The following is a 55856-nucleotide window of genomic DNA, read 5'->3' as shown; positions in this document are numbered from 1 at the left end:
GTCGTTCCACTGGCCGCGATCTCTTATCATCTCATCGAAAAGCCTGCGCGAGCTCGGATGAAGTTGTGGGCGGACTCGTGGGACGCGCGGCGACTTTCAGCCGCACAGGCGTAAAGAGTCTTTTCATCCGCATGCGGGATGGTTAGTCCTTAACGCGGTTGCGTGGGGAGTTCCTCTAACATGCTGAAACGACCGAGGGCCTTCTTTGGCTCCCTGGCCGCCGTGGCGGTTATGACCTTGGCGCCTATGTCGGGCGCCGTTGCCGACACCTATTGGCAATGCGTCCCGTTCGCCCGCCTGATTTCCGGCGTCCAGATCTATGGCGACGCCTGGACCTGGTGGCGCCAAGCCGTCGGCAAATACGACACCGGGGTCTCTCCCAAGGCTGGCGCTGTCCTGGTGTTCAAACCCTCGGGCAAGATGCGTCTGGGCCATGTGGCCGTGGTCAGCCAGGTGCTGACCGAGCGCGTCATCCAGATCACCCACGCCAATTGGTCGCGCATCGGCGGGACCCGCGGGCAGATCGAGAAAGACGTCACCGTCATCGACGTGTCGCCGACCGGCGACTGGTCCCAGGTCAAGGTCTGGTACGATCCGGTGCGTGACCTCGGCTCGTCGACCTATCCGACCCACGGCTTCATCTATCAGGACGCCGCGGCGCTCCGCACCGCCAGCTCCGGCTTCAACACCGCCCAGAACGCGGCCATCGCCGTGGCCCAGGGCGCTGCGAACCAGGTCGCCTCGGTCGTGCGTCCGGGCGCTGGTCCGCTCCAGCTGCTGGGTCAGGCCGCCGACTCCACCGACCGTATCGCCGCCCTCATCCAGGCCGCGACCGGGTCGCAGCCGCCGCCCGAATCCAACTGATCGGCGAGGCCCGGCGTTGACGCCCGGCCTCCCGCACAGCACATGAACCTTCGCTGCTCGCGGAGAGACTCATGCTGAACCTGCTTCGTCGGACCGCCCGCGGCTTTGTCCCGCAAACCGTCGACGCCGACTGGCGGGCCAGCGACGACGCCATCTGGATCGACCTGGTCAATCCGACGGCCGAGGAGGAGCGTGCGGTCGAAGAGGCCTATGGCCTCGATCTTCCGACCCGCGAAGAGACCAAGCACCTCGAGCCTTCCTCGCGTCTCTATCAGGAGAGCGGGGCGACCTTCCTGACCGCCACCCTGCTGGCGCGCGCCGACGAGCCGCATCCGGTGGCGACGCCGGTCACCCTGGTGCTCGCCAATGACGTCCTGATCACCATCCGCTACGAGCCGCTCAAGGCCTTCACGATCTTCGCCGAGCGCTGCGCCCACGCCCCGGTCGCCGATGGCGGCGAGGCGGCGCTGGAACTGCTCGACGCTATCGTCGAGCGCTCGGCCGAGGTGCTGGAGCAGCAGTCGAACCTGGTGCACGAGACCTCGGTGGCGATCTTCAATCGGCCGCCCAGCACCGCCTTCGGACCGCTGCTGAGCGATCTGGCGCGGGCCCAGTCGATCACCTCGACGGCGCGCAAGAGCCTGGTGTCGCTCAGCCGGCTGTCCAGCTTCGCGGCCCTGGCGCAAGAATTCCAGAAGGACGAGGGCCGTCGCGGCCACCTGACCTCGATCCAGCACGACATCCAGGCCCTGACCGAGCAGTCCAGCTTCACCTCGGGCCACATCTCGTTCCTGCTCGACGCGGCGCTCGGCCTGATCAATATCGAGCAGAACAGCATCATCAAGTTCTTCTCGGTGGTGGCGGTGGTGTTCCTGCCGCCGACCCTGGTGGCGTCGATCTACGGCATGAACTTCGATCTCATGCCCGAGCTGAAGTGGGCGATGGGCTATCCCTGGGCCCTGGTGCTGATGGTGATCAGCGGCGTCGCCCCGTTCATCTGGTTCAAAAAGAAGGGCTGGCTCTAGGTCAGCTCTCAGGGGCCGAAAAGGGACGTCGAAGTGACACCTCGAAGTCACAATTCCGCAACCGTTCCTTAAGCGCGACGGGGTGATCCTGGGGACCTCCCAAACGTCCCTTGGTGCGCATGTCCGCAGTCGCGAACCTCTACCGCAGTCTCGATCCCCAGGCGTTGCGACAGACGCTTGAGGCGCATCGGCGGTATCTGGGCAGCCGAACCGGCGGCCGGCGCGCCAGCCTGGCCTATGCCGACCTGTCGGGTTTCAAGCTGGAAGGCGCCGACCTGCGCGACGCCGACCTGACGGGGGCCAAGCTCAGCGGGGCCGCCATGGCGGGGATCAAGCTGGAACGCGCCATCCTGTTCGGCGCCGACCTGCGCGACAGCGACATGCGCCAGGCCGATCTGTCCCGGGCCGATCTGCGCGGAGCGACCTTGCGCGGGGCCAATCTCGCCGGCGCCAACCTGGCGGGCTGTGATCTGCGCGAGGGGCGCATCGCCCTGCAGGACCGCGACGCGGGCTTCCGCTATCTCGACCATGCGGGCGGACCGGGCGAACTGAATTTCGCGGTCCTGGCCGGCGCCAACCTGACCGGCGCCCAGATGACCGGGGCCTCGGCCCTGGCGACCGACTTCACCGACGCCGACCTGACCGACGCCCAGCTGGCCGGGGCGCGGCTGATCAAGGCCAAGCTCGACGGCGCGAACCTCACCGGCGCCGACGTGGCCGGGGCCGACCTCTCGGGCGCCTCGCTGCGGCACGCCATCCTGATCCGGGTGGATTTCAGCTTCGCCACGGTGGAGGGCGCCGATCTGTCCGACGTGCTGCTGGCCCCACCGGCGGTGGTCTATGTCGACGACAAGCCCCTGGCCCAGGTGATTTTCGCCCACCAGGCCTTCTGCGAGAGCGACGGCAAGGCCGGCGCCGCGGCGCGGGTCTCGGCGGTCGACTTCCGCCCGCTGCGATCGCTGAAGCGTCGCAAGCTCAGCGGCCTGGTCGCGCCCGGCTCGATCTTCTTTGGTCTGGATCTGGAGGGCGTCGAGCTGCAGGGCGCCGATCTCTCCCGTTGCGACCTGCGCGGGGTCAATCTGCGGATGGCCGACCTGCGCGGCGCCAAGCTGATCGACGCCCAGCTCACCCGCGCCGACCTGCGCGGCGCGCTGCTGGGGCCGCTGGAGATCGGGGCTGGCCGGTTTGTCCGCACCGACCTGTCGCGGGCCGTCCTGCGCCACGCCGACCTGCGCTACGCCCACGCCCTGCGCGCCTGCCTGCTCGAGGCCGACCTCGCCGACGCCAAGACCGAGGATTGCGACCTCACCGGCGCCGAGCTCCGATAGAGGCTCGGATGCTCCCCCGCGGGGAGGAGCATCCTTGAACGCTCCTACATCTCGTTGCGCAGCGGCTGCAGGTCCTGCCACACCGGATCGCGTTTCTCGGCCCGGGCCTTGAAGGCCTCGCCCATGTGCGCGCCCGAGAACATGCCGGTCTGCCAGACGGCGATGTAGTCCAGGCCGTCCTTGAGGCTGTGGTCGCGGGCGTAGTTGATCATCACCTTCGAGCCAGTGACCGCCAACGGGGCCTTGCTGGCGATTTCCTTGGCGGTGGCCAGGGCGTGGGCCACGCACTCTTCGTGGGTGTCGAACACGTCGTTGACCCAGCCGATCTCCTTGGCCTTCTGAGCGGGCATCCGGCGGCCGGTATAGGCCATCTCACGCACCCAACCCTCAGGGATCAGCTTGCAGAGCCGGGGGAAGGTGCCGACGTCGGCGGTCATGCCGATATTGATCTCCTGGATGCAGAAGAAGGCGTCGGCGCTGGCGTAGCGGATGTCGCAGGCGCTGGTCATGTCGACCGCCCCGCCGATGCAGCCGCCCTGGATCGCCACGATCACCGGGATCCGCGCGTCGTCCAGGCAGCCGAAGCAGTCCTGCAGCCAATGAATGTGGTGGCGCTGCTGCTCGGCGTTGATGTGGCGGTCCTGGACCTGGTTCTGCGAGGTCGATCCGCCGCCGCCGAACACCGCCAGGTCCATGCCGGCCGAGAAGTGCTTGCCGGTCGAGGAGATGACGATCGCCCGGGCTCTGGCGTTATGGTCGATGTCGCGCACGATCATCGGCAGTTCGTTCCAGAACTCCCGGATCATCGAGTTCATCGCCTCGGGGCGCTTGAGCTGGATATGGGCGACGCCGCTGTCGAGGCTGACGTCGAAGCAGGTCCACGGGTGCGAAAAGGCGTCGGTCATCGGAAAACGTCTCCCAGGTTTAATGGGAGACATCATCGCCGTGTGACGTTGGGAAAAGAAAGCCTCGTTGTAGATGCTCCCCCGCTGGGGGAGCTGTCAGCAAAGCTGACTGAGGAGGACCTTAAAGCCCCCTCCGCCGCGCTACGCGCGCCACCTCCCCCAAGCGGGGGAGGATCTGGGAGCTTAGCGCCTACCCGTACCGCATCTTGCCCAGCGCCGCGGCGATGTCGCGCATCAGGTCGGCGGGCTTGAGGCCGGCCTTCCACTTCTCGAACGACATCACGTTCTCGATCCGGGCGTCGACGAAGGTCATCGCCGCCTCGCGGCCCGAGGACAGCCGGATCGCCAGGGCGGTGGCCAAGATCCCCGAGAGGATGGCGCGCTTGGAATAGTGGTTCTCGTCGGTGGCGGTGTCGCCGGCCCAGCGCCACAGGGCGTCGGCGCTTTCCCAGAGCAGTTTCAGGCCCAGCGCCAGGTTGAGCGGCAGGGCCAGATAGCCGGACCAGCGCCGCACGGCGGCCTCGTCGGCCGCGGCGGCGTCGATCCGCGCCTCCACCGCTGCGCGGATACGCTCGCGGATCTTGAGAGTCGCCGGATCGGGCAGGGCCGCCAGCGCCCTGGCGTCGTGCCGGCGCGACAGCAGCGCGGCCAGGTCGGCCGGCCCATGCGGCAGCAGCAGTTCGGTGTCGGCCACGCTCAGGCCCGCCGCCTTTCCGGCCGCGCGCACGGCGGGCCAGGTCCACCCTTGGGTGGTGGTGATGGTCAGCGCTGCATCCAGCACCTGTTGCTCGGTGGCCTCGGCCCAGTCGGTTTGGTTCGCCATGCCTTATTTTAGCGAGCGTTTTTGCGCCTGTCCGCCGTGGACATCACTGAAGGGTTCTGCTATCCCGCCGCGCTCAAACCCGATGGCTTTGGCGTCAGCGGGTTTAAGGCTTTTGTCCGTTCGCCGCCGCCTGACACCAGGATGGCCGAGCGGGAACGGGTAATAGGAGAGAGAACCCTGGTTCAGATTTTCGTTCGCGACAACAACGTCGATCAGGCCCTCAAGGCGCTGAAGAAGAAAATGCAGCGTGAAGGCTCGTTCCGCGAAATGAAGCGGCACGTCCATTACGAAAAGCCGAGCGAAAAGCGCGCTCGTCAAAAGGCCGAAGCCGTGCGCCGTGCGCGCAAGCTGGCCCGCAAGCGCGCCCAGCGCGAAGGTCTGATCGCCGCGCCGAAGAAGCCGGCTCGGTAAATATTAAGGCCTTAGGCTATAGTTTCGAAGGCCGCGCGGGCAACCGCGCGGCCTTTCGCATGTTTGGCCAAGCAGGTTCGTCGAACCGCGATGTTCCGTCGCGCGGCACGAGGCTTGCTAGTCCAGGGGTGCAGGCCCACCTACAGTGGGCTTTGAGAGACATTTTTCACGAAGGCGCGTCATGAACCTGCGTAATCTCGCCATCTGGGGCGTCATCGTCGTCGTTCTCATCGGGCTGTACAGCATGATGACCGGCGGCAGTCAGGCGGCTGGCGCGTCCGGCCAGATCTCCTATTCCCAGCTGCTGCAGCGGGTGAACGCCGGTGAGGTCAAGACCGCGACGCTTCGCGGCACCGCCATCGAGATCAAGGACAATGCGGGCAAGTCGTTCACGGCTATGACGCCCGGCAATCAGGAAGACCTGATCAAGCGCCTGGAATCGCAGGGCGCGGACATCAATGTGAAGTCCGCCGGCGGCGGGCTGCTGGGCCTGTTCCTGAACAGCCTGCCGATCCTGCTGCTGATCGGGGTCTGGATCTTCTTCATGCGTCAGATGCAGGGCGGCGCCCGCGGCGCCATGGGCTTTGGCAAGTCCAAGGCCAAGATGATGACCGAGAACAAGAACCGCGTGACCTTCGACGACGTCGCCGGCGTCGACGAGGCCAAGGAAGAGCTGACGGAAATCGTCGACTTCCTGAAGGACCCGTCGAAGTTCCAGCGTCTGGGCGGCAAGATCCCCAAGGGCGCCCTGATGGTCGGCCCTCCCGGTACGGGTAAGACCCTGCTCGGCCGCGCCGTCGCCGGCGAGGCGGGTGTGCCGTTCTTCTACATCTCGGGTTCCGACTTCGTTGAAATGTTCGTCGGCGTCGGCGCCAGCCGCGTCCGCGACATGTTCGAGCAGGCCAAGAAGAACAGCCCCTGCATCATCTTCATCGACGAAATCGACGCCGTCGGCCGCCATCGTGGCGCGGGCCTTGGCGGCGGTAACGACGAACGCGAACAGACCCTCAACCAGCTGCTGGTCGAGATGGACGGGTTCGACCCGTCGGAAGCGATCATCGTCATCGCCTCGACCAACCGTCCCGACGTGCTCGACCCCGCGCTGCTGCGTCCGGGCCGCTTCGACCGTCAGGTCGTGGTGTCCAATCCCGACATCGGCGGGCGCGAGCGCATCCTGCGCGTCCACATGAAGAACGTGCCGCTGGCCGCCGACGTCGAGGTCAAGACCATCGCGCGCGGCACCCCGGGTTTCTCCGGCGCCGACCTGGCCAACCTGGTCAACGAAGCGGCCCTGATGGCTGCGCGCAAGAACCGCCGCATGGTCGTCCAGCGTGACTTCGAGGACGCCAAGGACCGCGTCATGATGGGCGCCGAGCGCAAGTCCATGGCCATGACCGAGGACGAAAAGCGCCTGACCGCCTATCACGAGGGCGGCCACGCCCTGATCGCTCTGAACGTCCCGGCCACCGATCCGGTGCACAAGGCCACGATCATCCCGCGCGGCCGCGCCTTGGGCATGGTCATGCAGCTGCCGGAACGCGATCAGCTTTCCATGTCCTACGAGCAGATGACCTCGCGCCTGGCCATCCTCATGGGCGGCCGGATGGCCGAGGAGCTGATCTTCGGCAAGGACAAGATCACCTCGGGCGCCTCGTCCGACATCGACCAGGCCACCCGCCTGGCCAAGGCGATGGTCACCAAGTGGGGCTTCTCCGACAAGCTGGGCGTGGTGTCCTACGGCGAGAACCAGGACGAGGTCTTCCTCGGCCACTCGGTGTCGCGCACCCAGAACATCTCCGAAGAGACCGCCAAGCTGATCGACCAGGAGGTCAAGCGCCTGGTCCAGGAGGGCTTCGATGAAGCCCGCCGGATCCTGACCGAGAAGCTCGAAGACCTGCACACGCTCGCCAAGGCCCTGCTCGAATACGAGACCCTCAGCGGCGACGAGATCATCAACGCGTTGAAGGGTGTTCCGCCGGTCCGCGACGACGCCGACTCCAAGCGGTCCACGGGCCCCTCGGTGGCGGTGCCGATCTCGCCGCGTCCCGAACTGGCCTAGGGCCTTACGCCTCACTAGCTTGACGCCCTCCCGGCCCCGCGCCAGGAGGGCGTTTTGCTGTCAGCCTCAAGGATCGTCATGTCGAACCGCGTGAAGGTCATGGGCGTGGTCAATGTCACGCCCGACAGCTTCTCCGACGGCGGGCGGTTCCTGGCGCCGGACGCCGCGCTCGCCCACGCCCGGATGCTGATCGCCCAGGGCGCCGACATCCTCGATATCGGCGCGGAGTCGACGCGGCCGGGCTCCGATCCGGTGTCGACCCAGGACGAAATCGCCCGCGCCGTCCCGCTGATCGCCGCGATCCGGGAAGAGAGCGCGATCCCGATCTCGATCGACACCATGAAGCCGGACGTCGCCCGGGCCGCGGTCGCGGCGGGCGCGAACATCTGGAACGACGTCACCGCCCTGAGCCATTCGCCCGACGCGCTGTCGGTCGCCGCCGAGCTCGGCTGCGAGGTGATGCTGATGCACATGCAGGGCGCGCCGCGCACCATGCAGGCGCAGCCGCGCTATGACGACGTGGTCGCGCAGGTGAACGCCTATCTGGCGGCCCGGGCTCAGGCGGCCATCGCCGCCGGGGTGGCGCGCGAGAAGATCTGGCTCGATCCCGGCATCGGCTTCGGCAAGCGGCTGGAGCATAACCTGGCCCTGCTCGCGAACCTCGAGAGCCTGGTCGAGCTGGGCTTCCCGGTGCTGCTCGGCGTCAGCCGCAAGAGCTTCATCGCCCTGCTCGACCCGGCCGCGTCCGCGACGCAGCGCTTGCCGGGCTCCCTGGCCGCGGCCCTGGCGGGGGTCCAGGCCGGCGTCGCCGCCGTGCGCGTCCACGATGTCGCGCAGACGGTCCAGGCCCTGCGGGTCTGGGACGCGATCAAGACCGCGCGATGAGCGATCTCCATTACGCCGATCCTCGGCTCGTACCGCTCTATGACCTCCTGAACGCTGGGGACGAGGACCATCGCTTCTATGAGGCGCGGATCGGCGCCGCCCCGCTGAAGATCGTCGACCTGGGGTGCGGCACCGGCGTGTTCGCCGTGCGGCTGGCGCGGCAAGGTCACGCGGTGACCGGGGTCGATCCCGCCCCCGCCATGCTGGACGTCGCGCGCGCCCGGCCGGGGGGCGATCTGCCGACCTGGGTGCTGGGCGACGCCGAGGCGTTCCGAGGCCGGTTCGACGTGGCGGTCATGACCGGACACGCGTTTCAGTGCCTGCTGACCGACGCAGCGATGCTCCAGACGTTTGATCAGGTGCGGGCCCGCCTCGATCGCGGCGGGCGCTTCATGTTCGAAACCCGCAATCCGAAGGCCCGAGCCTGGGACGGCTGGACCCCCGAAGCCTCCTCGCAGGTGTTGGATCTGGGCGGCGGAAATCAGGTGCGGCTGAGCCACGAGGTCCTGGCGCTCGACGGTGAGCAGGTGCGCTTCCAGACCCGCCATCGCTTCATGCCGGCCGGTGACGAGGTGGTGAGCCGCAGCACCCTGCGGTTTGCGCCGCGGGCGATGATCGAGCAGGGCCTTCGCGCCGCCGGTTTCGGCCGCGTCGATTGGTTCGGCGACTGGGAAGGCGGGGCCTTAAGCGCCGGCAGTTCGGAAATGATCGCCGTCGCGACGGCGGAGTAGGCCGTCAGCCGCGCCCGACGAACGGCATCTTGGTCGCCATCACCGTCATGAACTGAACATTGGCGTCCAGCGGCAGGCCGGCCATGAACACCACGGCGTCGGCGACGGCCTTGACGTCCATCACGGGCTCGGCGGCCAGCGTCCCATCGGCCTGGGGCACGCCCGCCGACATCCGCGCTGTCATCTCGGTGGCGGCGTTGCCGATGTCGATCTGGCCGCAGGCGATGTCGTAGGCGCGGCCGTCCAGCGAGGTCGAGCGGGTCAGGCCGGTGATCGCATGCTTGGTGGCGGTGTAGGCGACCGAGCGCGGGCGCGGCGCATGGGCCGAGATCGAGCCGTTGTTGATGATCCGCCCGCCGCGCGGGTCCTGGGCCTTCATCAGCCGGAACGCGCTCTGGGTGCAGAGGAAGGCGCCGGTCAGGTTGACGTCCACCACGCGCTTCCAGGCCTCCAGGCTCAGATCCTCCAGGGGGACCGGCGGGGCCCCGGTTCCTGCGTTGTTGAACAGCACGTCCAGCCGCCCGAACCGTTCGCGCGCGGCTTCGAACACCGCCTGGGTCTGGTCGGCGTCGGAGACGTCGGCCGGCAGCACCAGGGTCTCGCCGCTCGCGGCGGCGGCGGTTTCCTCCAGCCGCTCGGCGCGGCGGCCGACCAGGGCGAGCTGATATCCGGCGGCGCTGAGGGCGAGGGCGGCGGCGCGTCCGATTCCGGAGCCCGCGCCAGTGACGAGTGCGATCTTCATGGCGTCAGGTTTAGCAGGGCCGCCCCGGACGGGAAGTCATGGTCGTGGATGGCCGCGTAAATCCCGATGCAATTGCCGCCTCGCCGCGTTAATTCCGAGGGATGAATGAAGCCAAAGGCCGCGTCCTCATCATCGCCGGCTCCGACTCCGGCGGCGGGGCGGGCATCCAGGCCGACATCAAGACGGTGACCATGCTGGGGGGCTACGCCGCCACCGCGATCACCGCCATCACCGTGCAGAACACCCTGGGCGTCACCGGCGTGCATCCGATCCCGTTGGAGATCGTGGAGGCCCAGGCCCGCGCCGTGCTGGACGATATCGGCGCCGACGCCATCAAGACCGGCATGCTGGGCGATATCGCCATGGTCGAGACCGTGGCTCGCATCCTCGACAGCGCCCGCGCCACGCCGGCGGTGGTCGATCCCGTGATGGTCGCCAAGGGCGGCTCCAACCTGCTGGCGCCCAGCGCCATTGACGCGGTGCGCGCGCTGCTGATTCCGCGCGCCAGGCTGTTGACGCCCAATGCGCCGGAGGCCGAGGCCCTGACTGGTCTTAGCGTCCAGACCACCGACGACCTGCGCCGAGCCGGCGAGGCTCTGCTGAAACTGGGCGCGGCGGCGGTGCTGATGAAGGGGGGACATGTCGAGGGGCAGAGCGTCGTCGACGTGCTGATGACCGGGGACGGCGAGACCACCTTCGAAGGTGAGCGCATCCATACCCGCCACACCCACGGCACCGGCTGCACCCTGGCCTCGGCCTGCGCGGCGGGCCTGGCCCAAGGGCTGGCGCTGCCCGACGCGGTGGCGCGGGCCTGGGCCTATGTGCACGAGGCCATGCGCCAGGCGCCGGGCCTGGGCGCCGGCCATGGTCCGCTGGATCACGGATGGCCGCTGAGGGGCGTGCGATGAGTAAGGATCTCAAGCTGCGCCTGGAGGATATCGTCCGCGCGACGCCGAGCCTGATGCACGTGATGGCCGTGGCCCGCGAGCTGGACCTGCCCGACTGGCTGATCTTCTCCGGCGCGGTCTATCAGCCGGTGCTCAATCACTTGACCGGCCGTCCCGCCGACTACGGAATCCGGGACTACGATCTCGGCTATTTCGATCCCGCCGACACCTCCTACGAGGCCGAGGACGTGGTGATCCGCCGGGTGGCCGCCGCCTTCGCCGCGCCCTTCAAGGAGATGGTCGAGGTCCGCAACCAGGCCCGCGTCCACCTGTGGTTCGAGGACAAGTTCGCCGAGCCCTATGCGCCGCTGACCTCCAGCGGCGAGGCCCTGACCCGGTTCACCAGTACGGCGTTTTCGGTCGGGGTGCGGCTGGAGCCGAATGACGCCCTGACCATTCTGGCCCCCTTCGGCCTGGAGGATCTGTTCTCCCTGCACCTGCGGGCCAACCCGACCCGCCAGACGAACGGCTTCCTCCGAACCGCGCAAAGCGCGGCGCGGCGCTGGCCCGAACTGACGGTGGTGACGCCGGGCTAGGCGGCCGCCTTGAGCATCTCGGCATGCGAAAAGGGAGCGATCGCAAGGACCGCTCCCTTCCCGCCCTCACCGCCAGGACGCTCTCCCATCCCGGCGGAGGACCTCAGGCCTTAACGGCGATAGTCGTTGCCGTAGCCGGAGCCGTAACGGTCGCCGTCATTGCGCTCCCAGCGGATCTGCGCGGAGAGACGGTCGAAGCGGCGATCCAGATCGGCCCGCTCCCAGCCCGACAGGCCGTTGGCGCGATAACGGTGCTCCAGCCGGGCGATGGTCTGGAACTCGTTGCGCAGGCGATAGGCTTCACCGCGGGTGATCGAGCCGTTGCGGACGCCGCGGTCGATGCGGCGGTCGAGCTGCTCCTGGCGCTGGTTGATGTTCATCCAGCCGCGATCACCGCGTTGGTCGTAACGGGCGTCGCCGCGTTGGTCATAACGAGCGTCGCCACGTTGGTCGTAGCGGGCGTCGACATGCGCCGGGCGCTCGGCGCCCCAGGATTGAGCCGAGGCGGCGCCGGCGGATAGGGCCAGGAAGGACGCAGCGGTGGCGGCGAGAATGGTCAGGGTCTTCTTCATGGTCTTCTCCTCGGTCTTCTGGCCCCTGCCGCCGCTGTTGGGCGGTATCGGTCTGGGCCGGCTTGAGGAGGAGAGAACCACATCGGCCCTGTCGGCTTTCTGAGCCGGTCGTTGTTTTCGGTTCATCGGGCCGGGCCCTGGTCTGAAACGAAAAACGCCCCCGCATCGGGCGGGGGCGTTCGGCAAGCGAGGGTCGGGCGTTAGCGGCGATAGTTGTCGTAACCGTATCCATAGCCGTAGTCGCGGCTCGCCCGGTCGAGGCGGTCGGCCACCCTGGCCAGGCGCGCTTGAACGATGGCGCGTTCGCCCGGCGTGTAGCGGCCGTCGGCCCGGTAGCGGTAGGCTTGGTGCTCGGCCGAGCGTACCTGCCTTTTCAGTTCAGCGGCGTAGCGCCAATCGATCTGGCCGCGCCGCGCCGCTTGGTCGATCCGCCATTCCAGGCGACCGGCAAAGCGGTCGCCACGGTCGTAGCCATCATGGCCGTCATAGCGGTCGTAACGATCATAGCGGTCGTAGCGATCTGGCCATCCGCCATAGGGCTGAGCGGCGGCGGGAACCGCTGCTGCGGCGAGGGCGGAGGCCGCGGTCAGAGCAAGAACTAGCTTTTTCATCGTGGTCCTCCTGTGGACGTCGGCGTCGCAGGGCGGCGACGTGAGCGTCAGGAGACCATGGGAGACCTGAAACAGACCTGAGCCGGCTGTTGCCTGGCGTTCAGGTTCAGGCGGCGGCGGTGGCGTCCGACGCGGCGGCGCCGACCGTGGCGGCCTCGGTCAGGGCCCGGCTGATCGCCTCATAGAGCTTGGCGATCTCGATCGGCTTGGCCACGTGACCATCCATGCCGGCGGCGAGGTATTCCTCGACCTGATGGGATAGGGCGTTGGCGGTCAGGGCGATGATCGGCGTGCGGAACCGGCCGTTCTCGCGCTCGGCGGTGCGGATGGCGCGGGCGGAGTCGATGCCGTCCATCACCGGCATCTGGATGTCCATCAGGATCAGGTCGTAGGACCCGTCGCGCCAGGCCTCGAACGCGGCCTTGCCGTTGGGGACGATGTCGATCTCGATGCCCAGCGAGCCCATGACCGCGGCCAGGACCTGTTGGTTGGTCGGATTGTCCTCGGCGGCCAGCAGGCGCAGGGCGCTTTCGTCGGTTTCCTCGGCGGCTTGCGGCTGGGCGATCGCCTGGGGCGCCAGGACGCCGCGTTCCAGCGGCAGCTCGACGGTGAAGACCGAACCGCGGCCCTCGTGGCTCTCGACGCTGATCACCCCGCCCATCATCTGGGTCAGCTCGCGGCAGATGGCCAGGCCCAGGCCCGTGCCGCCGAACCGGCGGGTGGCGGAATTGTCGGCCTGGGTGAATTTCTCGAACAGGCTGGCCTGCTTCTCGACCGCGATCCCGACCCCGGAGTCGCGCACGGTGAGCCGCAGCGCGCCGCTGTCGGACACCACGTCGAAGCTGGCGGAAACCTCGCCCTGCAGGGTGAATTTCACGGCGTTGGAGAGCAGGTTGCCGACGATCTGGCGGATGCGGTCGGCGTCGCCGCGCCAGGCGCCGCGGGCGGCCTCGGCCACCTCGATCTTGAGATCCAGGTTCTTGGCGTCGGCGATCACCGAGAAGCTCTCGCAGGTCGGGGCGATCGCCGCCTCGAGGTCGAAATCGTCGACCAGCAGGGCCAGCTTCCCGGCCTCGATCTTCGACAGGTCCAGCACGTCGTTCAGCACGGCCAGCAGCAGGCCGCCCGACTGACGGATGACGTCCAGGCGTTCACGCTGCACCGGCGCCAGGTCGCTCATCGACATGACCTCGGCCATGGCCAAGACGCCGTTCAGCGGCGTGCGGATCTCGTGGCTCATATTGGCCAGGAACTGGGATTTCAGCACATTGGCGGCGTTGGCGGCGTCGCGCGCCTCGACCAACTCGCGCAGGGTGCGCTGAAGCGCCTGCTCGCGCTCGCCCAACTTCGCCAAAAGGTGGTTGAAGCTGTCGGTCAGGCTACGGAACAGGGCGTCGTCGGCTTCAACCTCAACGCGCGCGAAGCTGCCGCTGGCGGCGACGTCGCGCATGGCGTCGGACAGTTTGAGCACGGGGGCGATCACCCGTGAGGCGAGTCCTCGCGCCAGAAACAGGGCCACGCCGACGCCGCCGAAGAACAGCGCGCCGGTCAGGGCGATGAACTGCGGGAGCAGGGCGGTCAGGGCCGGGGTCTCGAAGGTCATGGCCAGGTCGCCGACCTTGACCCCATCGGACATCACCGGCGTGTGGATCGTATCCAGTTCGGCGGTGGTGGCCGGGCTCTTGCGCGTATAGGCGCCGATCGTCTTGCCCTTGGCGTCCAGCAGCCGCGCCTCGGTGACGCTGCCGTCGTTGGACAGCGTAGCAATGGCGGCCCTTGCCGCGGCGGCGTCTCCGCTCACCAGGCCGGGCGACGACAAACCTGCCGTGATGCCCGACAGCGCCATGTGCGCCTGGTGGTTCTGTTCGCGGGCGACCGCCCACTGCTGCAGCATGAACGTCAGGCAGGCGGCGACCAGCACCACGATCGTGGTGATCAGCGCAACGCCGGCGACCCGCGCATGGAAGGTCGCGTGGCGAGCGGCTCCGGTCTTGGGAGGCTGGTCTGTCATAGGCGCCCGAATTCCCGTCGAGCACTCCATCTAGGCCAATTCTACTAACGGTTCGCTTCCATCGGACTCCCTGGATACGCGAAAGTGTTGCCCAAAAGACACGGGCTCAACCCGTAGGCGATAAAATCGTGGTTAACGCGATATGAATCTCCTAGGTAGAATTTAACCTCTGGTTTACCTTAACAGCCGTTAAGTTAGTTTCCTCGGAGGGTTCCCATGGAAAAGGTGTTTGTCGCGCAACGCGTCGCGGCCAAGTTGTTTTCGACGGAAGCGGCTGTTGACCAAGCCATGGTTGAAGCCACCGAACTGCTTGCGGATATGCTCAAGGCCCGCACTGAGGTGAACGCCTCGCTCGTCTTCGCGGACGATGTGCAGGTGAAGATGGTTGAAGCCATCAAGGCGCTGGGAGAAGCCCGGACCGCCATGGTCGGCGTGCATGGCGAGCTGGCGGAAGCCCAGCTGCGCCTCGGTATTCGCACGAAGCTCGGCTACATGAACAAGCCGGCCTTCCTCGCCAAGACCGAAGCCACGACGATGCGCGAAGTCGGCTAAGGCCGCCTTGGTTGCAATAGTTTAACTGGTCCTGCGCCCCTAATGAGAGTTAGGGGCGTAAGATTATGCAGATTGCACCGATCGTAATTCTCCTGACGGTCTCCACCATGGGGATCTCGCTGTTCGCCCTCTGGAAGGGCGGCCCGGCCGAACGGCTGGGCGGCGCAATGGTCGGCGGCAATCTTATTCTCTCCATTCTCAGCGGGCTGCTCCTGCCGGAGTCGTTCGAACAGGTCGCCCGGCTCACCCTGGATGGCCTGACCGCGCTCGGCCTGCTGGTGATCGCCGTGCGCTATGCCAGCTTCTGGCTCGGCGGCGCGATGCTGCTCTACGCGGCGCAGTTCAGCCTGCATGCCTTCTACATGGTGACGGCGCGGCCCGTGGACCTGCTGCATATCAAGATCAACAACATGAATTTCCTGGGCATTAGCGCCTGCCTGGCCCTCGGCACGATCGTCGGCTGGCGCCAGCGCATCAAGGCTCGGAAGGCCGCCGCCTAAGGCTTCAGCCGGCCCGTGGGCGCCGCCCGGCTGGCGGGTCGCCTTGCCGACCGCGGCCCAGCTCGGCCGCACGGACCTCAAAAACTTTCGCTTGCACTCAGGTCGAAACCGGAGTTTCTCCGCCGCGGGCCACACCCCCCCAACGGGGTGCTGCTCATCTGTAAGGATGGGAGACATCGACATGACGACCCTCGCCAAGCCGGCAATGCGTCCGGCGCGCCCCGAGTTCTCTTCCGGCCCGTGCGCCAAGCGCCCCGGATGGAACCCCCAAAATCTCCAGAACGCCGTCCTCGGCCGCTCGCACCGCTCCAAGCCGGGCAAGGCGCGCCTGCAAGAGGCGATCGACCGCACCCGCCAGGTGCTGGAGGTTCCCGACGACTTCCTGATCGGCATCGTGCCTGGTTCCGACACCGGCGCCGTCGAGATGGCCCTGTGGTCGATGCTGGGCCCGAGGCCCGTGCAGTTGCTCGCCTTCGAGAGCTTCGGCAAGGATTGGGTTACGGACGTCGTCAAGCAATTGAAGCTTCCCGCCGAAGTCCTGGACGCGCCGTATGGCGAGCTGCCGGACCTCAGCAAGGTCCGCCCCGACGCCGACCTGGTCTTCACCTGGAACGGCACCACCTCGGGCGTCCGCGTCCCGAACGCCGACTTCATCTCCGCCGACCGTGAAGGCATCACCATCTGCGACGCCACCAGCGCCGCCTTCGCCCAGGACCTGGACTGGACGAAGCTCGATGTCGTGACCTTCTCCTGGCAGAAGGCGCTGGGCGGCGAAGGCGCGCACGGCGTGCTGATCCTGTCGCCCCGCGCGGTCGAACGGCTTGAGAGCTACACCCCGGCCTGGCCGATGCCCAAGCTCTTCCGGATGACCAAGGCCGGCAAGATCGCCAAGGACATCTTCGAAGGCGCCACCATCAACACGCCCTCCATGCTCTGCGTGGAAGACGCCATCGACGCGCTGAAGTGGGGCGCCTCGATCGGCGGCCTGGTCGAAATGCAGCGCCGCGCCGACTCCAACCTCGGGGCCCTCGCCGCCTGGGTGGAAAAGACCGACTGGGTGGACTTCCTGGCCGCTGATCCGGCCTCGCGCTCCAACACCTCGGTCTGCCTGAAGGTGGTCGACGCCCGCATCACCGCCCTGTCCGACGACGCCCAGGCCGACTTCGCCAAGAAGCTGGCCGGCGCCCTCGAAAAGGAAGGCGCGGCCCTGGACATCGGCGGCTATCGCGACGCCCCGGCCGGTCTGCGGATCTGGTGCGGCGCCACGGTCGAAACCTCCGACCTCGAGGCCCTGACGCCTTGGCTCGACTGGGCCTTCGCCTCGACCCTCGAAGCGCTCCAAGCCGCCTAAACACCTTTCGCGTCCTCGCGCCTCCACGCCCAAGAACCGCGTGGCCGAGGACGCATATCCCTCTATCCGTAAGGACACCCGCCCATGCCCCGCGTACTGATCGCCGACAAGCTCAGCCCCGCCGCCATCGACATCTTCAAGCAACGTGGCGTCGACGTTGATGTGAAGACCGGCCTCTCCAAGGAAGAGCTGCTCAAGATCATCAACGACTACGACGGCCTGGCCGTCCGCTCGGCCACCAAGGCCGACAAGGACGTGATCGCCGCCGCCCCGAACCTGAAGGTCATCGGCCGCGCCGGCATCGGCGTGGACAATGTCGACATCCCCGCCGCGACCTCCAAGGGGATCGTGGTGATGAACACCCCATTCGGCAACTCGATCACCACCGCCGAACACGCCATCGCCATGATGTTCGCCCTGGCCCGCCAGCTCCCCGCAGCCGACGTTTCGACCCAGGCCGGCAAGTGGGAGAAGAACCGCTTCATGGGCGTGGAGCTCTACGCCAAGACCCTGGGTCTGATCGGCGCCGGCAACATCGGCGGCATCGTCGCCGACCGCGCCAACGGCCTGAAGATGAAGGTCGTCGCCTACGACCCCTTCCTGTCGGCTGAACGCGCCGTCGAGATCGGCGTCGAGAAGGTCGAGCTGGAAGAGCTGCTGGCCCGCGCCGACGTCATCACCCTGCACACCCCGCTCACCGACAAGACCCGCAACATCCTGTCGGCCGAGAACCTGGCCAAGACCAAGAAGGGCGTGCTGATCGTCAACTGCGCCCGCGGCGGCCTGGTCGACGAAGCGGCCCTGCGCAAGGGCCTGGACAGCGGCCACATCGGCGGCGCGGCCTTCGACGTGTTCGTCGAGGAGCCGGCCAAGGACAACGTGCTGTTCGGCGCCGAGAACTTCATCGCCACCCCGCACCTGGGCGCGTCCACCATGGAAGCGCAGGAAAACGTCGCCCTGCAGGTGGCCGAGCAGATGAGCGACTACCTGCTCACCGGCGCGGTCTCCAACGCCCTCAACAGCCCGTCGGTCACCGCCGACGAAGCGCCGAAGCTGAAGCCCTTCGTGGCTCTGGCCGAGCGCCTGGGCGCCTTCGCCGGCCAGATGGTCGACGTCGAGGTCAAGGCCGTCGACATCGCCTATGAGGGCGAGGTCGCCAACCTCAACACCCGTCCGCTGACCGCCGCCGCCCTGGCCGGCGTGCTGCGTCCGATGCTGGCCGAAGTGAACATGGTCTCGGCTCCGGCCGTGGCCAAGGAACGCGGCATCACGGTGTCGGAGAGCAAGCAGGACGACAGCCCGATCTATGACAGCCTGGTGCGGATCACCGTCACCACGGCGCTGGGCAAGCGTTCGTTCGCGGGCACGGTCATGGCCGGCGCGCCGCGCGTGATCGAGGTCAAGGGCATGGACCTGGACGCCCCGTTCGCCTCCACCATGCTCTATGTGAACAACCTGGATAAGCCGGGCTTCATCGGCGCGCTGGGCGCTCTGCTGGCTGAAGAGGGCGTCAACATCGCCACCTTCAACCTCGGCCGCGTCTCGGCCGGCGAGGACGCCATCGCCCTGGTCGGCGTCGACCAGGATCCGGCCGACGAGTTGGTCGGCAAGATCCGCGCCCTGCCGCACGTGAAGGAAGCCCGCACCCTGCGGTTCTAGGACTTTACGCCCTCCCTTCCCGTAGCAATTCTGCGGGGAGGGAGGGCCTATTCATGGCTGACAAGTACACGCGCCCCATCGGCGGCGGGCGCGGACTTTGGTGGACGCAGCGGCTTTGGGCCCTGGCCGCCGAGCTTCCGGTGATCTCGGTGAAGCTCGCTGATATTCCTGAATTCGAGCAGGACTGCTGGTTCGTCGGACGCCACGTTCCGACCATCCGCGAAGTCGCCAAGCATGCGCAGCGGATCGCCCAGGCCGACCCCGCCTATCCCGTCATTCTTTGCGCGCAAGGCCGGTTGATGGACGGCGGCCATCGCGTGGCCAAGGCCTGGATGGCCGGCCACGACGAGATCGCCGCCGTCCGTTTTCCGGTGACGCCGGAGCCCGACGAGATCCTACCCGAAGGTTAGGCCGCCCTGGCGACGCGGCGTTCGGTGTCGACCGCGCCGGTGCGGAATTCTCTGATCATACGGGCCAGTTCGCCGGTCTCGCCGGCCAGGCCGTTGGCGGCGGCGGTGGCCTCTTCGACCATGGCGGCGTTCTGCTGGGTCACCTGGTCCATCTGATTGACCGCGACATTGACCTCGGCCAGGCCGGTGGCCTGCTCTTTGGCAGAGGCGGCGATGGTGGCGATCACGCTGTTGACCTCGGTCACCTGGACGACGATCCGCTTCAGGGCCTCGCCGGTCTGCGCCACCAGGCCGACGCCCAGCCCGACCTGTTCGCTGGAGGTCGAGATCAGCGCCTTGATCTCGCGCGCCGCCTCGGCCGAGCGCTGGGCCAGGGCCCGGACCTCGGAGGCGACCACCGCGAAGCCACGGCCGAACTCGCCGGCCCGCGCCGCCTCGACGCCGGCGTTCAGCGCCAGCAGATTGGTCTGGAACGCGATCTCGTCGATGACGCTGATGATCTTGGCGATCTCGCCGGAGGAGGTCTCGATGGCGCCCATGGCGTTGACCGCCCGGGTGACGACCTCGCCGCCATGTTCGGCGTCGGTCTGGGTGGAGGCCATGGATTGCCGCGCCCGTTCGGCGCCGGCGGCGGTCTGACGCACGGTGGCGGTGATCTGATCCAGGGCCGCTGCGGTTTCTTCCAGGCTGGCGGCCTGTTGCTCGGTGCGGCGCGCCAGATCGTTCGAGGCCTGGCTGATCTCATGGGTCCCCGAGCGGATGCCGTTGGAGGCCCCGGCGATCCCGCCCATGGTCGATTGCAGCTTGGCGACGGCGGCGTTGAAGTCGGCCCGCAGCTTCTCGTACTCGGCCGCGAAGGCGGTGTTGAGCCGGAAGGTGAGGTCGCCGGCCGACAGGTTCGAGAGGCCCTGGGCCAGGGCGCCGACCACCGCCTGCTGTTCGGCGGCGGCCTTCATGTCGGCGACGCGCTTGGCCTCGGCGACCCGTTCACGCTCCTGCGCGGCGGCGCGTTGTTCGTCGGCCAGCTTGGTCTCCAGCTCACGCTGCGCCGCGACTTGGCTCTCGTGTTCGCGTTGGGCCTGATCGAGATTGCGGCGCCAGGTGAGCAGGGTGCGGATCAGGACGAACCAGCCGCCGGCCATCAGCACCGAGCCGGCCAGGGTGAGCATCAGAGACCGGTGCTGGGCGGCGCGTGCGGAGGCGACGACGGCGGCGGTTTCGGCCTGCAGACCCTTGGCGAAGGTCTCGCCGCCGGAAAGATTGATCTGCTTGGCCTGGGTGTAGTCGGCGCCGTCCAGGATCGCCTGGGCGTCGGCCGGGGTCGCCGCGGCCAAAGCTTCGCCTTCCAGCTTCAACAAAGCCGCGTTCGCGGCGTCCGTCGTGCTCTTGTACTGGTCGCGAAGGGCGGGGCTGGCCAGGGCCTGGGCCGTGGCGACCGCCTTGTCGAACTGCGGCGAGAGCTGGTCATAGCGGGCCTTCCACTTCGGCTCGCCGGTGGCGGCGGCCAGCCGGGCCGAGCCAGTTAGGGCTTCGTCCAGTCGCGCCATTTCGCCCAACACCTGCGCGCCGGCCGTGGCGCGCTCGCTAGCGCCCGTCAGCTTTCCGCCGATGTTCTCGCCGGTCCAGATGAGCCAACCGATGAGGCAGGCGGAAACCGCGAGGACCAGGGCGATGGTGCGGGTGGGGAAACGAACTTCGGCGCTCATGGCTCTCTCTCGCCGCGCAGCGTGGATCGTGCGCGAAATCGCGGCGGGGCCTCGCATCGGGGCGGCTAATCGGGTGTAAACGCGGCCTCGATCAGCGGCGGACATTTGGTCGCAGTCGGTGCTTCAGCCTCCCGACAGCGCCCCGAAGATCAGCACCTCGTCGTGGTCGCCGACCGCGAGCGCGAGGTCCTGCGCGCGGTCGCCGTTGCGGAAGATGCGCATGTGGCGGCGGATGCGGTCCTGCTCGTCCACCACCCGGAACTTCAGTCCCGGAAACCGGGCGTCGAGATCGTCCAGCACGCGGGCGATGCTGTCGCCGGCCGCCTCTAGCCGGCTGACCCCCTCGGTGTAGGAGGTGAGCTGCGAGGGGATGAAGACCTGGACCATCAGAGCGGCGCCGCCACCACCGAATAGATCTCCGGCAGGTGCTGGGCGATGGTCCGCCATGACCCGCCCTCGTCGTCGCTCATCCAGACCTCGCCGTTGGTGGCGCCCAGATAGAGGCCGAGCGGCGCGGCCTGGTCGGCGCAGAAGGCCTGGCGCTTGACCGTGAACCAGCCCTGCTGCGTCGGGAAGCCGGCGTCCTGGCGCTCCCAGTTCGCGCCGGCGTCGCGGGTCCGATAGACGGCCGGCTTGCCGCCCGGACTGGTCCGCGGCCAGACCTCGGTGCCGTCCATCGGAAAGACCCAGGCGGTGTCGGCCTCCCTGGGGTGGGGGATGATGGTGAAGCCGATGTCACCGATCTCGGCGGGCATGGCCTGGCCGATCCGGTTCCAGCGCTCGCCCGGCCGGTCCAACCGGTAGATGCCGCAATGGTTCTGCTGCCAGATCCGGTCGGGCATGGTCGGGGCCAGGGCGATGTAGTGGGCGTCCTGGCCATATTCCGGATAGGGATCGGGCATGAAATTGGCCTCGACCCCCTGGTTCAGCGGCGCCCAGCTGGCGCCCTGATCGCGGCTCTCGAACACCCCGCCGGTCGAGGTGGCGATGTACATGTGCGCGGCGTCGCGCGGGTCGATCTGGATCTGGTTGAGCAGCGCCCCGTCCGGCGTGCCGCCGTCGGCCGGGCACCAGTTCCAGTACATCGGGTGGTCGTTGAAGCCGGCGACGCTGTCCCAGGTCGCGCCGCCGTCGGCGCTGCGGAACAGACCGGGCGGCGAGGTGCCCGCCCACCAGACCCCCGGCTCGCTGGCGTGGCCGGGCTCCAGCCAGAAGCTGTGATCGACCGCGCGGGCCGGGGCCTCGCCGTTGGTCGGCGCCTTGGGGAAGGCCGGCGGCTGCTGGGCCTCCGCCCAGGTTTCCCCGCCATCGGTCGAGCGGAAGATGGTGGGGCCGAGGTGTCCGGTGGAGGCCGCCATCAGCAGCGTCTTCCCGTCGCGCGGATCGAGCACCAGATGGTTGACGATGTGACCCAGGAAGATCGGTCCTTGGACCGACCAGGTCTTGCGCTCGGCGTCGCTGCGGTAAATCCAGGCGCCCTTGCGGGTGCCGACGAGAAGCTGAACTGCGGCGGACATGGCGTCCTCCCTGTCAGGGTTTCTTGGGCCCCACTCTACATGATCAAGGCGGGTCAGTGGAAATCGCGGCTGCGGACCAGGGCGCCGGTGACCCGGTTGTGGATGCGCGGGGCCGGGCCGTCCTCCTCCTTCATTTCCGACAGCCGGTGCGAGAGATCGGTGAAGCGGCGGGCGACCACGTGGACGACGTTGCTCTCGCTCTGGATCTGGCCGTGGACCACCAGGAACGAGGAGGTCATGACCAGCTTGCGATTGGCGTCGAAGGCGTCCTTCCAGACCACGATGTTGGCGATGCCGGTCTCGTCCTCTAGGGTCAGGAAGGTGACGCCCTTGGCGGTGCCCGGCCGCTGGCGCACCAGCACCAGCCCGCCGACGCTGACCAGCTTGCGGTCGCGCATGTGCGCCAGCTCGCGGGCCGGAACGGCGCCGAGGCTCTTCAAGCTCTCGCGGAAGAAGCCGACCGGATGGGCCTTTAGCGACAGGCTGGTGGTCCGGTAGTCCTCGGTCACCTCCTGCGGCAGGTTCATCAACGGCAGCTCCACCTGATGCTCGACCACACCCATGGCCGCCAGCAGCGGCGCGGTCTTCAGGCTGTTCGTCTCGTCGGCCAGCCCCTTCACCGCCCACAGCGCCTGGCGCCGGGTCAAGCCGAGGGAGGCGAAGGCGTCGGCCTCGGCCAGCAGTTCCAGCGAGCGACGCGACAGGCCCGCGCGGACCGCGAAGTCATCGATGCTGCGCACGCCGTCCTTGCGGGCCGCGACCAGGCGCCCCGCTTCCTCCTCGCTGAACCCCTTGATCTGCCGCAGGCCCAGGCGCACCGCGCGCAGCCGATCTTCCTTGGTCGCGGTCTCCAGGGTGCAGTCCCAGTCGCTGGCCAGCACGTCGGGGCCGCGCACCTCCACCCCATGCTGTCGGGCGTCACGGACCAGTTGGGCCGGCTGGTAGAACCCCATCGGCTGGCTGTTGAGCAACGACGCCAGGAAGGCGTCCGGCCAGCGCCACTTCACCCAGGCCGAGGCGTAGACCAGCAGGGCGAAACTGATCGCGTGGCTCTCCGGGAAGCCGTAGGAGCCGAAGCCCTCGATCTGCTTGAAGCAGCGCTCGACGAAGGCCGGATCGTAGCCGCGGCCTTTCATCCCCTCCAGGAACTTGGTCTCGTAGTCCCCGACATTGCCCAGGTGGCGGAAGGTGGCCATGGAGCGGCGCAGTCCATCGGCGTCGTCGTCGGTGAACTTCGCCGCCTCGATGGCGATCCGCATGGCCTGCTCCTGGAACAGCGGCACGCCGAAGGTCTTGCCGAGGATGCCCTCCAACTCGTCTTGAGGATGCTCAGGGCCAGGACGCGGATAGTCGATCAGGTCGCGGTTGTTCCGCCGTTGCAGGTAGGGATGGACCATGTCGCCCTGGATCGGGCCAGGACGCACGATCGCGACCTCGACCACCAGGTCGTAGAATTTCCGCGGCTGCAGCCGGGGCAGCATCGACATCTGGGCGCGGCTCTCGACCTGGAAGACGCCCACGGAATCGGCCTTGCAGAGCATGTCGTAGACGCCCTTTTCCTCCTGCGGAATGTGGGCGATATCGGTGATCTTGCGCCCCACCGTGGGGTCGTCCTGCGGGATCATGTCGAAGCTCTTCTTCAGCGCCGTCAGCATGCCCAGCGCCAGGATGTCGACCTTCATCAGGCCGATGGCGTCGATGTCGTCCTTGTCCCACTCGATGAAGGTGCGGTCCTTCATGGCGGCGTTGCCGATCGGCACGGTCTCGTCCAGCCGCCTCTGGGTCAGGACATAGCCGCCCACGTGCTGGGAGAGGTGGCGGGGGAACTTCAGCAGTTCGGTGGCCAGGCGCACCGCCCGGCGAATCTCGGGATTGGTCGGGTCGAGCCCCGCCTGGGTCACATAGCTGTCGGGCACCTCCTCGCCCCAGCTTCCCCAGATGGTGTCGGCGAGCGCGGCGGTGACGTCATCGGTCAGGCCCAGCGCCTTGCCCACCTGGCGGATGGCCATGCGCGGCCGGTAGTGGATGACGGTCGCCACGATGGCGGCGCGATCACGGCCATAGCGGCGGTAGACGTACTGCATCACCTCCTCGCGGCGGGCGTGCTCGAAGTCGACATCGATGTCCGGCGGCTCGCCGCGCTTCTCGGAGATGAAGCGGGAAAACAGCAGGTCCTGGTCGTCCTTGGTCGGGTCGACGGCCGTCACCCCCAGGCAGAAACAGACGCAGGAATTGGCCGCCGATCCCCGGCCTTGGCAGAGGATCTCCTTGCCCCGCGCCCACCGGACGATGTCGTGGACGGTGAGGAAATAGTTGGCGAAGCCCAGCTTCTCGATCAGGTCGAGTTCGTGCTGGATCGTCCGCCGCTCCTTCTCGCCCATCCCTTTTTCGAAACGCCACTCCGCGCCTTCCCAGGTCAGGTCGCGCAGGTGCTGGATCGCGGTCTTGCCGGGCGGCACCGGCTCATCGGGATATTCGTACTTAAGCTGCCCAAGGTCGAACTCGACCCGCTGGGCGATCTCGGCGCTGCGCTCGACCGCGCCGGGGAACCGGATGAAGAGCCGGTCCATCTCGGCGGGTGATTTCAGATGCCGCTCGCCATTGGCCTCTAGCCGTAGGCCGGCGTCGTGGATGGTGCAGGTCTCGCGGATGCAGGTCAGCACGTCCTGCAGGTTCCGGCGGTCGGGGCGGTGATAGAGCACGTCGTTGGTGGCGACCATCGGCGCGCCGGCGGACTGCGCCAGCGCCGCCAGCCGCGAGAGCCGATGCAGATCGCGCGCGCCATAGGGTCGCGACGCCGCCAGCCAGACGTCGCCGCGCAGGTCGCCGGCGATTTGGGTGAGCCGGCGCTCGAAGTCCTCGTCTAGCCGGGGGGGCGGGACGACGAGGATGAGCTGACCCTCGGAATGTTCAGTGAAATCGGCCCAGCGCAGGTCGCACTCGCCCTTCTCCGAGCGAAGCTGGCCCACGGTCAGCAGGCGGGTCAGGCGGCCATAGGCCTCGCGGTCGGAGGGGTAGCAGAGCAGCGACGGCGTGCCGTCGGCGAAGTCCAGGCGGCAGCCGGTCAAGGTTTTCACCGCCAGCGGCGTCCCTCTCAGCTTCCGCATCTGAGACCAGGCCCGGACCACCCCGGCCAGCGAATTGCGGTCGGTGATCCCGATGGCCGCCATGCCCAGGACGCCGGCTTCGGTCACCAACTCATGCGGGTGCGAGGCGCCGCGCAGGAACGAGAAATTGGTGGTGGTCTGGAGTTCGGCGTAGCGGGTCATGACGACGCCCGAGCCCCCTCCGTCGCGCTGCGCGCGCCACCTCCCCCAGAGGGGGAGGATCTGGAACGTCTTGGATGCTCCCCCCTTGGGGGAGCTGTCAGTGAAACTGACTGAGGGGGCGAGCGCCTCATCCGAACACCCCGTGCAGCCACCAGCGGGCTTCGGCGCCGGCGCTGTAGAGGCCTTCGCGGAACACCCAGAAGCGCGCGCCCTCCTGGTCCTCGACCCGGTAGTAGTCGCGCACGTGGCTGACGCTGATCGTGTCGATGTCGGCCCGCCACCATTCGGCGCCGATGCGCTCGGGCCCCTCGGCCTGGAGGACGCGGTGGACGCGCTTGCGCCACTGGAACTGGCGCGGCGGGTCATCCGGCGTCAGGGCCATGACGTTCTCCAGCGGCTCGGGCTGGCGGAACAGGCGCAGGGGACGCGGCGCCTCGGGGTTCCAGCCGCCGCCCGTCGCCGGCTTCAGCGGGGCGGCGTGGCGGCTCGACTGTTCGGGGACGTGGCTCGCCACCGGCGCGGCTTTCCAGACCCGGCCCTCGCCCAGCCGGTTGGTCAGGCGGTCGACCAGGGGGGCGAGGCCGTCCTCGACCGCCGCCTCGGTGCTGGTGTCGAGCCGGACCTGGCGGCCGGACACCGGCTCTACCGCCTCGGCCTCCAGAGTCACCACGTCGATCCCAAAGTCGGGGTCGATGGTCTCCAGCTTGGGGGCGAGCAGCTTGGCGATGCGGACTGGATCGCGGCCGGCCAGCGACAGGCCGATGGTCAGGGGAAGGGCCTTTCCGTCCACCCGGTGGAAGGCGATGACGAAGCGCTTGGCGCCATGCCCCTCGCGCTCCAGCCGGGCGCAGAGCTTGGCGGCGACATCGAAGCTGACCCGCTGCAGGTCCTCCAGCGCGCTGATCGGTTCGAAGAAGGCCAGCCGCGCGAACCAGGGATGCGGCGGGCGACGGAAGGTCAGGGCTTCGTCGGCGCGGCCCATGGCCTGGTCCAGCCGGATCAGGGTCTGCTTGCCGAACCGGCGGGCCAGCGGCGCGCGCGGCAAGCCGATGATCTGGAACAGCAGGCGCAGGCCCAGCCGTTCCATCTGGGCGGCGGCCTGCGGCTCCAGCCGCAGGGCGGCGGGCGGCAGATAGGCCAGCAGGTCGGCCTGGCCGTTCGGCGGCGCGATGATCTCCGCGCCCTTGCCATGGTGGGCCAGGGCCCAGGCCGCGCCGGGCGTGTCGGCGACGGCGCAGCGGAAATACAGGCCGTTGGCGGCCAGCCGCGCCCGGAAGTCGGCCACCAGTTCTGCCTCTCCCCCCCACAGGTGCGAGACCCCGGCGATGTCGAGGAAGAGGCCGTCCGGCGCATCGGGCGCCACGGCGGGGGAATACCGGACAGCCCAGTCGACCAGGGCGGTGAGGGCGGCGGCGTCGGCCTCCGGCTCGGCCTCGGCGGTGACGAGACCCGGGACCAGGGCCATGGCGTCGGTCGCCTTCTGGCCGGCGTGCAGCCCCGCGGCGCGCGCGGCCTTGTCCACCGCCGCCAGCCGGCGCGCGCCCTTGACGGTTTCGATCAGGCCGAAGGGCTCAGGCGGAGAGTCTGACGGGTTCCGCCGACGCCAGTTGGCGATCGCCCAATTCGGCGACCAGGCGCAGAGGATGCGGGCCATGTCCGGCCTCCCAGGTGAATGCGGTTTGGGCCTCCATCAGCCAGGCGCCGGTGCGGCCGCCCCGGCAGCGTTCCAGCTCGACCCGCCAGCGCGGCGGGCCGAGGCCAAATTCCCCGGGGCCAGGCTGGCTGGCCGCCGGGGCGATCTTCCAGCGGGTGGCCGCCGCTGAGCCGGAAGCGGTCTTGCGCTCCTGCCCGCCATAGGGCCGGCGGCGGATCACGAAGCCGGTGGAGCCCCGCTTTTCGCAGGCCAGCTGCAGCCGCCGGCCGGCGGTGAGGTCGACGGCCTCCACCTCGGCGAAGACCGCGGCGACGCCGACGCTGGCCAGGGCGTCCTCGGCGATGGCCAGGGCCTCGGCCTCGTCACGGGCGCAGACCTGGATCAGCCGCTCGGCTGGAAAGCCTAGGCCCGCCAGTCCCGGCGCGAATAGGTCGTCGCGGCGCAGCACCCAGACCGCCTCGCCGCGCTGGGCGAGCGGGGCGGCGACCAGGGCGGCGAAGGCGGCCGGCGAGGCGGCGGTCTCGACCTCCATCCCGGCCCCGGTGAACTCGTGCCATTGGCCCAGAGCCAGGCCGCCGCCCAGAAAACAGTCGTCGATCTGGGGCGTCCCGAACGGCAGGGATTCAGAGTCCGCCCGTCCGCCCGCTTCGAGGGCGGCGATCTTCGCCTTGAGCGCCGCCAGGCGGCCGTCGCGAAATCCGGACATGGCTCCTTGATCCTTTGTTCTCATTTTGTTCTAGATTTGCGGGCGCAAGAGTCAAGCACCTCACGGTGGAGTCGCCTTGACCTGCGCCCCCGCCGGCCGAATGCTCGCCGGCCGTCGGGTCAGGGGAAACGCCATGCTGCGAATGGGTGCGATCGTCTTGGGCATGCTGGCGCTGGCCACGGCCGCTCAGGCCCAGAGCGTCACGGTCAAGGTCGAGAGCGGCGTGTTGGCCGGGACGCAGACCGACCGGGCGGCGATCTTCAAGAACGTCCCCTACGCCGCCCCGCCGACGGGCGCCCTGCGCTGGGCGGCGGCGAAGAAGCCGCTCGCCTGGAAGGGTGAGCGCGACGCCAGCAAGAATGGCGTCTCCTGCCCTCAGCAGATGAACGCCGACGGCTCGCCCAATTCCGGCAGCGCCAATGGGCCGGTCAGCGAGGATTGCCTGCAGCTCAATGTCTTTGCGCCCCCAAACGACAAAATTGGGGCCGCGGCCAAGGCGCCGGTCATGGTCTGGATCCACGGCGGCTCGCACCGCACCGGCGCGGGCTGGATCTATGACGGCCAGAACTTCGCCCGCGACGGCGTGGTGCTGGTCTCGATCAACTATCGCCTCGGCCCGCTCGGCTACTTCGCCCACCCGGCCCTGACCAAGGCCGCCGGCAAGGCGCCGGTCGGCAACTACGGCCTGATGGACCAGATCGCGGCCCTGGAATGGGTCCAGCGCAATATCGCGGCCTTTGGCGGCGATCCGAAGAACGTCACGGTCTTCGGCGAAAGCGCCGGCGGCATGAGCACCCTGGCGATCCTGGCCACGCCCAAGGCCAAGGGCCTCTATCAGAAGGCGGCGGTGCAGTCGGGCGGCGGCTGGTTCTCGCCCTCCACCCTGGCCGGCAAGGAGGCGGACGGCGTCGCGGTCGCCGCCAAGCTCGGCCTGGAGAACGCCACCGCCGCCGATCTGCGCGCTGTTCCCGCCGACCGCTTGATCGCGCAAACCCTGAGCGGCGACTACGGCCCGTTCGTCGACGGCCGGCTGCTGAAGGAGACGCCCTCCCAGGCCTTCGCCGCCGGGCGCGAGAGCGACGTGCCGCTGATCATCGGGGCCAATTCCGGCGAGGATTCGCTAATCGGCCGCAGCCTGCCCAACGCCTCGGCCCTGGCCGCGGCGATACCGGCGGCGGTCAAGGCGCCCTACGCCGCTGAGGCCGCCAAGGGCGACGAGGCCCTGGTGCGGGCGGCGTTCGGCGACCGCTACATGGTGGGGCCGGCCCGCTGGGTCGCGGCCGAGGCGGCGGATGGCGCGCCCGCCTGGCTCTACCACTTCTCCTATGTCGGCTCGCGCTTCCGGCCGATGGGCGTGACCAGCGCCGCCCACGCCGCCGAGATCCAGTACGTCTTCGAATATTGGGGCCGGCGCACGCCCGAGAGCATGGTGGCGGCCGACGACAAGGCGATGGCCAAGCTGATGCACGGCTGCTGGGTCGCCTTCGCCAAGACCGGCGCGCCCCGGTGCGACATCGACTGGCCGGCCTATGGCCGCGCCAGGGATCAGCTGGTCGAATTCGGCGCGCAGAGCGGGGTGCGCGAGGGCTTCCGCAAGGGCCAGCTCGATGTCCAGCAGGCGCTCGTCCTGCCGACCTTGGGGCTGCCGGCGAACTGAATCGCTAAGCTCGGCGTTTCCTGACTCTGATCAGCTCCGCGGAGTCCGGACATGGCCACGCGCCCCACCTGGCAGGGCTATCTGCGCCTGTCGCTCGTCAGCTGCCCCGTGGCCCTCTACACGGCCACTTCGCGCAGCGCCGACGTCTCGTTCAACATGCTGCACAAGCAGACCCACAACCGCATCCGGATGATCCCCACCGATCCCGAAACCGGGCCGGTCGAGCGGGCCGATATCGTCAAGGGCTACGAGATCGAGAAGGGCCGCTACGTCGTCGTCACCGACGAGGAGATCAAGAACGTGCGGCTGGAGACCACCCGCACCATCGACATCGAGCGGTTCGTCGACGAGGCCGACATCGACCGGCTCTATTGGAACGATCCCTATTTCCTGGCCCCCGACGGCGAGATGGCGGTCGAGGCCTTCAGCGTCATCCGCGAGGCGATGAGCGGGGCGGGCAAGGTGGCGCTGGCCCGGGTGGTCATGCACCAGCGCGAACGGGTCATGGCGCTGGAGCCGCGCGACCAGGGCATCGTGGCCTACACCATCCGCTCCAACAGCGAGGTGCGCGATCCGGCCGAGTTCTTCGGGAGCATTCCCGACGTGAAGGCCGACACCAAGATGGTCGCCATCGCCGAGAAGATCATCGACCAGCTCGAGGGGCCGTTCGACGCCAGCGAGTTCACCGACCGCTACGAGACCGCGCTGCGCAAGCTGATCGCCGAGAAGGAAAATAACCACGGCGTCACCGCGCCGGTCGCCGAGCCCAAGGAGGCCGAGGTCATCGACCTGATGGAGGCCCTGCGCCGCAGCCTGGGCGAGGGCGGATCACGCCGGAAGGCCGCGCCGCGCGCGCCGGAAAAGAAGCCCGCCGCACGAAAAACGCCCGCTCGGAAGCGGGCGTCTTAAGCTCACCAGANACTACGACTCCTGCTGCAGCCCCCTCCGTCGCGCTTCGCGCGCCACCTCCCCCAGGGGGGAGGATCTGAAGTCCTACTGGAACATGCCGACGATGACCGAGGCGATCAGGCCGGTGGCGGCGGCGGTCAGGACCACGTCGTTGTCGACGCGGGTGTAGTAGTAGCCGCGGGGCGGCGCGCGCAGGCCGTAGTGGCGATAGTCGACCCGGTAGCGGTCGGCCCGGTACGACGGGGGTAGGCGGTCGCCGCGGGTCCACTGGCGGTGATAATAGCCGTGCGGACGCTGATAGGCGCTGGCGCGATAGCGGTGGTCGGCCTTGCGGACGTCGCGATCGTACTTGCGTTCGGCCTTATCCACACGGCGGTCGTACTGCTGCTCGGCGCGGCGGTCGTCGCGGTGATCGCGATGGCCATTGCCATTACCGTAAGGCTGGGCGCTGGCGGCGCCGGCTCCGGCCAGGACCGACAGGGCGATGGCGGCGGTCAGGATCTTCCTCATGGCGATCTCTCCTTCTCAAACTGTTGCAGCCATCATGGCGGGAGGCCGCTGAGCCCAAGCTGAACCATCGTGGTCGGGTTAGGTTCATCTTCGCGCCCCAGATGAGGCCAACTTGTTTCAGCCCAGACGCTTGATGGCGGTTTCCAGGGGCCGTTCGCTGGCGGCGTAGTCGGCCCAGGCGGTGGTTTTCTTGAGCAGGGCGGGCGCGGTGCGGATCGTGTAGCGCAGCGGATCCAGGCCCGCCTTCACCTGGCTCCAGGTCAGTGGAAAGGAGACGGTGGCCCCGTCCCTGGCCCGCGGCGACAGCGGCGCGACGGCGGTGGAGAGCCGGTCGTTGCGCAGATAATCCAGGAAGATCCGGCCATCGCGCAGCTTCTTGGCCATGTTGACCACGTAGCGATCGGGCTCGTCGGCGGCCATCGCCTCGCAGAGCTGCTTGGTGAAGGCCTTGGCGGTCGGCCAGTCGAGCTTGCCCTTCGGCGGGCTGAGCGGGGTGACGACATGCAGCCCCTTGCCGCCGGTGGTCTTGCAGAAGGCGGTCAGGCCCAGCTCCTCCAGCCGGTCGCGCACGTCGCGGGCGGCGGCGACCACGTCGTCGAAGGTGACGCCCGGCCCGGGGTCGAGGTCGAAGATCAGCCGGCCCGGCGTCTCCGGTTCATGCGGTCGGCAGTTCCACGGGTGGTATTCGGTCGCCCCGATCTGGGCCAGGGCGGCGAGCGCCTCGGCCCGGTCGACCTGCAGATAGGGCGCGTGATCGCCGCTGACCTGCACCTGCTCGATCAAGGGGGACGAGCCCTTGCCCGCGTGGCGCTGGAAGAACTGCTCGCCGCCGATCCCGTCCGGCGTGCGGATGATCGAACAGGGCCGGCCCTCGATGTGCTCCATCATCCACGGGCCGACCGTTTCCAGGTAGCGGGCCAGTTCCAGCTTGGTCACTGGCTCGACTGAGTCCGCCGAGTTCGGCCATAGCGCCTTGTCGGGGTTGGAGATGGTCACGCCCATGACGACGGGTTCACCCATGCCGGACTTTCCTTTGCTGGCCGCCGGACGCGGCGTGGGTTCGGGCGTTTCGGCCTCCACCTCCTGGGCGGGCTTGTCCTCGCGCAGGCCCTTGAACGCCGCCTGGCGGACATTGCCGTCGCTGGTGAAGCCCGCGAACTCGATCTCGGCCACCAGCTCTGGCTTGGCCCAATGGACGTTGGGTTCCTTCGGCGGAGCGTTCGGGCCCTTGAACGGACTGGAGCGGCTGGCCAGCGCCTGCAGTTTGGGCAGCACGCGCGCGACGGCCCGGCTCCCAAAGCCTGTGCCGACCCGGCCGACATAGACGAGCTTTCCGTCGCGGTGGACGCCGGCCAGCAGCGAGCGGAGCTGACCTTTCTCGCCGGTCCAGCCGCCGATCACCACCTCCTCGCCGGGGCGGGACTTGGCCTTGGTCCAGCTCTCCGAACGGCCCGAGCGATAGGCGGCGTCTAGTTTCTTGGAGATCACCCCTTCCAGGTTCAGCCGCCGGGCCGACGCCCAGACCGCGTCGCCCGAGGTCTCGAAATGCTCGACATAGCGCAGCCGCCGATCATCGCCCCCCAGCAGCAGCTTCAGCGCCTCCTTGCGCCGCCGCAGCGGCAGGCCGCGCAGGTCGCCCCCGGCGGCGAACAGCAGGTCGAAGGCGAAATAGACCAGCGTGTCGGTCGCGCCGTCCGACAGCGCCGCCTGCAGCGCGGGGAAGCTGGGCTGCCCCTCCTGGTCCAAAGCCACCGCCTCGCCGTCGAGGATGCAATCGGGCAGATCGGCCGCGGCCTTGGCGATGGCGCCGAACCGCTCGGTCCAGTCCAGGCCCTTGCGGGTGCGGACCACGGCCTCGCCGTTCTCCACGCGGATCTGCAGTCGGTAGCCGTCGAACTTGACCTCGTGGCCCCAGCCGGTTCCCTGCGGCGGCCGTTCCACCGACTTGCACAGCTGCGGCAGGACGAAGTCGGGCAGGGGCGCGGGCCGCAGTTTCGGCGGCGCCGACGCCAGCAGCGGCTTGGTCGCGGGGGTCTTGTCCTTCGGCTTGCTCTGCCAGACGTCGTCGGCGCGGGCCTTGGCCTTGCCGGCCTTCATGAACGGGGTCGGGCCCTTGCCCTTGCCCTGCGCGATGGCCTCCATCGTCCGGCCCGAGGCCACGGAGCTGGCGTTGTCGGTCAGCAGGGCGTCGGCGTCGCCCTCCTGGGCGAAGGCGTCGCGGTGCTTGATCAGCAGCCAGTTCTCGCGCTTGCCGCCGTCACGATCGTGCTTCATCCGTACAAGGACGAAACCGCCGTGCAGGCGCTGGCCCTCCAGCACGATCTTCAGATCGCCCTTCTCCAAACCCTCGTGCGCGTCGGTCCCCGGCTCCGGCGCCCAATAGCCCCGGTCCCACAGCATGACCGCGCCGCCGCCGTACTGGCCCTTGGGGATCGTGCCTTCGAAATCGCCATAGTCGAGCGGATGATCCTCGACCTCGACCGCCAGCCTACGATCGTGTGGGTCGAGGGAGGGTCCCTTGGTCACGGCCCAGGACTTGAAGACCCCGTCCAGCTCCAGTCGGAAGTCGTAGTGCAGTCTCGTCGCCGCGTGCTTCTGGATCACGTAGCGCAGGCGTTTCGACGGCCGGGCTTTCTTCTGGCCGCTGGGCTCGGCGGTCCGGGTAAAGTCTCTCATGGACTGATAGCGGGCGAGCTTGTTCGCCATAGAGCGGTCCCTCGGCGGCTTTGCGCGGGACGCCGGTCCGCACGGCGGCGAGCGCGCCGACATAGGCGTCGCGCCAGGCGGTGACGTCCTCGCGCTGGACGTTGTCGAAGAGAGCGCGCCAACGCTCGATTCGCTCCGCCAGCTCCATGTTCAGCGCGCGGTTCAGCGCCTCGGCGATGTCTTCGGGGCTGTTCGGATTGATGATCAGCGCCGCCTGCAGCTGGTTGGCGGCGCCGGCGAACCGCGACAGCACCAGCACGCCCGGATCGTCCGGGTCCTGGGCGGCGACGAATTCCTTGGCCACCAAGTTCATGCCGTCGCGCAGCGGCGTGACCAGCCCGACCTTGGCGGCGCGATAGACGCCGGCCAGCTCGTCGCGGCGGTAGTTGCGGTTCACATAGCGGACCGGGTTCCAGTCGATGTCGGCGTACTCGCCGTTGATACGGCCCGACAAGGCGTCCAGCCGGGCGCGGATCTCCTGATAGGCCTCGACGCCCTCGCGGCTGATCGGGGCGATCTGCAGCATCAGCACCTCGCGGCGCAGCTCGGGATGATCGGCCAGCAGCCGTTCGAAGCCGAGGAATCGCTCCTCCATGCCCTTGGAGTAGTCGAGCCGGTCGACGCCGACGATCATCTTGCGGAAGGCGGTGTGCGCGGCCATCACGTCATAGGTGCGGTTGGCCCGCTCCGAGCGGACCATCTCGCCGAACTCGACGGCGTCGATGCCGATCGGGAAGTCGCCGACCTGCACGGTGCGGCCGAAGGCGCGCAGGGCGCCGTCGCCCACCGCGACGCCGTGCGCCTCGCTCAGCACGTATTCCTCGAACGCCTGGCGGTATTCCGGGGTCTGGAAGCCGACCAGGTCGTAGGCGAACAGCGCCTCCACCAGCTTCTTATGGCGGGGCAGGGTGGTGATCAGCTGGTGCGCCGGCCAGGGAATATGCAGGAAGAAACCAATCCGGTTCTTCACCCCCAGCCTGCGCAGCTCCCGGGCCATCGGGATCAGGTGATAGTCGTGGATCCAGATCAGGTCGCCGTCTTCGATCAGTGGCCGCAGGGTCTCGGCGAACCGCCGGTTCACCCGCTCATAGCCCTCGTTGAACGAGCGGTCGTAGGCGGTCAGGTCCTGGCGATAGTGGAACAGCGGCCACAGGGTCTTGTTGGCGTAGCCGTTGTAATACTCGTTGAGGTCGGCCTCCTCGAGATCGACCGTGGCCACGGTCACGCCCTCGACCCGCTGCAGGTTCAGGTGGCCGTTGAATTCCGGGGTGGTCTTACCGCTCCAGCCGAACCACAGGCCCGAATATTCCCGCAGCGCGGCGGCCAGCGCCATGGCCAGGCCGCCGACGGTTTCATCGCCCCGGCCGCTGGGCGGATTGACGCGATTGGAGACGACGATCAGGCGGCTCATCGCGCCGCCTCCAGCCAGGACAGCGCGGTCTCCACGCTGTCCATCCGGTAGATCGCCGTGGTCTTGCGCTGGGGCCCGACCAGGACGCCGTAGCCGCCCAGCTGGCGCACCGCGAAGAAGCCGTGCTCGTCGGTCAGGTCGTCGCCCAGGAAGATCGGCCTGGCGCCGCGGAACGGCGCCTCGGTCATGAAGGCGCGGATCGAGTCGCCCTTGCTGGCGCCGGGCGTGCGCAGCTCCACCACCATGTCGCCAGGTTGCAGGGTCAGGCCCGTCACCGTGGCGAGCCTTTCGGCCAGGTCGATCGCTTCGGGCGCGCGGTCGGGCGCCTGGCGATAGTGCAGGGTCAGGCTCAGCGCCTTGTCTTCGACCAGCAGGCGGCTGTCGCCGTCGGCGAAGTCGCGCAACGCGGCCCGCGCCGCGGTCAGACCCGGATGCGGCGCGGCCTCGCCGATCACCCCTTGGGCGTCGCGGCGGACCAGGCCGTGGATGGCGGCCACACAGGTGACGCGGCTTTCGAGAATGTGATCGATTTCCGACAGCGAGCGGCCGCTGACCACCGCCAGGCGGCCGGACAACCGCTTATCCAGCGCTTCCAGCAGGTTCGTGCGGCGCGGATCGGGCTGCACGTCTTCGGGGCGCTCAGCGATGGGCGCCAGCGTGCCGTCCAGGTCCAGAAACAGGGCGGCGCCTTCCAGCGCCAGCCGTGTCGGGGGCTTTTCCAGCCCGATGCTCAGCTCTTCGATACTCATTTTGCTTCCGCCCGACAGCCGAACGGACAACGCGTCGCGGCGCGGTTCGATCCAATTCCACACGTCTGAAGGGGGCAACCGGCGAGAAGGACTTGACGTTGCATCCCCGAACGCCGCTATGCGCGCTCTTAAGTGCAATCTCGCGAAAAGGTGACACCGATGGCCGAGCAGCCCCTCGCCGATGTAATCGTTCTTTTCGGCGGAACGGGCGATCTCGCCCAGAAGATGCTCCTGCCTTCATTGTACTTCCTCGACGCCGACGGCTTCCTGGCCGACGGCTTCGGCATCGTCGCCACGGCGCGGGCCGAGATGACCCGCGAGGCCTTTGTCGCCGAGGCCAAGGACGCCATCGGTTCGCGCGCCGGCCCGGAAGGCCTCGACGCCAAGACCTGGGCGCGCTTCGAGCAGCGCCTGAACTATGTCGGCGCCGACGCCACCACGGCGGCGGGCGCGGCCCTGCTGAAAGAGGCCATTGGCGAGGCCCGCACCCCGATCTTCTATCTGGCGCTGTCGCCCAGCATCTATGGCCGCGTCTGCGCGGCGCTGGCCCAGGCGGGCCTGGCCACGCCGACGACCCGCATCGTGCTGGAAAAGCCCATCGGCCGCGACCTGGAGAGCTCCAAGGTCATCAACGGCGCGGTGGCCGAGGTCTTCCCCGAGGACAGCATTTTCCGGATCGACCACTATCTCGGCAAGGAGACGGTCCAGAACCTGTTGGCGCTGCGCTTCGCCAACACCCTGTTCGAGCCGCTGTGGAACAACCTGACCATCGACCACGTGCAGATCACGGTGGCCGAGACGGAAGGGGTCGGCGACCGCTGGCCCTATTACGACGAGTACGGCGCCCTGCGCGACATGGTGCAGAACCACATGCTCCAGCTGTTGTGCCTGGTGGCCATGGAGCCGCCCTCGGACATGGAGCCGGACTCGGTTCGCGACGAGAAGGTCAAGGTGCTGCGCTCGCTGCGCCCGGTCACCCGCGCCGACGTCCAGACCGTCAGCGTGCGCGGCCAGTACACCTCCGGCGTGGTCGGCGGTCAGTCGGTGACGGGTTACGAGGCCGAGCGCGGTCAGCCGAGCGACACCGACACCTTCGTCGCCCTGCGCGCCGACATCGACAACTGGCGCTGGGCGGGCGTGCCGTTCTTCCTGCGCACCGGCAAGCGGCTGCCCGAGCGCCGCACCCAGATCGCGATCCAGTTCAAGCCGGTGCCGCACTCGATCTTCGAGGGCGCGGCCAAGGCCGACCTCGCCGCCAACCGGCTGGTCATCGACCTGCAGCCGGACGAGGACATCGAACTGCTGCTGATGAACAAGGCGCCTGGCCTGTCGGAGCACGGCATGCGGTTGCAATCCCTGCCGCTGTCGCTGTCCCTGGCCAAGGCCTATTCCGGCCCCAACGCCCGGCGGCGCATCGCCTATGAGCGGTTGATCCTCGACGTCATCCAGAACAACCGCACGCTCTTCGTCCGCCGCGACGAGGTGGAGCGCGCCTGGGATTGGATCGACGGCGTGGCCCAGGCCTGGCGCGAGTCCGGCATGGCGCCCAAGCCCTATGCGGCCGGCAGCTGGGGCCCGGCGGGCGCCTTCGCCCTGATCGAGCGCTCGGACCGCGCCTGGTACGACTGAGGTCTGGGCGTGCGCTTGTCTACTTCTTGCTGCGAAGCCGTGCATAGAGCTGCGGCGCAAAGACGAGTAGCCCAAACACATCCAATATAGCGTCCGCAGGCGTGAAGGGTTGACCGAACACAAGTGTGCGGAGCGAGCGTGCGGCCAAGAATAGCCCACTTGTGATGACGATGACCCAAAGGGCCCAGGTCGGAATCTTGGTCATCCGGCAAGCTTTGCTGTTTCGCTCGCCGCTTGCAACCATCGGGCGCGCTTTCGCCCTGAGGTCGAACCCCACATGGCGCGACTGAGTTCTGGCTCCCTGGGCGGTCGCCCGGCATGATGGCGAGGTGACACGGAGGAGCAGGTCATGGGCGAATGGAATACGCCGCGCGAAGGCGGATGCCGCTGCGGACAGGTGCGGCTGAAGATCAGCGCTGCGCCGCTGCTGACCATGGCCTGTCACTGCACGGGCTGCCAGAAGATGAGCGCCAGCGCCTTCTCTCTCAGCGCCGCGATCCCCGCCGAGGGGTTCTCGGTCACCAAGGGCGAGCCGGTGATCGGCGGGCTGCACGGCTCATCGCGGCACTACTTCTGTCCGCACTGCATGAGCTGGATGTTCACGCGGTCCGAGGGGCTCGACTTCTTCGTCAACCTGCGCCCCTCGATGCTCGACGACCCCAGCGGGCTCGCGCCGTTCATCGAGACCTATACCAGCGAGCGGCTGCCCTGGGCGGTGACGCCGGCGGTCCACAGCTTCGAGCAGTTCCCGCCCTTCGAGGCCTATGAGGGGCTGATGAAGGAATACGCCGTGCAGGGGCCTGGCTAGGGGTTCCTCGCGCGCCGACGCGCCGCCCCGTTCAAGCGCACGCTCCCACTTTCAGTTATCAGCGATAACCTATATTGATTGGCGTCAATTAGCCGAACCGCGCGGGGCATACCCCGCCGGCGAGGGGAAAAGCGGGAATCCGCCAACAACAAAAGAACGGGACCGATGACAGGGACGGAAACGCTCGCCGTGAAGGCGCACACCAAGACACAGCACTTCGACGTTATCATCGTCGGAGCGGGCATTTCGGGGGTCGGCGCGGCCTACCACCTGGCCCAGCAGAGTCCCGGCACGAGCTATACGGTGCTGGAGACCCAGGAGAGTTTCGGCGGCACCTGGCTCACCCACCGCTATCCCGGCATCCGCTCCGACAGCGACCTCTACACCTTCGGCTACCGCTTCAAGCCGTGGAAGGGCACGCCCATCGCCACGGCCGAAGAGATCCTGGCCTATATGGGCGAGGTGATCGACGAGAACGATCTGGCCCGCCACATCCAGTACAAGACCAAGATCACTTCAGCGAGTTGGTCGAGCCGCGACAATCTGTGGACCCTGCAGACGGTGCGCACCGACACCGGCGAGACCGCGTCCTTCACGACCAATTTCCTGTGGATGTGCCAGGGCTACTTCCGGCACTCGCAGGGCTACACGCCGGAGTGGCCGGGCATGGAGGCCTATAAGGGCCAGATCGTCCACCCGCAGACCTGGCCGGAGGACCTCGCCTATCAGGGCAAGAAGGTCGTGGTCATCGGCTCCGGCGCCACGGCGGCGACCGTGGTCCCGGCCATCGCGGCCGAGGTCGACCACGTCACCCTGCTGCAGCGTTCGCCGACCTATTTCATCCCGGGCCGCAACGTCAACGAACTGGCCGACACCCTGCGCGAGCTGGAGATCGACGAGAACTGGGTCCACGAGATCGTCCGCAAGAAGATCCTGTTCGACCAGGCCGGCTTCACCCGTCGCACGCTGGAAGAGCCCGAGGTGGTGAAGGCCGAGCTGCTGGCCGGGGTCCGCGCCTTCCTGGGCGAGGACTATGACGTCGACAAGCACTTCACCCCCAGCTACCGCCCCTGGCGTCAGCGCATCGCCTTCGTGCCGAACGGCGACCTGTTCCAAGGCATCGCCTCGGGCAAGGCCTCGGTGGTCACCGACGAGATCGAGCGCTTCATCGAGACTGGCCTGCTGCTGAAGTCGGGCGAGACCCTGGAGGCCGACATCATCGTGACCGCCACCGGCTTCGACCTGAATGTGCTGGGCGACATCGAATTCGAAGTCGACGGCAAGCCGCTCGATTTCTCCCAGACCGTGAACTATCGCGGCATGATGTTCACCGGCGTGCCGAACCTGATCTGGGTGTTCGGCTACTTCCGGGCCAGCTGGACGCTCCGCGCCGACCTGATCGGCGACTTCGTGCCGCGCCTGCTCAATCACATGAAGGCCAAGGGCGCGAAGCGGGTGGTTCCGGCCCTGCGTCCCGAGGACAAGGACATGGCCCTGGAGCCGTGGATCGATCCGGAGAACTTCAATCCCGGCTACCTGATGCGGGGCATGCATCTGCTGCCCAAGAGCGGGGCCAAGCCTGAGTGGCGTCATAGCCAGGATTACTGGGCCGAGAAGGACGAGCTGCCGAAGATCGACCTCGACGACAAGGCCTTCGTCTACGAGTGAGCTAGTCGCAGAGCCCCGCCTCGCCCCCGACAAGGTCGAGGCGGAAGCACTGGCGCTCGCCGCTTTCGCAGTCGGTCAGCTGGACCTCGATCTCGCCCTGGTCGTCGGCGGCGGGCCGCCATCGCTCGATGAAGGCGAAGGCCGCGTCCTCGAAACTCTCGCCATAGACTTCATGCGTGGCCTTGCGATCTTCGTCGGCCGCGTCGGCCGCGTGGGCCTCGAAGCGTCGAAGGACTTCGGTCATGTCTCTCATGGGCCGCCCTTTCAGCGTCACCCATGAGGAATCCATGATTCGCCAAAAGGATTCAGCGCACCGACGACCAGGGCCGCGAAAGCATGGTCGCGCAGTTGATCAGCCCGACCAGCGAATAGGTCTGCGGGTAGTTGCCCCATAGCTCGGCGCCGTCGAAGGCGATGTCCTCCGACAGCAGGCCCGCGGCCGTGCGACGGTCCAGCATCTCCTCGAACAGGGTCCGGGCCTCCTCGGCGCGGCCCGACAGATGCAGGGCCTCGATCAGCCAGAAGGTGCAGATGTTGAACGCGGTCTTCGGCTCGCCGAAGTCGTCGGGGATGGCGTAGCGCAGCATGTAGGGGCCGCGCCGCAGCCCCTTCTCCACCGCCGCGATGGTCGCGGCCATGCGCGGATCGTCGGGGCTGACGAAACGCACGTCGACCAGTTGCAGCAGGCTGGCGTCCAGTTCGTCGCCGCCGAAGGTCGCGGCGAACCGGCCAAGGTCCTTGTTCCAGGCCTTGTCCTCGATGGTGGCCCGCACGATGGCGGCGCGGCCGTTCCAGAAATCGGCGCGCTCCAGCAGCCCGAGCTTGGCGGCCGCATTGCCCAGCCGGTCGCAGGCCGCCCAGCACATCACCGCCGAATAGGTGTGGACGTTCTCGCGGCCCCTGAACTCCCAGAGGCTGGCGTCGGGCTTGTCGTGCAGCTCAAAGGCGCGCTCGCCGACCGGCTCCAGGCTGCGGAAATCCTCCACCGTCGCGGGCCGAAGCAGCCGCTGGTCGAAGAAGGCCTGCACGGTCGACAGGATGATCTGTCCGTACACGTCATGTTGCAGATGCTCGTGGGCCTGGTTGCCGACCCGCACCGGTCCCATGCCGCGATAGCCGGGCAGGTGCTCGGCGAACCGTTCGGTCAGCGAGGGCTCCAGGCCGACGCCATAGAGCGGCTGAACGTGGCCGCCCTTCGAGCGGTCGACGATGTTGCGCAGATAGCCGAGATAGTTCTCCAGCATGTCGGCCGCGCCCAGCCGGTTCAGGGCCTGGACCACGTAATAGGCGTCGCGCAGCCAGCAGTAGCGATAGTCCCAGTTGCGCTGGCTGCCCTCGTGTTCGGGGATCGAGGTGGTCATGGCTGCGACGATGGCGCCGGTCTCCTCGTGGGCGCAGAGCTTCAGGGTGATCGCCGCGCGGATCACCGCCTCCTGCCACTCCAGCGGCACCGACAGGGTCCGCACCCAGCCGCGCCAATAGGCGGTGGTCTCCTTCAGCATCCGCTCGGTGGTGGCGGTCAGGTCGGCGTCGAACCCCTCGTCGGGGCCCAGGAACATCGAGACCGGCTCCTCCAGCCGAAACAGCCGCTCGCCGCTGATGTGCGAGATCGGCGCGTCGGTGGTCATCCGCAGGGTCATCTCGCCGCCGACGAACCGGATGTGGTTGGAGCCGGTGGTCCGCTCGGCCGCCCGCTCCCCCCAGTTCACGGTCGGGCGCAGCTTGATGCGGATCTTCGGCACCCCGGCGATCGGCCGGATCAGGCGGATGAAGGCCAGCGGCCGGTAGACCCGTCCGAACTGCCGATAGCGTGGGCAGAAGTCGATCACCTGGGCGATGGCCCCGGCCTTGTCGGTGATCTCGGTCACCAGGATCGGGGTGTTGCGCAGGTAGCTCTGGCGGACGCTGGCCTGGTCTTCCAGTTCCACCGACCAATAGCCCTGGGCGTCGGCGTGCTCATCCGGGTCGGCGCCGAGCAGGGTCGAGAACACCGGATCGCCGTCGACGCGCGGCGCGCAGGCCCAGACCAGCCTGCCGGCCCGGTCGATCAGGCCGCTGGCCGCGCAGTTGCCGATGGGGAAAAGGTCGAGGCTCTGGGTCATCAGGCTGCAATTCGCGAAGCTGGCGTCGGTTCAGGAAAAAGTCGCCCAAAGGCGGCGAGGATGAGGCCGGCCCGTCAGTCCGGCGTCAAATCGCAAGACCCGATCGGAAAGGTTCGTCATGTCGCCCGGTTGGGTCATATTGCGCCAAACCGGCCTCGCGTCGGCGGCGAATGGGTATAGACACCGGTTACCTAGACACTTCACGGAGGTCAGATGATCCGCGCCCGCCGCGCCCGTATTGTCGCCACGCTCGGTCCCGCCAGCCGCGAGGCGTCCAAGGTCATCGAACTCGCCACCGCTGGCGCCGACGTGTTTCGGGTGAATTTCAGCCACGGAACCCACGCCGACCACGCCGCGACCATCGCCAATGTGCGCGCCGCCGAGGCGGCCGTCGGCCGGCCGCTGGCCGTGCTGGCCGACCTGCAGGGTCCCAAGATCCGGCTGGGCGAATTCGCCGACCGGACCGTGCGTCTCAAGCCGGGCCAGGACTTCCGCCTCGACACCTCGCATGAGCCCGGCGACGCCTCGCGCGTCGGCGTGCCGCTGGTCGAGGTGTTCGCCGCCTTGGCGCCCGGCTCCGACATCCTGCTGGACGACGGCCGAGTTCGGCTGAAGGTCCGGCGCTGCGGTCCCGACTTCGCCGAGACGGTGGTGATCTCCGGCGACCAGCTCTCCGACCACAAGGGCCTCAACCTGCCGGGCCACGCGATCCCGGTTCCGGCCCTGACGCCGAAGGACCGCGAGGACCTGGCCTTCGCCCTGGAGCAGGGCGTCGACTGGGTGGCCCTGTCCTTCGTGCAGCGCGCCTCCGACATGGCCGAACTGCGCCAGATCGTGCAGGGCCGCGCCGCCGTGCTGGCCAAGATCGAAAAGCCCGCCGCGCTCGAGGCGCTCGACGAGATCCTCGACCTCTGCGAGGCGGTGATGGTCGCGCGTGGCGATCTCGGCGTGGAGCTGAACCCCGAGGACGTGCCGGTGGTGCAGAAGGCGCTGATCCGCGCCGCCCGCACCCGGGGCATTCCGGTGATCGTCGCGACCCAGATGCTGGAATCGATGATCCACGCCCCGACCCCGACCCGCGCCGAGGCCTCCGACGTGGCCGGCGCGGTCTATGAGGGCGCCGACGCGGTGATGCTGTCGGCCGAGACCGCGGCCGGCGAATACCCGGTCGAGGCGGTGACGATCATGAACCGCATCCTCACCCGGGTGGAGCTCGACCCGCGCTGGCCCGAGCTGATGGCGGCGGAATATCCGGTCGAGGACGCCGACGCCGACGCCCTGGTCGCCGCCGCGCACCGCGCCGCCGAGACCGCCTCGACGGCCTGTATCGCGGCTTTCACCACCACCGGTCAGACGGCCCTGCGGCTGGCGCGCGAGCGACCGCTGCAACCGACCCTGGCCCTGACCCCCAATCTGAAGACCGCGCGCAAGCTGGCCCTGGCCTGGGGCGTGGAGACGCGGGTGGTGCCCGCCCTGACCGATCCCGAAGACCTCGCCCGCGTGGCGGTGGAGCAGGCGGTTCAGACTGGCCTGGCGGCGCCGGGTCAACGGATCATCATCCTGGCCGGACTGCCGATGGGATCGCCCGGCGCGGCCAACATCCTGCGGATCGCCCACACGCCGAGGCGGTGATCGCCAGCTTCCGATGCTCCCCCCGTTGGGGGAGCTGTCAGCGAAGCTGACTGAGGGGGACCATGACTCCTTCAGCAAACCCCCTCCGTCGCGCTGCGCGCGCCACTCCCCCAGCGGGGGAGGATCTGGCCGTCTCACCGCACCCGCACGGGAATCCCCGTCGGGCCGCGGCCCTGCACGTCGACCCGGCGGCCGGCGTGTTCGAACAGCAGGTCGACCTTCTCGTCGCCGATCCTCAGCCCGTCGATCTCCAGCCGGTCGATGCCGATCGGCAGGCGGGGGTCGGAGACCCGCACCTCACGGTTCCAGCCGTCGACCGTGACGCCCAGGCAGGCCTGCAGCATCATGAAGATCGAGCCCGCCGCCCAGGCCTGGGGCAGGCAGGCGACCGGATAGGCCACCGGCGGCTCGCCGGCCATGCGCGGAAAACCGCAGAACAGCTCCGGCAGCCGCATCTCGAAGGTGTTGGCGGTTTCGAACAGGCCCGAGGTCAGGGTCACCACCGCGTCGCGTTCGCCATAGCGTGACAGGCCCATGGCGCAGATCGCGGTGTCGTGCGGCCAGACCGAACCGTTGTGATAGCTCATCGGGTTGAAGCGCGGCTCGCCGGTGGCCAGCGTGCGAACGCCCCAGCCGCTGTCGAAGGCCGCCGAGGTCAGCTGCTTGGCCACCTTCCGCGCCCGCTCCGGGCTGGGAAGGCCGCAGAACAGCAGGTGGCCGGGATTGCTGGTGCGCACGCGGCAAAGCTCGCCCTCGCCGTCGATGGCGATGCCGTAGGTGCCGAGGTCCTCCATCCAGAAGCGGCGCTCCACCGCCTCGCGGATCTGCTCGGCCCGGGCGGCCCAGCGGGCGGCGTTGTCCTGGTCGCCGCGATGATGGGCGAGCTTGGCCATCGCCCGGTAGGCGGCGAAGGCGTAGCCTTGGACCTCGACCAGGGCGATCGGGCCGTTGGGGAACCGGCCATCGGCGTGGAAGACGCTGTCCTCGCTGTCCTTCCAGCCCTGGTTGGCGAGGCCAGAATCCTTGCCGCGCTTGTAGTCGATCAGCCCGTCGCCGTCGGAGTCGCCGTATTGCTCGATCCAGTGGATCGCGCCGGTCAGGGCCGGCCACAGGTCGTCGATCAGCGCCAGGTCGCGCGTGCGCTCGGCATAGGCGCCGGCCAGGGCCACGAACAGCGGCGTGGTGTCGACCCCGCCGTAGTAGCGGGCGAACGGCACCTCGCCCAAGGCCGGCATCTCGCCCTTGCGGGTTTCGTGCATGATCTTGCCGGGCGCGGAGTCGCGGAAGGCCGAGACCTCCTCGGCCTGATGGGCCGCCAGATAGGTCAGCACGCCGCGCGCCAGGGACGGCTCGAACCACAGGATCTGCCAGGCGGTGATGATTGCGTCGCGCCCGAACGCGGTCGAGAACCAGGGAATGCCGGCATAGGGATAGGGGCCGGTCTCCATGCGGGTGGTGAGCAGCGCCAGGTCGGCCCGCGACTTCTCCAGCCATTCGTTGAACAGCCGGCCCGAACTCTTGATCCGCGCCCCGTGACGGCGTCGCGAGCGCATGTCCCAACGGGCGCGGGCCGCGGCGTCGCGGAAGCGTTCGCGGCCCGGGATCGCGCCGTTGTGGGCGCCGACCTCCAGATAGAGCTCCAGCCGGCCCTCGGGCTGCAGCGAATACATGTAGTCGGCGCGCTGGCCGCCGATCCGCCCGGGCGGATCGGAGAAGGAGATCACGCTGGAGCGCTCCACCTTGTCCAGGCCGTCATAGCGGAAGCGCACGCTGCGCCCGTCGATCTCCGGCGGGTGCAGCAGTCCGCGGCGTTCGCGGTGCATGCCGCGCACCTCGAACATGTCGCGGAAGTCGGCCCCGAACTCCAGCGACAGCGGCAGCAGCACCACGTCGCGGCTGTAGTTCATGCAGGTGATGNCCACCGGGCCGCCGGGATAGGGCAGGGCCTGGTTGGCGCCGTGCGAGGTGAAGAACACGTTGTCCTGGGCGATGGCCGCCGACAGCAGCGAGGGCTGTTGTCCGCCCAGCAGCAGCCGGAACCGCGACAGGATGCGGGTGTCGTTGTGGAACAGCCCGTCACCCATGCCGACGATGTCGCCAAAGGCGTCGGCCACCACGAAGGTGTCCTTGTCTTTCAGCGCGAAGAGCCGGTGCGGGACACGCGGCTCGCCGGTCTCTCCCAGTTCTATCGGCGCGTCGGGCGCCGGCGCGAGATCGTCCATCCCTAGCCTCAACCGTTGGCGACGAGGGCCATGTCGGGTCGGGTCGCGCCCTGGCGGGCGTAGAGGTCGAGATAGCGCCGGGCCATGGCGGTCGCCGAGAACCGTTCCTCGAATCTGCGCCGGACCTCGCGGCGGTTCAAGGTCATGGCGCGGCTGACGGCCTTAATCGCCTGGTCCTCGTCGTGCACGATGAAGCCGGTCAGTCCGTCCTCGACGACCTCGGGCACCGAGCCGCAGCCATAGGCGATCACCGGCGTGCCGCAGGCCATGGCCTCGATCATCACCAGGCCGAACGGCTCGGGCCAGTCGATCGGGAACAGCAGCGCCTGCGCCCCGCCCAGGAAGTCCGATTTCGCGTCGTCGCCGATCTCGCCCACGAACTCGACCAGCTTCTGGCCGATGATCATCGGCTCGATCTTTTCCTGGAAATATCGGGCGTCGGCGGCGTCGACCTTGGCGGCGATCTTCAGCGGCACGCCCAGGCGCTTGGCGATGGCGATGGCGCGGTCAGGGCGCTTTTCCGGCGAGATGCGGCCGAGGAACGCCAGGTAGCCGCCGGGTTCATAGTGCGGCTTGTAGAGGTCGGCGGCCATCCCGTGGTGCACGGTCCCGGCCCAGTTGGCGAACGGGATCGGCGTCCTCTGGTCGTCGGAGATCGAGACCAGCGGGAACTGCTTCCAGCGCCAATAGACGCCCGGCAGGTCCTTCAGATCCAGCCGGCCGTGCAGGGTGGTCAGGGTCTTGCCCGGCATGTCCTCGAAGAACGGGAAGTGCAGGATGTCGGTATGGAAGTGGATGATGTCGAACTCGTGCGCCCGCCGGCGCACGTCCCAGAGCATCGACATGTGGGCGGCCAGGTCGGACTTCAGCAGCGCCGGGTCCAGCCGGATCGCCTGATCGCGGACCTTGACCAGCTTGGCCTTGGTCTGGGCCTCGGCGCTGGCGAATAGGGTGACGTCGTGGCCCAGCTCCACCAAGGCGTCGGTGAGGTGCGCCACGACCCGTTCGGTCCCCCCATAGAACCGCGGCGGCACGGCTTCATAGAGCGGCGGAACTTGAGCGATCCTCATCGAACGACCTCCTGATTTTCGGGTGAGCGCGATCCTGCGGGGGGTAGGCGTCGGCGCGGAACCGTGGGGAAAGCTCTCGACCGGGCAGGAAGGTTCCGAGCAACGCGCCGCTTTCCTCGCTTCACACGCGAATCTGCGGGGCGTTTGCCGCGTAGCTGCGTTATGGGCGGGACATGCTTGAAGCTTTCGAAAATCCGGCCGCCTTGGCCGAGGCCGCCGCGGCGGCCGTGCTGGAGGCGCTCGCCGCCGCCATTGCTGAGCGCGGCTCCGCCGTCCTGGTCGCCACCGGCGGCCGTTCGCCCGCGCCGATCTATGACTTGCTGGCCCAGGCGCCGCTGGATTGGGACAAGGTCGCGGTGACGCTGTCCGACGACCGGTTCGTAGCCCCGACCTCGCCGGACTCCAACGAACGCCTGGTGCGCGAGCGGCTGCTGGTCGGTCCGGCGGCTTCGGCGCACTTCACGCCGCTGAGCTTCGACGTCGCCAACGTCAGGGAGGCCGCGCTGCGCGCCGAGCCCGAGGTCAAGGCGCTGGCGCCCTATGACGTCATGCTGCTGGGCATGGGCGAGGACGGCCATGTGGCGTCGCTCATTCCGGGCAGCTCGGTGATGGACGAGGCGATGAATCTGGCCGGCGATCGCTTCTGCCTGGGCGTTCCGGCCGGGGTCGGTTCGCCGCCGCTGGCCCGCGTGACCATGACCATGCCGGCCCTTCTGCAGGCCCGCCTGACGCTCATCCTGATCTCCGGCCAGACCAAGCGCGAGATCATCGAAAACGGCGGCGGTCTTCCCGTGCACCTGCTGCTGGAACAGGCTAAAGCGCCGGTGCGCGTTCTCTGGACCTCGTAAAAGTCGGAGCTATTTGATGTCCGTCGCCCTGCATCCTGTCACCGCCGCAGTCACGGCGCGTATTGTCGAGCGTAGCCGCGACAGCCGCGCTGACTACCTCCGCCGGATGGAGGCGGCTCGCCATGACGCGCCGGGCCGCGCAAAGCTCTCCTGCGCCAACTGGGCCCATGCCTTCGCCGCCAGCTCGGACGGCGACAAGCAGCGGATGCGCAATCCCACCGCGCCGAACGTGGCCATCGTCTCGGCCTATAACGACATGCTCTCGGCCCACCAGCCGCTGGAGCGCTACCCCGCCCTGATCAAGGCCGCGGCCGAGGAAGTCGGCGCCACCGCGCAATACGCCGGCGGCGTGCCGGCCATGTGCGACGGCGTCACCCAGGGCCGTCCGGGCATGGAGTTGTCGCTGTTCTCCCGCGACGTGATCGCCATGTCGACGGGGATCGCCCTGACCCACGACGCCTTCGACGCCGCGCTGATGCTGGGCATCTGCGACAAGATCGTGCCGGGTCTGGTGATCGGGGCGCTGGCCTTTGGTCACCTGCCGACCATCTTCGTGCCGGCCGGGCCGATGAGCACGGGCCTGTCCAACGCCGAGAAGGCCCGCGTGCGCGGCCTGTTCGCCGAGGGCAAGGCGACCCGCGACGAGCTGCTCGAAAGCGAGATGAAGTCCTATCACGGGCCGGGCACCTGCACCTTCTACGGCACCGCCAACTCCAACCAGATGATGATGGAGATGATGGGCCTGCACCTGCCGGGCTCGGCCTTCATCCACCCGAACACGCCGCTGCGCGACGCCCTGGTCGCCGCCGCGCCCAAGCGCGCCATCGAGATCGCCAACGGGACCAACACCTATACGCCGATGGCCGCGGTGGTGGACGAGAAGTCCATCGTCAACGCCCTGGCCGGCCTGCTGGCCACCGGCGGCTCGACCAACCACACCCTGCATCTGGTGGCCATGGCCCGCGCGGCCGGGATCGTCATCGACTGGCAGGACTTCGACGAGCTGTCCAAGGTCACGCCGCTGCTGGCGCGGGTCTATCCGAACGGCTCGGAGGACGTGAACGCCTTCCATGCGGCCGGCGGCATGGCCTTCGTGGTGCGCGAGCTGCTGGACGCGGGCCTGGCCCACGAGGACGTGGTCACCGTCGCCGGCGCCGGCTTGCGGCTCTATCAGCAGGAGCCGTTCCTGGAGGACGGCAAGCTGGTCTGGCGCGAGGGCGCGGCCCAGTCGCTGAACCTCGACATCCTGCGCCCGGCCACCGACCCCTTCCTGCCGGAGGGCGGCATGCGGCTGCTGACCGGCGGGCTCGGCCGGGCGGTGATCAAGACCTCGGCGGTCAAGGAGGCCAACCTCGTTGTCGAGGCGCCGGCCCTGGTCTTCGAGGACCAGGACGATCTGCTGGCCGCCCACAAGCGCGGCGAGCTCAATCGCGACTTCATCGCCGTGGTCCGCTTCCAGGGCCCGACCGCCAACGGCATGCCCGAGCTGCACAGCCTGACCCCGGTGCTCGGCGTGTTGCAGGACAAGGGGTTCAAGGTGGCCCTGGTCACCGACGGGCGGATGTCCGGCGCCTCGGGCAAGGTGCCCGCCGCCATCCACGTCACGCCGGAGGCCGCCCACGGCGGGCCGCTGGCCTTTGTCCGCGACGGCGATGTCATCCGCCTCGACGCCCACGCCGGCGTGCTGGAGATCAAGGTCGACCCGGCCGAGCTGGCGGCCCGGCCGCGGGCGGTGACGCCGCCCGCTGGTTTCGGCTATGGCCGGGAGTTGTTCGGCTGGATGCGCAAGGCCGCCGGACCTGCAGAACTGGGGGCCAGCGCCCTCTTCGGAGACGCCGCGTGAAGACAGTCTATACCGGCCTGGTCGGCGATGTGGGCGGCACCAACGCCCGCCTCGCCGTGGTGGATTCCGCCGGCCGTATTCGTAACCCCAAGACCTATCCAGCCAAGGAGTACGGCTCCCTGACCGAGGTGATCGGCGAGTATCTCGAAACCACGGTCGGCCGCCAGAAGCTGCACACCGCGGTCATCGCCGTGGCCGGCCCCGTGGTCGACGGCGAGATCGAGTTCACCAATCTCGACTGGCGGATTTCCGAAGGCGAACTGATCGGCACCTTCGAGTTCCATTCCGCGCGGCTGATCAACGATTTCGCGGCCCAGGCGCTGGCCGCTCCGGTGCTCGACGCCGACGACCTGCGCACCATCGGCCCGGCCATGCGCGGCGCCGAGGGCGCGCCGATCCTGGTCCTGGGGGCCGGCACCGGCTTCGGCGTCTCCATGGTGGTCCGCACCGAGCGCGGCGACGTCGCCATTCCCAGCGAAGGCGGCCATGCGGGCTTCGCGCCTTATGACGGGGTCGAGGCGGCCATCTGGGCCTCGCTCCGCCGCACCCACGGCCGGGTTTCAATCGAGCGGCTGCTGTCGGGGCCGGGCCTCTACTCGCTCTATCGCGGCCTGGCCGACGTGCGCGGCGTGGCGCCCGACCTGAAGGACGAGAAGGAAGTCCTGGCCGCCGGCCAGGCGGGCGGCGACCTGCTGGCCGAAGAGACCCTGGACCGCTTCTGCGAGATCTTGGGTTCGGTGGCCGGCGACATCGCCCTGATCTGCGGCGCACGCGGCGGGGTCTATGTCTCCGGCGGCATGGCGCCGCGCATGGCCGACCGTCTGGCCTCGGGCGGTTTCCGCCGCCGCTTCGAAGACAAGGGGCGGCTTTCCGACTATACCCGCGATATTCCGACCCATCTCATCGTGCACCCCTTCGCGGCCCTGGTCGGCGCGGCCCGCGTTCTGGAACAGATGGAAGGAAGCGTCCTTTGACCCTTGCCGAGATCCTCAAGCTCGCACCCGTGGTGCCGGTCCTGATCGTCGAGGAAGAGGCGCACGCCGTTCCCCTGGCCAAGGCCCTGGTGGCTGGCGGCCTCTACGCCCTGGAAGTCACCCTGCGCACGCCGGTGGCGGTCGAATGCATCCGCCGGATCGCCGGCGAGGTCGAGGGCGCGGTAGTCGGCGCCGGCACGATCCTCACCTCCTCGGCCCGCCAAGCGGCGGCCGATGCGGGCGCGAAGTTCGGGGTCAGCCCCGGCCTGATCGGGGGCGAGGGCTTCGACGGCCCGCTGCCGCTGCTGCCGGGCGTCGCCACGGCGACTGAACTGATGGCGGGCCTGCGCGCCGGCTACACCCACTTCAAGCTGTTCCCGGCCAATGTGGTCGGCGGCGTCGGGGCGCTGAAGGCCTTCTCCAGCCCGTTCCCGCAGGCGACCTTCTGCCCGACCGGCGGGATCGACGCGAAGAACGCCCCGGACTACCTGGCCCTGCCGAACGTCATCTGCGTTGGCGGCAGCTGGGTCGCCCCGGCCGACGCCGTCCGCGCCGGCGACTGGGGCCGCATCACCGACCTGGCCCGCGCGGCCTCCCAACTGGGCAAGGCGGCGTAAGAACCCCCTCAGTCAGCTTTGCTGACAGCTCCCCCAGAGGGGAGCATCTGACGTCTCAAAGATTCTCCCCCGCTGGGGGAGGTGGATCGCCGAAGGCGAGACGGAGGGGGCCTTAGAGCGCCTGCGCCAACCCCTCCAAAATCATCGTCCAGCCGCCCTGCGTGCGCTCGGCATAGTCTTGCCAGACGCCTTCGTGGGTCAGGGTCAGCTCGCAGCCCGTCCCCGCCGGGACGATCTCAATGGTCACCCGGGTGGCGTCCTTCATGTCCTTCCGGGCCGCGAAGTCGAACACCAGGCGGCGCGGCCGGTCGATCTCGACATAGCGGCCGAAGTGCTCGGCATCGCCGATCTCGGGGCGACGATCGATGATCAGGAAGCCGCCGCCGACCCGTGCGTCGATCTCGACCTTGACGATCTCGCCGGTCGGGGTGGCGAACAGGAATTTCGCGGCGCGGGCCGGGTCCAGCCAGGCGTCGAACACCCGCTCGAGCGAGGCGTCGAAGCGGTGGCTGACGACGATGGTCGCGGCGGTCATGGCGTCTGATCCTCCTGGATAAGCAGGGCGTCCAGCGCCGCCAGGCTGCGGGTCCAACGCGAACGCTGGGCGTCCATCCAGGCCAAGGCTTCGTCCATCGCCTGCGGATTGAACGACAACAGATGTTCGCGGCCCTGGCGGCGGCGGCGCACCAGATCGGCCCGCTCCAGCATGCGGATATGCTTGGAGACCGAGTTCAACGAGATGTCGAAGGGGGCGGCCAGATCGGTCACCCGCGCCTCGCCCTGGGCCAGCCGCGCCAGGATCGCCCGGCGGGTCGGGTCGGACAGGGCCAGCAAGGTGTCGTCGATCTGCATACATTCACCCAATTGGATGAATGTATGGGTGTGGGGTTCCGAGAGTCAACGCGGGAGCCTTTCCTCCCCCTGCGCGGCGGGGGAGGAAGGGAGCGAAGTCAGCGCCCCGAGAAGCGGCCTGGGCGGCGTTCCTGCACGGCGCGGACGCCTTCGGCGAAGTCCTCGGTGGCGCGCAGGAGGGTCTGTTCGGCGTGCTCGTGATGGGTCTGGGCGCGGACGGCTTGGGCCAGTCCTTCACGCAGGGTTTTGCGGGTGGCGAGCACCGCCAGCGGCGCGTTCTCGGCGATCTCGGCGGCCAGGGACTGAGCCGAGGCCAGCAGGTCCGAGAGCGGCACGACCTCGTCGACGAGGCCCCAGGCCAGGGCCTCGTCGGCCTTCACCCGCCGCCCGGTCAGGAACATCAGGCTGGCGCGCTGCTGGCCGATCAGCCGGGGCAGGGTGTGGGTCAGGCCAAAGCCGGGATGGAAGCCCAGCTTCACGAAATTGGCCGAGAACCGCGCCTCGGGCGCCGCCACCCGGAAGTCGGCGACCAAGGCCAGGCCCAGGCCCGCGCCGACGGCTGCGCCCTGCACCGCCGCCACGATCGGGGTCTCCACCGAGAACAGCCGCACCGCCTGGTCGTAGAGGGCGTTGATGCCGCTCATCCCGCTGCCGCCGATGCCGTCGGGCGCCACCAGATCGGCGCCGGCGCAGAACGGCTTGCCGGCCGAGGCCAGCACCACGGCGCGACAATCGTTGGAGCGGTCCAGCGCCTCCAGCGCGTCGGCCAGGTCGCGCATCAGGTCGACCGACACGTGATTGTTCGGCGGCCGGTTGATCATGACCGTGGCCACATGGGCCTCGGTCGCCACGGTGAGGTGGTCGCCGTAAGCGGTTTTCATCGTCTCGATCCCATCAGGTTACGGGCCACCACCCATTTGTGGACTTCGGTGGGGCCGTCATAGATTCGCATGGTCCGCAGGCGTGTGGCCATCAACTGCAGCGGCAGTTCCTTGGTCATGCCCATGGCGCCGAAGGCCTGCATCGCCCGGTCGACGACCTCCCAGGCCATCTCCGTGGCGTAGGCCTTGATCATCGAGATTTCCTGGCGGACGTCGCGGCCCTGGTCGAGCTTCCAGGCGCAGTCATAGGTCATCAGCCGCGCGGCGTGGATGCGGGTGGCGGCGTCGGCCACCCACCACTGGATCGCCTGGCGTTCGCTGAGCGGCAGGCCGAAGGTCTTCCGCTGGGGGGCGTACTCGCAGATCATGTCCAGCGCCCGCTGCGCCATGCCGATCGACCACGACGCCATCTCGATCCGCCGGGTGCCCAGCCGCAGTTGCATGGGCGCAAAGCCGTTCCCCTCCTGGCCGAGCAGCTTCCAGCCCTCGACCCGGCAATCCTCCAGCGCGATCTCATAGGTCGCCTGGCCGCCGATCATCGGGATCTTGCGCAGCACGTTGAAGCCCGGCGTTCCCTTGTCGACCAGGAAGGCCGACATGCCGCCGCGCGCGCCCTTTTCCTTGTCGGTCACCGCCATCAGGATGGTGAAGTCGGCCTCCTCGGCCCGGCTGATCCAGATTTTTCGACCCTGGATGATCCAGTCCTCGCCGTCGCGTGTCGCCCGCGTGAGCATGCCGGCCGGGTCGGCCCCGGCGCCGGGCTCGGAGATGCCGATGGCGCTGATCGTCTCGCCGCGCACATAGGGGGCCAGATAGGCCTCGCGCTGGCGCTCGTTCACCGTGGCGGCCAGCATCCGCAGGTTCGGGCTGTCCGGCGGCAGGGTGTAGGGCGTGATCGTCTTGCCCAGCTCCTCATTGACCCCGACCATGGCCACGGCCGGCAGGTCGACCCCGCCGACGTCCTCGGGCGCGTCCAGGCCCCAGAGGCCGAGCGACTTGGAAACCTCATCGAGGCGTTTGTGCTCGGCGGCCCCGATGCCCAGCCCCTCGCCGCCGGCCTCGCGGGCCAGAACCCCGGCCTCCAGCGGCAGCAGTTCGTCCTGAACGAAGCGGGCGACCAGCTCCTTCAGCATCCGGTGTTCGTCGGAAAGTGCGAAGTCCACTAGCCCTCCCCCGCGTCATTGCGCGATCTTGGCGGAGATCATAGCGGCTGAAGCAGCCGAGGGGAGATGTGACGTGGCGGAAACGAAGAAGCTGGCGGGCGCGGCCACCGGTCCCCTGAAGGGCGTGCGCATCCTCGACCTGACCAGCGTGGTGTTCGGGGCCTATGCGACCCAGATGCTGGGCGACCAGGGCGCCGAGGTGATCAAGCTCGAGGACCCCGGCTCGGCCAGCGGCGACGGCGGCGACATCATGCGCTGGCCGGGGCACACGCCGGAGGGCTGGCCCCGCGATCTTGGCCCCATCTTCCTGACCATCAACCGTAACAAGCGCTCGGTGGTCTTCAACCTGGCCGACCCGAAGTCGCGCCGCAGCCTGGAGCAGCTGATCAAGAGCTGCGACGTCTTCGCCACCTCGATCCGTTACGAGGGCCTCAAGCGTCTGGGCCTGGCCTATGAAGACGTGAAGGCCCTGCGGCCCGACGTCGTCTATGTCCACGCCGCCGGCTATGGCTCGGAGGGGCCCTATGCGGGCGAGCCGGCCTATGACGACCTGATCCAGTCGGCCTGCGGCCTGGCCGACATCCTGCCGCGCACCGATGGCGATCCGACCCCCCGCATCCTGCCGACCCTGGTGGCCGACAAGGTCTCGGGCCTGTTCATGGCCCAGGCGATCACCGCGGGCCTGTTCAGCCGCAGCCAGACCGGGGAGGGCCAGTTCATCGAGGTGCCGATGCTGGAATGCATGACCAGCTTCACCCTGGTCGAGCACCTCTACGACCACGCCTTCGACCCGCCGACCGGCCAGTGGGGCTATCAGCGGGTGGTCAATCCGCACCGCAAGCCGTTCCCGACCAAGGACGGCCACATCGGTCTGCTGCCCTACACCAACAAGCAGTGGGACATCTTCTTCGACGTCGCCGGTTGGGGCGAGACCTTCGGTAAGGACCCGCGGTTCCAGGGCCAGGAGCGGGGCAAGAACATCCACGACCTCTACGCCCTGGTCGAGACGGTCACCGTCACCAAGACCACCGATGAATGGCTGGCCCTGCTCAAGCCGTTGTCGATTCCGGTCACCCGCACCAACCGGCTGGACGACCTGCCCAACGATCCGCACCTGAAGGCGGTCGGCTTCTTCGAGAAGTACGACCATCCGCAGGCCGGGACCTATGTGGCGATGAAGCCGCCGGTGAAGTTCACTGGCACGCCGTCGAACATCCGCCGCCACCCGCCGCGCCTGGGCGAGCACACGCAGGAAGTCCTGGCCGAGCTGTCGGAGACGCAAGACAGCTGATGCGGATCGCGGTGATCGGAAGTTCGGGATCGGGCAAGTCGACCCTGGCCAAGCAGTTGGCTAGGACCCTGAACCTGCGTCACATCGAGCTCGACGCCATCAACTGGCTGGCCGGCTGGCGGGGCCTGAACCAGGACGATCCCGACGAGTTCGTGCGCCGGGTGCAGGCGCAGATCGTGGACGACGCCTGGATCACCGACGGCAACTACAGCCAGGTCCTGCCGCACATCCTGGCTCGCGCCACCCATGTGATCTGGCTGGACTATGAGCGGCCGTTGATCATGCGCCGGGTGATCTGGCGTTCGTTTCGCCGCAGCCTGGATCAGACTGAGCTTTGGCCCGGCACCGGCAATCGCGAGCGCTGGACCCAGTGGCTCAGCAAGGAGCATCCGATCCGCTGGGCCTGGGACACCTTCCACCGGCGGCGCACGGCCTACGAGGCGGCGATGGCCAACTCCAAGCTGGCGCACCTGCAGGTCCACCGCCTGCGCGATCCGCGTGAGGCGGAGGGTTTGGCCGGCCGACTGGCCAAGTAGATGC

General features: G+C 68.4%; 50 protein-coding genes and 2 pseudogenes (1 of these 52 cut by a window edge). 27 read left to right on the top strand and 25 right to left on the bottom strand.

Features of this window, described 5'->3' with window-relative positions:
* The 4 genes from ASE02_RS19435 to ASE02_RS19420 form a co-directional block, all read left to right on the top strand.
* Positions 1-114, top strand: partial view of an acyltransferase gene (locus tag ASE02_RS19435; RefSeq protein ID WP_056736473.1) — the final stretch only. Its footprint begins 987 nt before the window's first position; 114 of the gene's 1101 nt are visible here — the last part of the coding sequence; its start codon lies off the left edge, out of view; its stop codon occupies positions 112-114.
* A gap of 66 nt (positions 115-180) precedes the next feature.
* Positions 181-864: a CHAP domain-containing protein gene (locus tag ASE02_RS19430; RefSeq protein ID WP_056736471.1), complete on the top strand. Its 684-nt coding sequence runs from the start codon at positions 181-183 to the stop codon at positions 862-864.
* A gap of 71 nt (positions 865-935) precedes the next feature.
* Positions 936-1889: a CorA family divalent cation transporter gene (locus ASE02_RS19425; protein WP_056736469.1), complete on the top strand. Its 954-nt coding sequence runs from the start codon at positions 936-938 to the stop codon at positions 1887-1889.
* Positions 1890-2008: 119 nt separating this feature from the next.
* Entirely contained in the window at positions 2009-3217 is a 1209-nt protein-coding gene (locus ASE02_RS19420; protein ID WP_056736603.1) for a pentapeptide repeat-containing protein, read from the top strand.
* Positions 3218-3261: 44 nt separating this feature from the next.
* On the opposite strand, the gene ASE02_RS19415 is transcribed toward ASE02_RS19420, so the two are convergent.
* Both ASE02_RS19415 and ASE02_RS19410 read right to left on the bottom strand, forming a co-directional pair.
* On the bottom strand, positions 3262-4122 hold the full coding sequence (locus ASE02_RS19415) for a crotonase/enoyl-CoA hydratase family protein (protein ID WP_056736467.1): 861 nt from the start codon (positions 4120-4122) through the stop codon (positions 3262-3264).
* 190 nt (positions 4123-4312) lie between these two features.
* Positions 4313-4945, bottom strand: coding sequence for a COQ9 family protein (locus ASE02_RS19410; RefSeq protein WP_056736466.1), 633 nt, complete (start codon positions 4943-4945; stop codon positions 4313-4315).
* A gap of 177 nt (positions 4946-5122) precedes the next feature.
* On the opposite strand from ASE02_RS19410, the gene rpsU reads away from it, so the two are divergent.
* The 4 genes from rpsU to ASE02_RS19390 all read left to right on the top strand — a co-directional run bounded on the left by rpsU (position 5123) and on the right by ASE02_RS19390 (position 9031).
* Positions 5123-5356, top strand: a complete 234-nt coding sequence (rpsU, locus tag ASE02_RS19405; RefSeq protein ID WP_091735317.1) for a 30S ribosomal protein S21 — start codon at positions 5123-5125, stop codon at positions 5354-5356.
* Positions 5357-5537: 181 nt separating this feature from the next.
* Positions 5538-7415 carry an ATP-dependent zinc metalloprotease FtsH gene (gene ftsH / locus ASE02_RS19400; RefSeq protein WP_056736464.1) on the top strand — a complete coding sequence of 626 codons (1878 nt, stop codon included), beginning with the start codon at positions 5538-5540 and terminating at the stop codon, positions 7413-7415.
* A gap of 99 nt (positions 7416-7514) precedes the next feature.
* A complete protein-coding gene (folP, locus tag ASE02_RS19395) occupies positions 7515-8300 on the top strand; it encodes a dihydropteroate synthase (RefSeq protein WP_162257203.1) in 786 nt (261 codons plus the stop codon).
* Positions 8297-9031: a class I SAM-dependent methyltransferase gene (locus ASE02_RS19390; protein ID WP_056736460.1), complete on the top strand. Its 735-nt coding sequence runs from the start codon at positions 8297-8299 to the stop codon at positions 9029-9031. The genes folP and ASE02_RS19390 overlap by 4 nt, the downstream gene beginning before the upstream one ends.
* A gap of 4 nt (positions 9032-9035) precedes the next feature.
* On the opposite strand, the gene ASE02_RS19385 is transcribed toward ASE02_RS19390, so the two are convergent.
* Positions 9036-9773: an SDR family oxidoreductase gene (locus tag ASE02_RS19385; RefSeq protein WP_056736459.1), complete on the bottom strand. Its 738-nt coding sequence runs from the start codon at positions 9771-9773 to the stop codon at positions 9036-9038.
* Positions 9774-9874: 101 nt separating this feature from the next.
* On the opposite strand from ASE02_RS19385, the gene thiD reads away from it, so the two are divergent.
* Together thiD and ASE02_RS19375 are read left to right on the top strand one after the other, a co-directional pair.
* Entirely contained in the window at positions 9875-10681 is an 807-nt protein-coding gene (gene thiD / locus ASE02_RS19380; RefSeq protein WP_056736457.1) for a bifunctional hydroxymethylpyrimidine kinase/phosphomethylpyrimidine kinase, read from the top strand.
* A complete protein-coding gene (locus ASE02_RS19375; protein ID WP_056736455.1) occupies positions 10678-11256 on the top strand; it encodes a nucleotidyltransferase family protein in 579 nt (192 codons plus the stop codon). Before thiD ends, ASE02_RS19375 begins: the two co-directional genes overlap by 4 nt.
* A gap of 110 nt (positions 11257-11366) precedes the next feature.
* Here ASE02_RS19375 and ASE02_RS19370 read toward each other — a convergent pair whose 3' ends face one another.
* The 3 genes from ASE02_RS19370 to ASE02_RS19360 form a co-directional block, all read right to left on the bottom strand.
* Entirely contained in the window at positions 11367-11828 is a 462-nt protein-coding gene (locus ASE02_RS19370; protein ID WP_056736453.1) for a hypothetical protein, read from the bottom strand.
* Positions 11829-12028: 200 nt separating this feature from the next.
* A complete protein-coding gene (locus tag ASE02_RS19365) occupies positions 12029-12439 on the bottom strand; it encodes a hypothetical protein (RefSeq protein WP_056736451.1) in 411 nt (136 codons plus the stop codon).
* A 106-nt stretch (positions 12440-12545) separates the two neighbouring features.
* Positions 12546-14450, bottom strand: a complete 1905-nt coding sequence (locus ASE02_RS19360; RefSeq protein ID WP_056736450.1) for a hybrid sensor histidine kinase/response regulator — start codon at positions 14448-14450, stop codon at positions 12546-12548.
* 216 nt (positions 14451-14666) lie between these two features.
* On the opposite strand from ASE02_RS19360, the gene ASE02_RS19355 reads away from it, so the two are divergent.
* From ASE02_RS19355 to ASE02_RS22510, 5 genes are all read left to right on the top strand, one after another.
* Positions 14667-15002, top strand: coding sequence for a hypothetical protein (locus ASE02_RS19355; protein WP_056736448.1), 336 nt, complete (start codon positions 14667-14669; stop codon positions 15000-15002).
* A gap of 65 nt (positions 15003-15067) precedes the next feature.
* Positions 15068-15502 (top strand): hypothetical protein, encoded by a 435-nt coding sequence (locus ASE02_RS19350; RefSeq protein ID WP_156406133.1) that lies wholly within the window; start codon positions 15068-15070, stop codon positions 15500-15502.
* A 181-nt stretch (positions 15503-15683) separates the two neighbouring features.
* Entirely contained in the window at positions 15684-16853 is a 1170-nt protein-coding gene (locus tag ASE02_RS19345; protein ID WP_056736444.1) for a phosphoserine transaminase, read from the top strand.
* Between the two features lie 84 nt (positions 16854-16937).
* Entirely contained in the window at positions 16938-18512 is a 1575-nt protein-coding gene (gene serA, locus ASE02_RS19340) for a phosphoglycerate dehydrogenase (protein ID WP_056736442.1), read from the top strand.
* A gap of 53 nt (positions 18513-18565) precedes the next feature.
* On the top strand, positions 18566-18922 hold the full coding sequence (locus tag ASE02_RS22510) for a hypothetical protein (RefSeq protein ID WP_056736441.1): 357 nt from the start codon (positions 18566-18568) through the stop codon (positions 18920-18922).
* Here ASE02_RS22510 and ASE02_RS22505 read toward each other — a convergent pair.
* From ASE02_RS22505 to ASE02_RS19305, 6 genes are all read right to left on the bottom strand, one after another.
* Complete coding sequence (locus ASE02_RS22505; protein ID WP_056736439.1) at positions 18919-20628, bottom strand: methyl-accepting chemotaxis protein; 1710 nt, start codon at positions 20626-20628, stop codon at positions 18919-18921. The genes ASE02_RS22510 and ASE02_RS22505 overlap by 4 nt on opposite strands.
* Positions 20629-20751: 123 nt before the next feature.
* Positions 20752-21015 (bottom strand): MoaD/ThiS family protein, encoded by a 264-nt coding sequence (locus tag ASE02_RS19325; RefSeq protein WP_235536760.1) that lies wholly within the window; start codon positions 21013-21015, stop codon positions 20752-20754.
* A complete protein-coding gene (locus tag ASE02_RS19320; protein ID WP_056736437.1) occupies positions 21015-22145 on the bottom strand; it encodes an exo-alpha-sialidase in 1131 nt (376 codons plus the stop codon). The genes ASE02_RS19325 and ASE02_RS19320 overlap by 1 nt, the downstream gene beginning before the upstream one ends.
* A 53-nt stretch (positions 22146-22198) precedes the next feature.
* Positions 22199-25414: an error-prone DNA polymerase gene (locus ASE02_RS19315; protein ID WP_056736435.1), complete on the bottom strand. Its 3216-nt coding sequence runs from the start codon at positions 25412-25414 to the stop codon at positions 22199-22201.
* A gap of 127 nt (positions 25415-25541) precedes the next feature.
* A complete protein-coding gene (locus ASE02_RS19310; RefSeq protein ID WP_082602212.1) occupies positions 25542-27068 on the bottom strand; it encodes a DNA polymerase Y family protein in 1527 nt (508 codons plus the stop codon).
* Entirely contained in the window at positions 26986-27774 is a 789-nt protein-coding gene (locus tag ASE02_RS19305) for an ImuA family protein (protein ID WP_056736434.1), read from the bottom strand. The genes ASE02_RS19310 and ASE02_RS19305 overlap by 83 nt, the downstream gene beginning before the upstream one ends.
* Before the next feature lie 133 nt (positions 27775-27907).
* Here ASE02_RS19305 and ASE02_RS19300 point away from each other — a divergent pair, with 133 nt between their 5' ends.
* Together ASE02_RS19300 and ASE02_RS19295 are read left to right on the top strand one after the other, a co-directional pair.
* Positions 27908-29431 carry a carboxylesterase/lipase family protein gene (locus ASE02_RS19300; RefSeq protein WP_162257200.1) on the top strand — a complete coding sequence of 508 codons (1524 nt, stop codon included), beginning with the start codon at positions 27908-27910 and terminating at the stop codon, positions 29429-29431.
* Positions 29432-29482: 51 nt separating this feature from the next.
* On the top strand, positions 29483-30340 hold the full coding sequence (locus tag ASE02_RS19295) for a Ku protein (protein WP_056736430.1): 858 nt from the start codon (positions 29483-29485) through the stop codon (positions 30338-30340).
* A gap of 84 nt (positions 30341-30424) precedes the next feature.
* On the opposite strand, the gene ASE02_RS19290 is transcribed toward ASE02_RS19295, so the two are convergent.
* The 4 genes and pseudogenes from ASE02_RS19290 to otsB all read right to left on the bottom strand — a co-directional run bounded on the left by ASE02_RS19290 (position 30425) and on the right by otsB (position 35716).
* Entirely contained in the window at positions 30425-30850 is a 426-nt protein-coding gene (locus ASE02_RS19290; protein WP_056736427.1) for an RcnB family protein, read from the bottom strand.
* 117 nt (positions 30851-30967) lie between these two features.
* A complete protein-coding gene (gene ligD, locus ASE02_RS19285; RefSeq protein ID WP_235536759.1) occupies positions 30968-33526 on the bottom strand; it encodes a DNA ligase D in 2559 nt (852 codons plus the stop codon).
* 73 nt (positions 33527-33599) lie between these two features.
* Positions 33600-34967, bottom strand: a pseudogene (gene otsA, locus ASE02_RS19280) (alpha,alpha-trehalose-phosphate synthase (UDP-forming)); the annotation flags it as partial.
* Positions 34964-35716 carry a trehalose-phosphatase gene (gene otsB / locus ASE02_RS19275; RefSeq protein WP_056736422.1) on the bottom strand — a complete coding sequence of 251 codons (753 nt, stop codon included), beginning with the start codon at positions 35714-35716 and terminating at the stop codon, positions 34964-34966. The gene otsB and the pseudogene otsA, both read right to left, overlap by 4 nt.
* Positions 35717-35875: 159 nt before the next feature.
* Here otsB and zwf point away from each other — a divergent pair, with 159 nt between their 5' ends.
* From zwf to ASE02_RS19255, 3 genes are all read left to right on the top strand, one after another.
* Positions 35876-37345, top strand: coding sequence for a glucose-6-phosphate dehydrogenase (zwf, locus tag ASE02_RS19270; protein ID WP_056736421.1), 1470 nt, complete (start codon positions 35876-35878; stop codon positions 37343-37345).
* 349 nt (positions 37346-37694) lie between these two features.
* Positions 37695-38153, top strand: coding sequence for a GFA family protein (locus ASE02_RS19260; RefSeq protein ID WP_056736417.1), 459 nt, complete (start codon positions 37695-37697; stop codon positions 38151-38153).
* 165 nt (positions 38154-38318) lie between these two features.
* Positions 38319-39821, top strand: coding sequence for an NAD(P)/FAD-dependent oxidoreductase (locus ASE02_RS19255; protein WP_056736415.1), 1503 nt, complete (start codon positions 38319-38321; stop codon positions 39819-39821).
* A 1-nt stretch (position 39822) separates the two neighbouring features.
* Here ASE02_RS19255 and ASE02_RS19250 read toward each other — a convergent pair whose 3' ends face one another.
* The gene (locus ASE02_RS19250) at positions 39823-40065 is read right to left on the bottom strand and encodes a DUF5961 family protein (protein ID WP_056736413.1); all 243 of its coding nucleotides are present in this window, start codon (positions 40063-40065) and stop codon (positions 39823-39825) included.
* Positions 40066-40126: 61 nt separating this feature from the next.
* Complete coding sequence (locus ASE02_RS19245) at positions 40127-41923, bottom strand: glycoside hydrolase family 15 protein (RefSeq protein WP_056736410.1); 1797 nt, start codon at positions 41921-41923, stop codon at positions 40127-40129.
* Positions 41924-42136: 213 nt separating this feature from the next.
* Between ASE02_RS19245 and pyk the strand changes: the two genes are divergently transcribed.
* Positions 42137-43555, top strand: coding sequence for a pyruvate kinase (pyk, locus tag ASE02_RS19240; RefSeq protein ID WP_056736408.1), 1419 nt, complete (start codon positions 42137-42139; stop codon positions 43553-43555).
* A 134-nt stretch (positions 43556-43689) separates the two neighbouring features.
* Here pyk and ASE02_RS19235 read toward each other — a convergent pair.
* The 3 genes and pseudogenes from ASE02_RS19235 to ASE02_RS19230 all read right to left on the bottom strand — a co-directional run.
* Positions 43690-45472, bottom strand: a pseudogene (locus tag ASE02_RS19235) (glycogen debranching N-terminal domain-containing protein); the annotation flags it as partial.
* A 1-nt stretch (position 45473) separates the two neighbouring features.
* Positions 45474-45777: glycogen debranching N-terminal domain-containing protein (locus ASE02_RS23215; RefSeq protein ID WP_304438363.1), on the bottom strand; the 304-nt coding region annotated here is incomplete at its 3' end.
* A gap of 8 nt (positions 45778-45785) precedes the next feature.
* Positions 45786-46847, bottom strand: a complete 1062-nt coding sequence (locus ASE02_RS19230) for a glycosyltransferase family 4 protein (protein WP_056736405.1) — start codon at positions 46845-46847, stop codon at positions 45786-45788.
* Positions 46848-47020: 173 nt separating this feature from the next.
* Between ASE02_RS19230 and pgl the strand changes: the two genes are divergently transcribed.
* From pgl to eda, 4 genes are read left to right on the top strand one after another with little or no spacing between them, the layout of a single operon-like run.
* The gene (gene pgl / locus ASE02_RS19225) at positions 47021-47695 is read left to right on the top strand and encodes a 6-phosphogluconolactonase (RefSeq protein ID WP_056736403.1); all 675 of its coding nucleotides are present in this window, start codon (positions 47021-47023) and stop codon (positions 47693-47695) included.
* A 16-nt stretch (positions 47696-47711) separates the two neighbouring features.
* Positions 47712-49538 (top strand): phosphogluconate dehydratase, encoded by a 1827-nt coding sequence (edd, locus tag ASE02_RS19220; RefSeq protein ID WP_056736401.1) that lies wholly within the window; start codon positions 47712-47714, stop codon positions 49536-49538.
* On the top strand, positions 49535-50512 hold the full coding sequence (gene glk, locus ASE02_RS19215) for a glucokinase (protein WP_056736399.1): 978 nt from the start codon (positions 49535-49537) through the stop codon (positions 50510-50512). Before edd ends, glk begins: the two co-directional genes overlap by 4 nt.
* On the top strand, positions 50509-51129 hold the full coding sequence (eda, locus tag ASE02_RS19210; protein WP_056736397.1) for a bifunctional 4-hydroxy-2-oxoglutarate aldolase/2-dehydro-3-deoxy-phosphogluconate aldolase: 621 nt from the start codon (positions 50509-50511) through the stop codon (positions 51127-51129). Before glk ends, eda begins: the two co-directional genes overlap by 4 nt.
* A gap of 112 nt (positions 51130-51241) precedes the next feature.
* On the opposite strand, the gene ASE02_RS19205 is transcribed toward eda, so the two are convergent.
* The 4 genes from ASE02_RS19205 to ASE02_RS19190 form a co-directional block, all read right to left on the bottom strand.
* Positions 51242-51664 carry an SRPBCC domain-containing protein gene (locus ASE02_RS19205; RefSeq protein WP_056736395.1) on the bottom strand — a complete coding sequence of 141 codons (423 nt, stop codon included), beginning with the start codon at positions 51662-51664 and terminating at the stop codon, positions 51242-51244.
* Positions 51661-51981 carry a helix-turn-helix transcriptional regulator gene (locus ASE02_RS19200; protein ID WP_056736393.1) on the bottom strand — a complete coding sequence of 107 codons (321 nt, stop codon included), beginning with the start codon at positions 51979-51981 and terminating at the stop codon, positions 51661-51663. Before ASE02_RS19200 ends, ASE02_RS19205 begins: the two co-directional genes overlap by 4 nt.
* Before the next feature lie 98 nt (positions 51982-52079).
* Entirely contained in the window at positions 52080-52862 is a 783-nt protein-coding gene (locus ASE02_RS19195; RefSeq protein WP_056736391.1) for an enoyl-CoA hydratase/isomerase family protein, read from the bottom strand.
* Positions 52859-54025: an acyl-CoA dehydrogenase family protein gene (locus ASE02_RS19190; protein ID WP_056736390.1), complete on the bottom strand. Its 1167-nt coding sequence runs from the start codon at positions 54023-54025 to the stop codon at positions 52859-52861. Before ASE02_RS19190 ends, ASE02_RS19195 begins: the two co-directional genes overlap by 4 nt.
* 73 nt (positions 54026-54098) lie before the next feature.
* On the opposite strand from ASE02_RS19190, the gene ASE02_RS19185 reads away from it, so the two are divergent.
* Together ASE02_RS19185 and ASE02_RS19180 are read left to right on the top strand one after the other, a co-directional pair.
* On the top strand, positions 54099-55316 hold the full coding sequence (locus ASE02_RS19185) for a CaiB/BaiF CoA-transferase family protein (RefSeq protein ID WP_056736388.1): 1218 nt from the start codon (positions 54099-54101) through the stop codon (positions 55314-55316).
* Complete coding sequence (locus tag ASE02_RS19180; RefSeq protein ID WP_056736386.1) at positions 55316-55852, top strand: (d)CMP kinase; 537 nt, start codon at positions 55316-55318, stop codon at positions 55850-55852. The genes ASE02_RS19185 and ASE02_RS19180 overlap by 1 nt, the downstream gene beginning before the upstream one ends.
* Positions 55853-55856 lie beyond the last annotated feature (4 nt).

The sequence above is a fragment of the Phenylobacterium sp. Root700 genome, assembly GCF_001429025.1.
In the GTDB taxonomy this organism is placed as follows: Bacteria; Pseudomonadota; Alphaproteobacteria; order Caulobacterales; family Caulobacteraceae; genus Phenylobacterium.
Note: the sequence above shows the minus strand (reverse complement) of the source record. Positions and strands in the feature narration are given on the sequence as shown.

What these genes read in the sequence shown, in the direction of transcription:
- ASE02_RS19430 (WP_056736471.1), top strand. Translation starts at nt 181, where the DNA reads ATGCTGAAACGACCGAGGGCCTTCTTTGGCTCCCTGGCCGCCGTGGCG.
- ASE02_RS19425 (WP_056736469.1), top strand. Translation starts at nt 936, where the DNA reads ATGCTGAACCTGCTTCGTCGGACCGCCCGCGGCTTTGTCCCGCAAACC.
- ASE02_RS19420 (WP_056736603.1), top strand. Translation starts at nt 2,009, where the DNA reads ATGTCCGCAGTCGCGAACCTCTACCGCAGTCTCGATCCCCAGGCGTTG.
- ASE02_RS19415 (WP_056736467.1), bottom strand. Translation starts at nt 4,122, where the DNA reads ATGACCGACGCCTTTTCGCACCCGTGGACCTGCTTCGACGTCAGCCTC.
- ASE02_RS19410 (WP_056736466.1), bottom strand. Translation starts at nt 4,945, where the DNA reads ATGGCGAACCAAACCGACTGGGCCGAGGCCACCGAGCAACAGGTGCTG.
- ftsH (WP_056736464.1), top strand. Translation starts at nt 5,538, where the DNA reads ATGAACCTGCGTAATCTCGCCATCTGGGGCGTCATCGTCGTCGTTCTC.
- folP (WP_162257203.1), top strand. Translation starts at nt 7,515, where the DNA reads ATGGGCGTGGTCAATGTCACGCCCGACAGCTTCTCCGACGGCGGGCGG.
- ASE02_RS19390 (WP_056736460.1), top strand. Translation starts at nt 8,297, where the DNA reads ATGAGCGATCTCCATTACGCCGATCCTCGGCTCGTACCGCTCTATGAC.
- ASE02_RS19385 (WP_056736459.1), bottom strand. Translation starts at nt 9,773, where the DNA reads ATGAAGATCGCACTCGTCACTGGCGCGGGCTCCGGAATCGGACGCGCC.
- thiD (WP_056736457.1), top strand. Translation starts at nt 9,875, where the DNA reads ATGAATGAAGCCAAAGGCCGCGTCCTCATCATCGCCGGCTCCGACTCC.
- ASE02_RS19375 (WP_056736455.1), top strand. Translation starts at nt 10,678, where the DNA reads ATGAGTAAGGATCTCAAGCTGCGCCTGGAGGATATCGTCCGCGCGACG.
- ASE02_RS19370 (WP_056736453.1), bottom strand. Translation starts at nt 11,828, where the DNA reads ATGAAGAAGACCCTGACCATTCTCGCCGCCACCGCTGCGTCCTTCCTG.
- ASE02_RS19365 (WP_056736451.1), bottom strand. Translation starts at nt 12,439, where the DNA reads ATGAAAAAGCTAGTTCTTGCTCTGACCGCGGCCTCCGCCCTCGCCGCA.
- ASE02_RS19360 (WP_056736450.1), bottom strand. Translation starts at nt 14,450, where the DNA reads ATGACAGACCAGCCTCCCAAGACCGGAGCCGCTCGCCACGCGACCTTC.
- ASE02_RS19355 (WP_056736448.1), top strand. Translation starts at nt 14,667, where the DNA reads ATGGAAAAGGTGTTTGTCGCGCAACGCGTCGCGGCCAAGTTGTTTTCG.
- ASE02_RS19350 (WP_156406133.1), top strand. Translation starts at nt 15,068, where the DNA reads ATGCAGATTGCACCGATCGTAATTCTCCTGACGGTCTCCACCATGGGG.
- ASE02_RS19345 (WP_056736444.1), top strand. Translation starts at nt 15,684, where the DNA reads ATGACGACCCTCGCCAAGCCGGCAATGCGTCCGGCGCGCCCCGAGTTC.
- serA (WP_056736442.1), top strand. Translation starts at nt 16,938, where the DNA reads ATGCCCCGCGTACTGATCGCCGACAAGCTCAGCCCCGCCGCCATCGAC.
- ASE02_RS22510 (WP_056736441.1), top strand. Translation starts at nt 18,566, where the DNA reads ATGGCTGACAAGTACACGCGCCCCATCGGCGGCGGGCGCGGACTTTGG.
- ASE02_RS22505 (WP_056736439.1), bottom strand. Translation starts at nt 20,628, where the DNA reads ATGAGCGCCGAAGTTCGTTTCCCCACCCGCACCATCGCCCTGGTCCTC.
- ASE02_RS19325 (WP_235536760.1), bottom strand. Translation starts at nt 21,015, where the DNA reads ATGGTCCAGGTCTTCATCCCCTCGCAGCTCACCTCCTACACCGAGGGG.
- ASE02_RS19320 (WP_056736437.1), bottom strand. Translation starts at nt 22,145, where the DNA reads ATGTCCGCCGCAGTTCAGCTTCTCGTCGGCACCCGCAAGGGCGCCTGG.
- ASE02_RS19315 (WP_056736435.1), bottom strand. Translation starts at nt 25,414, where the DNA reads ATGACCCGCTACGCCGAACTCCAGACCACCACCAATTTCTCGTTCCTG.
- ASE02_RS19310 (WP_082602212.1), bottom strand. Translation starts at nt 27,068, where the DNA reads ATGGCCCGCATCCTCTGCGCCTGGTCGCCGAATTGGGCGATCGCCAAC.
- ASE02_RS19305 (WP_056736434.1), bottom strand. Translation starts at nt 27,774, where the DNA reads ATGTCCGGATTTCGCGACGGCCGCCTGGCGGCGCTCAAGGCGAAGATC.
- ASE02_RS19300 (WP_162257200.1), top strand. Translation starts at nt 27,908, where the DNA reads ATGCTGCGAATGGGTGCGATCGTCTTGGGCATGCTGGCGCTGGCCACG.
- ASE02_RS19295 (WP_056736430.1), top strand. Translation starts at nt 29,483, where the DNA reads ATGGCCACGCGCCCCACCTGGCAGGGCTATCTGCGCCTGTCGCTCGTC.
- ASE02_RS19290 (WP_056736427.1), bottom strand. Translation starts at nt 30,850, where the DNA reads ATGAGGAAGATCCTGACCGCCGCCATCGCCCTGTCGGTCCTGGCCGGA.
- ligD (WP_235536759.1), bottom strand. Translation starts at nt 33,526, where the DNA reads ATGAGAGACTTTACCCGGACCGCCGAGCCCAGCGGCCAGAAGAAAGCC.
- otsB (WP_056736422.1), bottom strand. Translation starts at nt 35,716, where the DNA reads ATGAGTATCGAAGAGCTGAGCATCGGGCTGGAAAAGCCCCCGACACGG.
- zwf (WP_056736421.1), top strand. Translation starts at nt 35,876, where the DNA reads ATGGCCGAGCAGCCCCTCGCCGATGTAATCGTTCTTTTCGGCGGAACG.
- ASE02_RS19260 (WP_056736417.1), top strand. Translation starts at nt 37,695, where the DNA reads ATGGGCGAATGGAATACGCCGCGCGAAGGCGGATGCCGCTGCGGACAG.
- ASE02_RS19255 (WP_056736415.1), top strand. Translation starts at nt 38,319, where the DNA reads ATGACAGGGACGGAAACGCTCGCCGTGAAGGCGCACACCAAGACACAG.
- ASE02_RS19250 (WP_056736413.1), bottom strand. Translation starts at nt 40,065, where the DNA reads ATGACCGAAGTCCTTCGACGCTTCGAGGCCCACGCGGCCGACGCGGCC.
- ASE02_RS19245 (WP_056736410.1), bottom strand. Translation starts at nt 41,923, where the DNA reads ATGACCCAGAGCCTCGACCTTTTCCCCATCGGCAACTGCGCGGCCAGC.
- pyk (WP_056736408.1), top strand. Translation starts at nt 42,137, where the DNA reads ATGATCCGCGCCCGCCGCGCCCGTATTGTCGCCACGCTCGGTCCCGCC.
- ASE02_RS19230 (WP_056736405.1), bottom strand. Translation starts at nt 46,847, where the DNA reads ATGAGGATCGCTCAAGTTCCGCCGCTCTATGAAGCCGTGCCGCCGCGG.
- pgl (WP_056736403.1), top strand. Translation starts at nt 47,021, where the DNA reads ATGCTTGAAGCTTTCGAAAATCCGGCCGCCTTGGCCGAGGCCGCCGCG.
- edd (WP_056736401.1), top strand. Translation starts at nt 47,712, where the DNA reads ATGTCCGTCGCCCTGCATCCTGTCACCGCCGCAGTCACGGCGCGTATT.
- ASE02_RS19205 (WP_056736395.1), bottom strand. Translation starts at nt 51,664, where the DNA reads ATGACCGCCGCGACCATCGTCGTCAGCCACCGCTTCGACGCCTCGCTC.
- ASE02_RS19200 (WP_056736393.1), bottom strand. Translation starts at nt 51,981, where the DNA reads ATGCAGATCGACGACACCTTGCTGGCCCTGTCCGACCCGACCCGCCGG.
- ASE02_RS19195 (WP_056736391.1), bottom strand. Translation starts at nt 52,862, where the DNA reads ATGAAAACCGCTTACGGCGACCACCTCACCGTGGCGACCGAGGCCCAT.
- ASE02_RS19180 (WP_056736386.1), top strand. Translation starts at nt 55,316, where the DNA reads ATGCGGATCGCGGTGATCGGAAGTTCGGGATCGGGCAAGTCGACCCTG.